Origin of the sequence: Anoxybacteroides voinovskiense, assembly GCF_014196205.1 — a bacterium.
Lineage (GTDB): Bacteria > Bacillota > Bacilli > Bacillales > Anoxybacillaceae > Anoxybacteroides > Anoxybacteroides voinovskiense.
The window spans coordinates 114,683-171,014 of the sequence record NZ_JACIDE010000002.1 but is presented as its reverse complement, the minus strand read 5'-3'; the positions used below and the strand labels follow the sequence as shown (position 1 = coordinate 171,014).

The window sequence follows — 56,332 nt, the reverse complement described above, 5'->3', positions numbered from 1 at the left end:
CCATCGCTTTTTCCACTGCACGACGCGTATGCTCTGGGAGCTGATCGCGATTTCCGATGACGCGGACATTGACGTTTTCTTCGATTAGCTCAGGCAAAAAGGTCGTCAAAAATTGTTCTGGAAGCTTCATTAAGTAATCGACTTCCTGCTTCGGACGCTTCCAATTTTCTGTGGAAAACGCATAGAGCGTTAACACTTTAATGCCTAGTTCATTGGCAAACCGCGTAATTTTCCGAACGACTTGCATTCCTTCGTAATGGCCGGCAACGCGCGGCAACGACCGCTTTTTCGCCCAGCGCCCGTTTCCGTCCATAATGATTGCCACATGTTCTGGAATCGGGTGCCGCAACACTTCTTCTTTTGTATATTCCGTAGAAAGTGGTTTATGACCTTTCCAAAGTTTATTAAACATCCTAGTCCTCCGTTTTCTCGATTGTTTCCATTCACTATGAGGCTAGTGTAATCAAGAAGTCATCGTTTCGTCAAACATGTACCTCATGTCGCTTTTTCATTATAGCAAAAAAACCCTCTTGTCACATAGAGGGTTTTATGTCGTGAGGGACTAAACTTCCATAATTTCTTTTTCTTTCTCTTTTGTAATCGTATCAATTTTGGCAATATGGTCGTCTGTTAGTTTTTGCACATCGTCTGTGTAGCCACGCAATTCATCTTCGGTAATTTCCCCGTTTTTCTCGAGCTTTTTCAACTCGTCGTTCGCATCGCGACGAATGTTCCGTACCGCTACTTTTGCGTCTTCCGAATATTTTTTCACAACTTTCACAAGTTCACGGCGACGCTCCTCTGTTAGCGGCGGAATGGTAATGCGAATAACAGAGCCATCGTTAGAAGGAGTCAATCCTAAATCTGAAGCTAAAATCGCTTTTTCAATATCTTTTAAAATCGATTTGTCGTACGGCTGGATGACAAGCAAGCGCGCTTCCGGCACATGGATGCCTGCTAGCTGATTAATTGGTGTCGGCATTCCGTAGTAGTCAACTGTAATTTTTTCCAACAATCCTGGGTTTGCTCTTCCGGCACGAACGCTTGCTAATTCGCGAGTAAACGCTTGAACAGCTTTGTCCATTTTTTCTTTTGTTGCTGTGAGTACTTGTTTTGCCATTGTTATTTCCCCCTTACAACTGTTCCAATATTTTCGCCAAGAACGGCACGCTTAATATTGCCTTCTTCCATAATGGAAAATACAATAAGTGGAATGTCGTTATCCATGCATAGCGATGAAGCGGTCGAATCCATGACGCCAAGTCCTTGTTTGATGACGTCTAAATACGATAATTCATCGTACTTCACGGCATTTTGGTCGACTTTCGGGTCAGCGCTATACACACCGTCAACGTTATTTTTCGCCATTAAAATGACGTCCGCTTCAATTTCGGCAGCGCGCAATGCAGCAGTCGTGTCGGTCGAAAAGTAAGGATTCCCTGTACCAGCGGCAAAGATGACCACACGCTTTTTCTCAAGATGACGAATCGCTTTTCTTCTGATATACGGCTCCGCCACTTGGCGCATTTCAATCGATGTTTGTACGCGCGTTTCAACGCCGAGATGTTCGAGGCTATCTTGTAACGCAAGCGAGTTCATGACGGTAGCAAGCATGCCCATGTAGTCTGCGGTTGCGCGATCCATGCCCATTTCGCTACCTGTTTTTCCGCGCCAAATGTTTCCGCCTCCGACAACGACAGCGACTTCTACTCCTAGGTCTGCTACTTCTTTCACTTGTTTGGCGATCGATTGAATAACGGATGGGTTAATGCCATATCCTTGATCGCCAGCTAACGCTTCTCCGCTCAATTTCAGCACGACACGTTTATATTTTGGATTACTCATGCGACTCCTCCGTATAGCTAATCTTTAAAAATAGGGAACACCGCTGTGTTCCCTATTCCAGTTATTGCTTTCTTACTTGGCTCATTACTTCTTCTGCGAAGTTGTCTTGACGTTTTTCGATTCCTTCGCCTACTTCGTAACGAACAAAGCTTTTCACTGTCGCCCCATTTGCTTCGACAAACTGGCGCACTTTCATATCTGGATTTTTTACAAACGTTTGCTCTAATAAGCAAATGTCTTCATAAAATTTGTTTAAGCGGCCTTCGACCATTTTTTCGACGATGTTTGCTGGCTTTCCTTCGTTTAGTGCTTGTTGTTTTAACACTTCGCGCTCACGGTCAATTTCTGCTTGCGATACTTGGTCGCGCGATACGTATTTCGGGCTAAGCGCGGCAATGTGCATCGCGACGTCTTTCGCGATTGTGTCGTCTCTTGTCCCTTCTAATAGCGTCAATACGCCGATGCGACCACCCATGTGCAAGTAAGCGCCGAACGCAGCATTGTCGCCTTTTTCGATAATTTCAAAGCGGCGAAGCGTTAATTTTTCCCCGATTTTCGCAATCGCTGCATTAATATGCTCTTCTACTGTTGCACCGTTCTCCATTTTTTGTTGCAACGCTTCTTCTAACGTTGCTGGTTTGTTTTTCAATAAATGTGTCGCAAGTTCTTTGACAAGCGCTTTGAAATCGTCGTTTTTCGCAACGAAGTCTGTTTCCGAGTTCACTTCGACGATGACTGCGCTGTTTCCTTCTACTTCAATGAATGTTGTTCCTTCCGCAGCGATACGGTCTGCTTTTTTCGCAGCTTTCGCAATACCTTTTTCACGAAGCCAGTCGATTGCTTTTTCCATATCACCGTTTGTTTCTGTGAGCGCTTTTTTGCAGTCCATCATGCCTGCGCCCGTTTTTTCGCGTAACTCTTTTACCATTTGAGCTGTAATTGCCATAAATATCCTCCTTTTATGTATATCCACAAAATTCGCAGCGCAAATTTTGTTTACGCTTTTTTTAGTATAGCCGATTTGCGCCATTTTCTGTCTCAAAAAAAGGTGATAAAAGGCTTTCCCCTCTTATCACCTTTCCGCCACTTGTTCAGGTGCACGTTATTCTGCTGCAACAACGGCTTCTTCGCCTTGTTTTGCTTCTAAAATCGCGTCCGCAATTTTTGCTGTCAATAGTTTCACAGCGCGGATGGCATCATCGTTTGCAGGGATAACGTAGTCGATTTCATCTGGATCGCAGTTTGTGTCAACGATACCAACGATCGGAATGTTCAATTTGCGCGCTTCTGCCACTGCGATGCGCTCTTTGCGTGGATCGATGACGAACAATGCATCCGGCAATTGTTTCATTTCTTTAATACCGCCTAAAAACTTCTCTAGACGTTCTAATTCTTTTTTCAAACCGATAACTTCTTTTTTCGGCAATACATCAAACGTTCCGTCTTCTGCCATTTTTTCGATTTCTTTTAAACGTTTAATACGTTTTTGGATTGTTTCGAAGTTTGTTAACGTTCCGCCTAACCAGCGTTGGTTCACATAGAACATACCAGAACGTTCTGCTTCTTCTTTTACAGAGTCTTGTGCTTGTTTTTTCGTACCGACGAAAAGAATTTTCCCGCCGTTTGCTGCTAAATCGCGAACGAAGTTGTATGCTTCTTCTACTTTTTTCACCGTTTTTTGCAAATCAATGATGTAGATGCCGTTACGCTCGGTGAAAATGTATTTTTTCATTTTTGGGTTCCAACGGCGAGTTTGGTGTCCGAAATGAACACCAGCTTCAAGCAATTGTTTCATTGAAATAACTGACATTCGTTCTTCCTCCTATAGTTTGGTTTTCATTCCTCCGCTTCTTTCATCTTTAAGCAAGACTGCCTCCGCAGCACCATTGCTTAAATCCTGAAGCGTGTGTATTCACACCATGTAAAAATATATCACAACTAGAAATGACAATCAAGCTGTATTTCACATTTGCCGAAATTTCAAGAGCAATTCAATTTCCGTTTTTCCTTTTTTTAGCGTTTTTGCGATTTCTTCAATCGTTTTCCCTTCTTTATAAAGCTGTGCCGCCTGTTCTGCTAAGGAAAGCGGCGCCGGCTTCGGTCGGATAGTGCGAATTTCGACCGTATCTTTCATTTCGTCAACGTGTGCTAGCGGCGACCATTCGCTCTCTTTTTGCTCCAGAGGAGCGGCGTTCGGTGTTGTTGCTGATTTTTCTACTTTCGCCTCATTCTTCACGCTAGAGCGGTGGTGTAATGTTTTCGATAAGGCTTGCAAAAACCGTTCGTTTTCTTCTTTCCATTCAATAAAATAGGCCGACACCGTCTGCTCCATTTCCTCGATTATTTGCGCCTGTCGCTTCTCTACCTCTTTAATTTTTGCCAGCTGTAAATACAATAAAATGATAATAAACAGCGAAAGCGCGTGTAAAACAAAGCTAATGGTTAATAAAAATGCTGTCATCGAACCCCTCTATCCCATTAAATCGATGTTTGTTCCTTTGTATGGATGCTCCGCTTGATGCGGCTCGTGCTTTTCTTTTTGCCAGCGGGCATCAAATGCTGTTCGTTTGTTCGTCACTTGCCGATTTCTTCGTTCTTCCTGCTTTTGCATGGCAGCTGTTAGTTGAGCTTGTAGCTGCTCAGGGTGGTGATGAAGTTGCTCTTGAATTTTCGCAATGTCGTACGTTCTTGGAAGTGCGATTTGTAGTTCTACTAATTTTAAACTCATATTGATCACTTCCTTTTTGCCGTTGTGGCGATTACAACGCTTTTTCTAATATTTTACGCAATTTAAAAAGCGCTTTAGAATGAATTTGGGAAATTCTCGATGTCGATAGTCCCATCACTTGCCCAATTTCTGTCAATGTCAATTCTTCTTTATAAAACAAGCTAATCACTAGCCGTTCTTTTTCGTTTAGTTGCTGGATGACTTCAGCAAGCTGTTGGCGTAATTCTTCGTGTAACACTGTTTCTTCTGGGGAAATCGCTTTTTCATCGCGCAACGTTAACGGACCGTCGTCTTCTTCTTTTGGCCATTCATCTAACGATAAAATGTTCGCAAAAAATCCTTCATTCATGACCGTATATACTTCTTCTTCCGCCATCCCTAACGCATCGGCCACTTCTTTCGCCGTCACTTCACGCATATATTGTTGCTCCATTTTGGCGATGGTCGCTTCAATTTTTTTCGTTTTTTCTCGCAAGCTGCGCGGAAGCCAATCTTCTTTTCGCAACCCGTCTAAAATGGCGCCGCGAATACGAAACGAGGCGTACGTATCAAATTTCAAATCGCGAGAAGGATCAAATTTTTCAAGCGCGTCATATAGTCCTAACAGTCCGAAACTGATTAACTCCTGTTTATTCACATTTTTCGGCAAAGAAATAGCGATTCGTTGCACCTGGTAATGCACAAGCGGCATATATTTTTGCACAAGTTCATCCGCCGCTTGTGGGTCACGATTCATCACCCAATTTTGCCAATGTTTTTGCTCTTCGCGCGCTGAAACGTTTGCCATACTACTCCTCCTCGTTTATCGTCAAACTGTCCGGCGCTGCTTTTACGAATCGTTTTCGTTTTGCAGCATATGACGAATATAGGCAGCCACTTTTTGCGCCTCTTCCTCGCTCAATCCTTTCATCAATTGTTGCAAATCTTCCTCTTTGGATGGTGGCATTACCGTTAGTTTCACCGGATCTTTCCGAATATACGCAAACATCCAACGAAATAAATAGCCACTTAGAAAAAAGAGAACAAATGTGACTGCACTGCGCGTCAACGTCGTAGTAATGCTATTAGCGGAAAAGGATAAAAGGAACACAATGAAAAAGCCAAATATCCCTAATAAAATGTTAATGATCACTGTCCCTGCCATTATATTTCTTTAACTCCTTGATTGACTGTACGAATGGATAATATGCACGTTTTCGGGTTGAATTCAATCGTTCGTCCGCTACTTCCCCCGACATCCTCCGCGACAACCGGGATGCGAAACCGCTCTAACTCTCGCTTTACCGCTTCGACATTCCGTGGTCCGATGCGCATCATATCTGTATTTGCCGATTGAAAGGAAAACATTTGTGCTCCCCCTGCCAACTTCGCCTTCAGCCAATTTTTCCGTCCTCCAGCTTTAATAATGAGTTCCACTAATGCTTCAACAGCCGTATCCGCATATTTGGCGATATTGATTGTTTCTGATCGCGCCAATGAAGAATCTGGCAACATGACGTGCGCTAATCCTGCCACTTCTTTCATTTGGTCAAAGATGACCACCCCTACGCACGAACCTAATCCAGAAGTACGAATAAGATGAGGCGGTTGAACGACATTCATATCCGCAATTCCGACTTTAATGACATGGACAAGTTCATTCATATGAAACACCTAATGAACGAAAAATCGGAACGAATGAATCTGGATCAGGAAGTAAAAAGAAGTGGCCATTAATGCTATCTTCCGGCTGTTGTTCTTCGTGAACAGCCGTATCAATCACAATCGCATAGTCTCCGACGCGAGACAATTCTAGCAACCCATATTGCAAAATCGCGCCAATCATATCGACCGTTAACGCCGGGACAGATGGGTAAAGCGTTAATTTTGTAAAATCGGCAAGCGCAGAAAGATAAGAGCCTGCTAGTATATTTCCTAATTCTTGCAAAGCAGATATTCCTAGTTCTGACGGGTGAGGAGAAGCGAGAGAAAACAGAGCGTCCCCTGTCATTTGTTTCACAAATCGCTCTGCTTGCGGCAGCGATAGTACAAAAAACATGCTCCCTGGCGCTTCTCCTTCAATCCGTAAAAATACTGCCGCGACAACTTGTTCAGCACCGCCTACTAAATCCATCATTTCATCAAACGAAACGATTTGTACATTTGGCACGTTCATTTCAATTTTTTTATTTAATAGCTGGGAAAGCGCGGTAGCCGCATTCCCAGCACCAATATTGCCAATTTCTTTTAAAATATCGATATGATCCGCGTTCAAATCACGAATAGTTGCCATTGATCAAACGACCTTTCCATTTACACTGTAGATGTGTCTTTCTCTAATACTTTTTCTAAATGAAGCAAAATTAATAATCGCTTGCCAACTTTCGCCACTCCTTTAATGTAATCGGCTTCCACCGCCTCAATTACTTCCGGAGGTGGTTCAATGCTTTTAACAGGAAGATCGAGCACATCGTTCGCCGCATCGACGACAAGCCCCACTTCCATATCATCAAGCGCGACGATAATGATGCGCGTCTGTTCGTTAAATGGGATCGCTTCGATGCCAAACCGTTCGCGCAAGTCGATAATTGGTGTCACTACCCCACGCAAATTAATAACACCCTTCACAAATTTCGGTGTCCGCGGAACGCGCGTAATGTGCTGCACTTTTTCAATCGAACGAACTTGCTGCACCGGGATGGCATATTCTTCGTTTTTTAATTGAAAAACAATCACCTTTAATTCGCTTTCTTGGTTGACCACCCTTCTCCCCCCTACTTAATTAATGCGTTGCAGTCGATAATTAACGCCACTTGACCGTCGCCTAAAATGGTAGCGCCTGAAATCGCAAAAACCGACGTTAAGTAGTTGCCGAGCGATTTTAAAACAACTTCTTGTTGCCCGATAAAGGAGTCAACGACAAGCCCTGCCATCTTTTCTCCTTTCCGGACGATAACGACCGAGAAAAAGTCATCTTCTTCTTTAACTACTGGCACGTCGAACACTTCTTTTAAGAAAAGAAGCGGAACGACTTTGCCGCGGAAATCGATCACTTTTTGGTGATGGGCGTGTAAAATATCTTCTTTTTTAATAATTGCTGTTTCAATAATCGACGACAGCGGGATGGCATATTTTTCTTGTTGAATTTCGACTAGCATCACCGAAATAATAGACAACGTAAGCGGCAATTGGATGGAAAAGATCGAGCCAACCCCTTCTTGTGAATCAATCGTTACCGAACCGCCAAGCGATTCGATCGTGCTTTTGACGACATCAAGACCAACCCCGCGCCCTGAGATGTCCGAAATTTTGTCGGCCGTCGAAAAGCCAGACGCAAAAATTAATTCATACACTTGTTTGTCTGTTAAATTGGCGGCGTTTTGTTTAGAAATAATTCCTTTGTTAATTGCTTTTTGTAATACTTTCTCGCGGTTAATGCCGGCTCCGTCATCTTCGATTTCAATAAACACATGATTGCCGCTATGATATGCTTTTAATTTGACCGTTCCTTCTTCCGGTTTCCCTTTCGCCCGCCGCACTTCCGGCATTTCAATGCCATGGTCAATCGCATTGCGCAACAAATGTACAAGCGGGTCGCCAATTTCGTCGATAACGGTGCGGTCTAATTCTGTTTCTGCCCCGATAATTTCTAGGTTAATTTTCTTGCCTAAATCACGGGCAAGTTGGCGCACCATGCGCGGAAAGCGGTTAAAGACTGTTTCGACCGGAACCATGCGCATATTTAAAATAATGTTTTGCAAATCACTCGAAATGCGCGACATCCGCTCGACCGTTTCGTGCAGCTCCGGATGGTTCAACTCACGCGAAATTTGTTCGAGCCGCCCGCGGTCGATCACAAGCTCTTCAAACAAGTTCATTAAAATATCAAGCCGTTCAATGTTGACGCGAATCGTTTTATTCGCCACTGCTTTATGGTGCTCTTTTTCTTCTTTCTGTGCTTCTACGTTCTCTTCTTTTTGTTCTTCTTTTTCAGCCGTCACCGCCGCTTCTGTTTTGGACAGCACCGGTTGAGACGATGCTAGTTCGCTTGGCCGCAATTTGTCGACATCAATAGCAGTTACTATTACTTCTTCTACTTCCGACACTTTACTAATTTGCGCATGTAATTGCTCCGCAGATTGTTTTGAGACAACGGTCACGACAAATTCTTGATCAAATTTTTCCTCTTCTAATAGCTCAACCGGCGGGTTCGCTTTAATCACTTCACCCACTTGATTTAATGCGTCAAAAACCATAAACACACGTGCGGCTTTCAACAAACAATCCGCCCGTAATTTGACGAGAATTTCGTACGTATGAAACCCTTGCTCTTTGGAATGTTGGAGCACGTTATATTCAAATTCCCCATACGTTTGCGTAAGCGTCGACGTCGTAGAAGGTTGTTCCGTTTTCGTAGTTGGAACGTCGCCTTGTTCAATTTGTTTCAGTTGTTGAACGACTTCGCGAACGTCCCGTTTGCCGTCGCCGCCGCTAGCAATGGAGTTCACCATCGCCTCTAAATCATCGACCGCCCGAAACACAACGTCCATTAACTCCGGCGTAACGACAATTTTATGGTTGCGAATACCGTCAAGCACATTTTCCATTTGATGGGTTAAATTCGCTAAGTCTTCAAATCCCATTGTTGCTGACATTCCTTTTAATGTATGTGCCGAGCGGAAAATTTCATTTACAATCGAAAGATCATCTGGGCTTTTTTCTAGTTCCAACAGCTGTTCGTTAATCGTTTGTAAATGTTCCTTGCTTTCGTCAATGAAAATTTCTAAATATTGGCTCATATCCATCGTTCTACACCCCTTGCCCGCCGGTATATTTCATAATCGTGTTCGCAATTTGTTCTAAAGGCACTACATCATCGACTAGCTGCGCAGCGATTGCCGCCTTCGGCATACCGAACACTACTGCTGTTTCTTCCGATTCGGCAATCGCTGTTGTCAAACCTCTTTCTTTCAACATTTTCAATCCGGCTGTGCCGTCAGCCCCCATTCCTGTCATAATGACGGCAACTTTCTCATACTCTTGCAATTCGCTAACGGACTCAAACAACACATCGACAGAAGGGCGATGACCGTTTCGTGGCGGAGAGTAATCGAGATGTGCCACGAGCGACCGACTCGACGGAACGACAGTAAAATGTGCTCCACCCGGCGCAATGTAGGCTGTTCCTTGCTTTAACTCTTCTTGATGCTCCACTTCTTTAACAGAAATCTCACATAGTGTATCAAGTCGTTGCGCGAGCGATTTCGTAAATCCTTTTGGCATATGTTGCACGATGACAATCGGTGCCGGAATTTGTTTCGGGAGGTGTGTTAACACTTGTTGCAACGCTCGCGGACCGCCTGTCGATGTACCGATGCATACAATTTTTTTCCGTTTTGTCGAAGGTTGTACTTCTATTCTACTATAAGAAACCGGCCGATAACTAGCTGTTGTTTGCGGAAACTCCTGTTTTTTGATTCCGCGCAAGTTAGCGCGACTTGCAAGAATTACTTTCTCCATTAACTGTTCTTTTACTTTATATAAATCAAGCGAGATGTTGCCAGACGGTTTAGTGACAAAGTCAACCGCGCCGTATTGCATCGCTAAAATCGTATTTTCCGCCCCTTCTTTCGTCGTACTCGAAAGCATGACGACTGGTAAAGGGCCGGTTTCCATTATCGTTTTTAGCGCCTCTAGCCCGTTCATCACCGGCATTTCAACGTCCATCGTAACGACATGAGGACGAAGTAACGGGATTTTCTCCAACGCATCTTTTCCGTTGCGAGCCGTTCCAACGACTTCAATTTGCGGATGTTCCGATAAAAAATCGGTAATTACTTTTCGCATAAAGGCGGAGTCATCGACAACTAATACCTTGATGTGCTTCATCCACTCACTACCTTTCTAATAGAAACTGGCGCAGTCTTGCAAAAAAATTGGCAGGACGGGAAGCAGTCGCTTCGTCGATCGTCCGATTGGCTAAGTAACGCTCCACTAATTCATTCATCGCCCGACTAATTTTCGTTGTCGGGTCGAAAAGCAAAAATGGCGTTTGGCTTGTGACCGCTTTAGAAACGGTGCGATCTTCCGGCAAAACCCCTAATTTGGTTACGTCTTTGCCAAGAAACTGTTTCATTGCGTTTTTCAATCGTTGTAACGTATCTCGCCCTTCTTGGTCCGTTTGTGCGCGATTGACGATTACATAAAACGGTACTCGTTTTTCTTGGAGATGAATGTATTTCATCGCTGCGTACGCATCCATAATCGCGGTCGGCTCGGGGGTCGTAATGACAAAAATTTCATGGACAGCCATTAATAATCGCAGCCGGTCTTCCGACATGCCTGCCCCCATATCAAAAATAAAGTAGTCGTACTGCGCAGACACCGATTGAAGTTGTTCTAAAAAATAATCGACTTTTTCATTATCCATCGTAAATAGCTTCGCTAGTCCTGTTCCACCAGAAATAAATGATAAGTTGCTCGGTCCTTTTCGGATTAACTCTTGAATGGAGATGCGCCGCTGAAACAAATCAATAATCGTCGCATGCGACGACTGACCAAGCAAAATATCGATGTTCCCCATACCAATGTCCATGTCAAATAGCAATACTTGAAAGCCACGGTTTGCTAACGATAACGCAAAATTGAGCGAAAAATTGGACTTTCCAACACCACCTTTTCCGCTAATGACCGCCATCGTTTTCGTTTCCGCACCTTTGTTCATTCGACTCAATTTTAGACGTAAGCTTTCGGCTTGATCTCTCATCTTCCATCGACCCCAAGCACCGTATTGACGATTTTTTCAGGAGTTGCTTCGACAATATCGTCCGGTACATTTTGTCCGTTCGTCAAATACGCAGCTCCGACACGAGATTCTGTCATTAAATTGATCATCGCACCATATTGGCTCGTTTCGTCTAGTTTCGTAAAAATAAAACGGTCAATCGGAATGAGCGAAAACTGTTCGTAAATCGTTTTCATGTCCATATACTTTGCCGTTAACGCAAGCACAAGAAACGTTTCTATCTCCGCATCAAAATCAATAATTTCACGCAAATCTTGCACATATTGCCGGTTGCGGAAGTTCCGACCGGCTGTATCGATAAAAACAAGATCATAAACAGAAAATTTTTTCTTCGCTTCACGGAAATCATCGATGTTGTAACATACTTCTAACGGAACATCTAAAATTTTCGCGTACGTTTTTAACTGTTCAATCGCCGCAATTCGGTACGTATCTGTCGTAATAAACGCCACTTTTTTCTGGTGCTTCAATACACAATGTGCAGCGATTTTCGCTAATGTTGTCGTCTTGCCAACACCTGTCGGTCCAACGACGTTCACATATTTTTTCGTAAATGAAATACCACCGAACGACAAATCGGCCATTTTTTTTAGCAACCACTCTTTCGCCCACTGCAACAGCTGTTTTTTATCTGCCTCGCCTCGCTGCAAATACCATTGCTCGACGAGTTCATCCATTATTTCTTGCCGAAGCGTGTTCGACAGTTCTTGTGCGGCTAACGATTCATGCAGTTCGCTTAGCGGTTGTGGATAAACGGCAAAATTTGTCGTCACATTCGTTGACAGCTGTTTGAGCATCGTTTTTAGTTCGTTTAACTCATTTAACAACGCAGCATCTGCCACTTGTTTCGCCTCCACAGCGGAACGTTGCAAAAGGGGCTCTACGGACTTCCCTTTTTTCTCCGCCATCGCAGAACGAACAGGCTTTGGATCAACGGCAGCAATCACTTCGATATTTTTTTTCGTGAACAATCCGAAAAAACCGCCTTTATGAACGACTTTTGAGTTTAAAATGACCGCATCGTTTCCAAGCTCTGCCCGAATCATTTTCATCGCTTCCGGCATTGACGGAGCGACAAATTTTTTTACTTTCATTCGATATCCACCACCCCAACACTTTGAACTTCCACAGTTGCCTCTAGTTCATTATAAGATAAGACAGGAACATGAGGAAAATAGCGCTCCGTGAGCTGACGCACGTACATTCTTACCGCCGGTGAACAAAGCAAAATCGGCGGCTGGTTTGGCACTGCATGTTGCTCTAGCTGCATCGCTACTGCTTCAATGATTGCTTGCGACGCGCTCGGGTCAAGCGACAAATAGTTGCCGTGCTCTGTTTGATGTACCCCTTCCGCAATGGCTTTTTCCACTTTTCCAGACAACGTAATGACCCGCAACGGTTCCCCTGGTACCGCGTACTGGCTTGTAATTTGTCGCGCCAACGCTTGGCGTACATATTCTGTTAATATGTCCGTATCGCTCGTCATCCGGCCAAAATCAGCAAGCGTTTCAAAAATGACTGGCAAATTACGAATCGATACTTTTTCTCGCAATAATTTCGCTAACACTTTTTGTACATCGCCGATAGAAAGAGGGGTTGGTGTGACTTCTTCCACTAAAATGGGGTACGATTCTTTCAAATGATCAATTAATTGTTTCGTTTCTTGTCTACCGAGCAATTCGTGTGCATGCGCTTTTAACACTTCCGTAATGTGCGTCGAAACGACCGACGGCGGGTCGACGACCGTGTAACCAAACATTTCTGCTTGTTCTTTCACTTCTTCGGAAATCCATTTTGCTGGCAATCCAAACGCAGGCTCGAGCGTATCAATTCCTTCGATAGCGTCATCGTCAATTCCAGGGCTCATCGCTAAATAATGATCAAGTAGCAGCTCCCCTCTTGCTACTTCGTCTCCTTTTATTTTCAACCGGTATTCGTTTGGCTGGAGTTGAATGTTGTCACGAATGCGCACAACCGGAAGGACAAGACCAAGCTCAAGCGCTAGCTGCCGGCGAATCATCACGATGCGATCAAGCAAATCGCCCCCTTGGTTCGCATCAGCGAGCGGAATAAGCCCATAGCCGAATTCAAACTCAATCGGATCGACGCTTAATAAGTTCACGACGCTTTCTGGGCTTTTCATTTGATCCATTTCTGTTACTTCACTTTGCGCTTCTACTACCGTTTCATCTTCTTTTTCTGCTTTTGTTGAAAAATGATATCCACCAAGCGCTAATAAGCTGGCGATTGGAATGGTTAATACGTCATTAATTGGCGTAAACAGCCCTAGTAAAAAAATTGTTCCTGCTGTGACGTACAGCATTTTCGGAAATGCAAACAACTGCCGCATAATATCAGCACCGAGGTTGCTGTCAGACGCTGCTCGCGTCACAACAATCCCTGTTGCTGTCGAAATAAGTAGCGCCGGAATTTGACTGACGATGCCGTCCCCAACGGTTAACAACGTATACCGATGGGCAGCTTCCGCTATGTCTAATCCTTGTTGGACGACGCCAACGACCATGCCAAATAGCATGTTAATAATGACAATAATAATCCCGGCAATCGCGTCCCCTTTCACGAACTTACTTGCCCCGTCCATCGCTCCGTAAAAGTCCGCTTCTTGCGCGACTTTTTCGCGACGATTCCGCGCTTCTTGTTCAGAAATCATCCCAGCGTTTAAATCAGCATCAATACTCATCTGTTTTCCAGGCATCGCATCAAGCGTAAAACGAGCCGCTACTTCGGATACACGCTCTGCTCCTTTCGTAATGACAACAAATTGAATAATAATTAAAATTAAGAAAACGACGAAGCCGACAACAACGTTTCCGCCAACGACAAACGTCCCGAACGTTTCAACGACGCCCCCTGCTTCGCCTTTGCTTAAAATCGAACGGGTTGTCGAGACGTTCAACCCTAAACGAAACAGCGTTAAAAGCAATAATAAGGACGGAAAAATCGAAAATTGTAGCGGCTCGCGCATATTCATCGATGTTAACAACACTAACAACGCTAACGAAATATTGATAATAATCAGCACGCTAAGAAGCCACGTTGGAAGCGGAATAATTAACATCGCCACAATGAGAACAACCATGAGCAATACTGACAAGTCTCTTGCTGGCATTTCATTTCTCTCCTTGATTAGCATCGCCATCGATGCAAATTTCCTAGCCGTTGTCGGCTAAAATAGGCTAAATTTTTCGTTTTAGTCGGTATACATATGCTAAAATTTCCGCTACCGCTTTAAAAAATTGCTCCGGAATGGCATCGCCAATTTCCGTTTGACTATATAATGCCCTAGCAAGCGGACGATTTTCCACCGTCACGACATCATGCTCTTTTGCTAGTTGTTTAATTTTCAGCGCCATATAATCGACCCCTTTAGCAACAACAATAGGAGCTTCCATTTCGCCATCTTCATATTTGAGCGCGACGGCGTAATGCGTCGGGTTCGTAATGACGACATCAGCTTTCGGTACTTCTTGCATCATGCGCTTCATTGCCATTTCCCGCTGTTTTTGCTTAATTTTTGACTTAATTAGCGGGTCACCTTCCGTCTTTTTGTACTCTTCTTTAATCTCTTGTTTTGACATACGAATGTTTTTTTCAAAATCGAACCGCTGATACAAATAATCTAAAAGCGCGAGAAACAATAAAGCAATCGACGCGTAAAGCCCCATTTGTACGGCTAAACTAGCTAACGAGCTTAATGTCGTTTGTAACGATTTCGTCGTCAATGACAAAATTTGTCCAAGCTTCATCCAAAGGACAAAAAAAGTAATAAACCCGACAAACGCGATTTTTAAAATCGATTTTAATAATTCGACGAGCGAACGTAAGGAAAACATACGCTTAAACCCTTGAATCGGGTCAAGTTTGCTTAATTTCATTTGCAGCGGCTCCGTCGTAAATAAAAAGCCAACTTGCAAAAAATTAGCAACAAACGCCCCAAAAAGAGCGACGAGAAAGATGGGGGCAACAACCCATGCCATTTGTTGCAAAATCGTTAAAAACAACAAATGCACCGAATCGATGGTCACATCTGTTTTTATATATTGTTGAAACGATTGTTGCAAAAAACGAAAAAACGTTTCCTTATAGAAACTACCAGAAAACAATAACGTAAGAAAGGTAAACAACAACACAACCGCCGTGTTTAAATCGGCACTTTTAGCGACTTGTCCTTTTTCGCGTACTTCTTGACGCTTGCGAGGTGTTGCTTTTTCTGTTTTTTCCCCAGCAAAAAATTGCAAATCAAGACGTAACGTTTTCATTTATTTGCCCCCTATAATGCCCATTAAATCGCGCAACGATATCACCATCGTTTCAAACAAATGTTGGGCAGCGATAAACAATGTTGTCATCATCACCATGAGCAGTAAAAACCCGACAATTACTTTGACAGGCATCCCGACAACAAAAATATTGAGTTGTGGTACCGTTCGCGCAACAACGCCAAGCGCAACGTCAACTAAAAATAAACTTCCAACAATCGGGGCGGACATTTGAAACGCAACGACAAACATTTCGCTGAACGTTTTTAATGCAAAGCGGGCAAATTGTTCATGGCCAAACGGAACGACTGTATGCAATGGAATAAAATGGTAGCTATAAAACACCCCGTCTAATAATAGATGATGGCCATTCAAAGCTAACAGTAGCAAAAGGGCAAATATATATAAATATTGCCCTAACAGTGGGCTTTGCGCTCCCGTTTGTGGGTCGATAACGTTAGCAATCGCAAACCCCATTTGAAAATCAATCAACCCACCAACAATTTGAATGGCTGCCATCATAAGATAGGCAAAAAACCCAAGGCATAGCCCGACAAGCACTTCTTTTCCTACTAGCAATACGTACGTGTCATCAAGTGGAATTGCCTCTTTTTTCATCGCAAGGAACATCGTCCAACTAAGAAAAAACGACAGCCCAATTTTATGGGTGTTCGGAATCGTTCGATACGAAAACAACGGCACCGTGGCAAAAAAAGATGCGACGCGAGCGAATACTAATAAAAACGCCGGAAAATAAGTCATTATTTCCATACGAATCAGCCTATAAACTGCGTTAAGTTATTGAAAATTTCATATGCATACGACACCATTCGCGACAACATCCACGGGCCAAAAAAGACGAGTCCGATGAGCACAGCTACAATTTTCGGAACGAACGCAAGCGTTTGTTCTTGAATTTGCGTTGTCGCTTGAAAAATGCTGATTAATAATCCGACAGCGAGCGCCAATAATAAGAGCGGACCGCAAACGATTAAAACCATATATACGCCTCGTTCGGCAAGCTGGACTACAACGTTGGCATTCACCTTTTCCACCCCTCTTTAAAAACTTTCTAGCAACGATTTAACAACTAAATACCAGCCGTCTACTAACACAAACAATAAAATTTTAAACGGCAAAGAAATCATGACGGGCGGAAGCATCATCATCCCCATTGACATGAGCACGCTCGCGACAACCATATCAATGACAAGGAACGGAATAAAAATCATAAACCCCATTTGAAACGCCGTTTTAATCTCACTAATCGCAAAGGCAGGCACGAGCGTCGTTAACGGAATATCTTGCACCGTCTTTGGCGTTTTAGCGCCGCTATATTTTAAAAATAACGCCAAATCTTTTTGCCTTGTATGTTCGCTCATAAATTCTTTCAACGGCACAGAAGCGCGTTCGTACGCTTGTTCTAAATTAATTTTTTCCGAAAATAACGGCTGTAGCGCTTCGTCGTTAATTTGTTTAAACGTCGGTGCCATAATGAAAAACGTTAAGAATAGCGCTAGCCCAATTAGCACTTGGTTCGGTGGCATTTGTTGCGTCCCAAGCGATGTGCGAACAAACGATAATACGATAATAATACGTGTAAAGCACGTCATCATAATTAAAATGCCTGGGGCAATCGAAAATACCGTCAGCAGCAAAAGCAACTTCACCGACGTCGAAACCGTGTCCGGAGCCACCTGGTTAAAAAACTGCATAAACTCATTCATCGGACGTTGTCCCCTTCTCTATCTGCTTCAGCAACTTTTGGCGCTCTTTCGTTAATTCTTGCATTTGTTTGGCAAATAACGTTCGGAACGAGGTTGTTTGTGTTTCTTCTTTTGCATTGTTTTTTGTCAACCGATTCAGCCAAGAAAGAAGCAACTCGTTCGGCTCTAACATTTTTTGCAATGATTCATTATGCATGGCGAGCAGTTCATTTATTTCTTTCTCATCCTCAATTTCTTTCAACAACTGCACAGAATCACCGACACCTACAATAAAAATACGTTTTCCTACTTTGACAAGCTGAACAGAACGGTTTGTTCCGACGTGTGCCCCGCCGAGATGTTCCACAAGGCCACGTTTTGCCAGCCAACGACTGCGTTTGTTCATAAATCGTAATAGCGCGTAAATAAGCGCTAACACAAACAATGTAGCGAAAATAAGCTTGACCACATCCCAAGCCGTAACCGAGACGGCTTGCGCTGGCTGCGTATCATTTGTTGCGTTTTTCGTTGCTGGTGCTTTTTCGCACGTTTCGGGATGGTCAATACATTGTTTCACGGTAGGAGACTGCTCCGCAAACGCTATATTTGTTTGCGAAGCAACCACTACTGCTACTAATAGAGCGAGTATTATCGTTCGGAGTTGAAGCAAATTGTTCCACCTCTTAGTTAACCAAGCGTTTTGTTAATCGCTTCAATGACGCGGTCGGCTTGGAACGGTTTGACGACGAAATCTTTCGCTCCCGCTTGAATCGCATCAATGACCATTGCCTGTTGCCCCATCGCGGAGCACATGATCACTTTCGCATTGCTATCAAACTTCCGAATTTCTTTGAGCGCTGTAATCCCATCCATTTCTGGCATCGTAATGTCCATCGTTACTAAATCTGGGCGAACTTCTTTATATTTTTCAACTGCTTGCACCCCATCCGCTGCTTCGGCAACGACTTCATGACCGTTTTTCGTTAAAATGTCTTTAATCATCATTCGCATAAATGCAGCATCATCTACGATTAAAATTCTTGCCATTCGAAAAACCCCCTACACTATTTTAATTTTTTTAGACGATCGCTCTGGCTAATAATATCGGTCACACGCACCCCAAAATTTTCGTCAATAACAACAACCTCGCCTTTGGCAATTAATTTGTTGTTAACAAGTATATCGACTGGCTCTCCTGCTAACTTGTCGAGTTCAATAATAGAGCCTGACGACAAACTTAAAATATCTTGCACCGACCGTTTCGTTCTTCCTAGTTCTACCGTCACTTGCAACGGAATATCGAGCAACATATTTAAGTTCCGCGTTTCAGCCTCAACAACAGGAGCGGGCTCAAAGCTAGCAAAATCGACCGGTTGAATATTTTGTTGTCCAGCTGCATAGGCGCCAAAATGGTTTGGCGTATGTTGCGGTGTTGCTACATATTGTGGCTCTTGCGGCATCGGTGTCGGCTGCCCATAGCCGTAAGCTGGTTGGCTTTTCCCTGCTAAAGAAGGAGGTGGTGTGCTTGTTCCACTATTCACATCCATTTTAGCCGATGTTGCTTGACTCGGACTAGACATTTGCAATAAATTTTGCACTAACTCTTTTGCGAAATCAACCGGCAATAGCTGCATAATGTTTGAGTCAATTAAGTTCCCAATTTTTAGACGGAATGAAATTTTAATTAAAATATCTTCTGGCGGCAAATATTCGATTCCTTCGCCTTCTTTCACATCTAGTAAATGAAGCGTCGGCGGCGAAATATCCACCTTTTTCCCGAAAATTGTTGACATCGATGTTGCTGCTGAGCCCATCATTTGGTTCATTGCTTCTTGAACAGCGCTTAACTGAATTTCTCCTAACAAATCAGCTGGGTTCAGCCCGTCACCGCCAAGCATTAAATCAGCGATAATCGCTGCGTCAGACTGTTTAATGACGAGCAAATTCGTTCCTAAAAAACCGTCTGTATAGTTCACTTGAATGGCTACGTACGGATGCGGAAACTCTTGCGGCACATCGTCTCGGCGAATGACCGATACGCTCGGTGTTGTAATTTCCACTTTTTGGTTTAATAACATCGAAAGTGCCGTTGCTGAGCTACCGAACGAAATGTTGCCAATTTCACCTAACGCATCTTGCTCCATCGTCGATAATACGTCGTCGACAGACGGAGTGGCGGGCGGGGTATCATCAAAACTCGCCGTTCCGCGCAACAGTGCATCAATCTCATCTTGGGATAGCATATCATCGCTCATCATCGTTGTCTTCTCCCCCTTTCATCGTATCCAACACTTGAATTGCCAAGCGTTTGTTCCTTTTTCCTGGCTGACCAATAAACTTCGGCACATCGCCAATTTTAATAATTAATGGCTCGTGAATCGATTGGTCAAGTTGAATAACGTCACCTACGTCCAATTGTAAAAATTCTTGCACCGTAATCATCGCTGTCCCTAACTCCGCAATAACTGGCAGTTTCGCCACTTTAATTCGTTTTTCCAATACTTCCACTTCTTCGGGAATCCGTTCTTTCTTTTGCGTCTGCATCCAATAATGAACGGAAAGACGAGGAATGATTGGCTCTAACACAACATGCGGAATACATATGTTAATCATCCCGCTCGTTTCGGCAATTTGCGTGTTTAACGAAATGACAACAACCGTTTCATTCGGTGATACCATTTGTAAAAATTGTGGATTCACCTCAAATTCGGTTAACATCGGATCAATTTCAGTGACCGATTCCCACGCATCACGCAAATTGCTGAACGCTTTTTCAAACAAATTGGACATAATTCGCATCTCAATTTCCGTTAAATTGTCCACTTTATTTAAGCTCACGCCCCGTCCGCCCATCACACGGTCAAGCATCGCATATGCAATGTTTGGGTTGACTTCCATAATAATGTGACCGTCTAATGGCGGCACTTCAAATACGTTTAAAATCGTCATCTTTGGAATGGAGCGAATAAATTCTTCGTACGGAATTTGATCAGCCGAAGCGACAGAGATTTGCACATACGTCCGTAATTGCGCTGAGAAAAACGTCGTTAGCAGCCTTGCAAAGTTTTCGTGAATGCGGGTAAGGCTGCGAATCTGGTCTTTGGAAAAGCGAAGCGCACGTTTAAAGTCATATACTTTTACTTTTTTATCCGCTTCTTCTTTTTTTAGTTCCTCCGCATCCATTTCTCCTGCAGACAACGCCGCTAACAACGCATCAATTTCACTTTGCGATAATACTTCACCAGACAACGCTATCACCTCCTCGCATAGTTATTGGAGGATGAAGGAAGTAATGTACACTTGCTCCACTTTTCCATCTTGCATAATTTGATTAATTTTTTCTTTCAAGCGATTTTTTAGATTCGTCTTTCCTTGCTCCCCATTAAAATCGACCGGTTTCATCGTCGATAGCTGCTCGATAATAATATCTTTTATTTGAAAATCGCGCTTCTCTGCCTCGGTTTTTCCATCCTCGCTATTCATTTGGATTTTAAATGAAATTTTAATAAAACTGCCGTCGGCTAAGTTTGTCGTAATTTCCGGCACATCAACCGAACTAGCGACAATTTCATCCGCTGTCGGTGCTTTTTTCTCTTGATTGCCGGTAAATTTTAAAACGATGACTAATGCTACTACCGATATAAGAGTAATACTTACTAAAATAACAAGCATGATTTTCCATAATTTACTCACTATTTGATCCCTCCACCTCTCGAGGAAGCCCGATGACCGAGATTTGGCGATAAAAATGGGTAACGAGCTCTACCACATCTTTTACAGATTCACGGACGACGATTTTTTTGCCGTTTGTTAACGTAATCGTTGTATCGGGAAAGGCTTCCACTTGTTCTATGTATAGCGCGTTTAACGTGAATATTTTTCCATTTAATCGCGTTAATGTAATCATATGTATTTGGGCACTAGACGGAGTCTAGTGCCCTCCCTCCCTTATTATTTCTTTAAGTTGACAAGTTCTTGCAAAATCTCATCCGATGTTGTGATAATGCGCGTGTTTGCTTGGAAGCCACGTTGGGCAACAATCATTTCCGTAAACTCTTCGGAAAGGTCAACGTTTGACATTTCTAATGCCCCGGAAATAATTTCTCCTGCGCCATTTAGTCCTGGACGCGACAATTCGTTAATCGTTAACCCATTCGCATTCCGGTCGAGTTTTCCTGAGTTGTTTGTTTCTTTAAACGTATTGCCACCCATTTTCTCTAAGCCGCTCGGGTTCGGGAATTGCGCCAGTAAAATTTGCCCAGCAATTTTCAATTGCCCATTGCTATCAATAAATGTGACTTTTCCATCGGCTGTAATTCCAAAACTTTTTGCCGTTTTTGGAATTTGAATCAATCCTGGTTCAAAGCTTGTAACATTTCCGAATTTCGGTTCGCTGTAGTCATTTAGTACTTGTTGAACGCTTTCGACAAACCCGCTAATTTGCTCTAAGTACGGTCCCATCGATTTTTCCGCTTCTGATAACGAATCCGGCCAATTGCTATCATTTTCTGGAAGGAGCGGAACAGGATTAATAGTTGCTTTAGGAGATACTTTATCATTGAAATATGTTCCGGCAGTTGGCGATGTCGTATCATTCGGGTCTGTTTTCCCAGTAATTTTTTTATTAAGGTCTTTCAATTGTGTATTGAAACTTTTCACGAGATTAATGAAATCCGTTTTAGTCGCTGGATTGTTATCTGGGTTTTTGGAAAACTCTGCTTTCCATTTTTGAATAAAGTCTACTAAGCCATTCGCACCATTCACAAAGCTATTCAAATCTTGTCGAGCCGTTGCCACATGCGGGGCATTTGCTTTGACCGTATCTACATCTTTAATCGCTGCTTCACCAATTAAATATTGTCCTTCCGAGTTGACAATATAGCCGTACTCATCTAAATAAAAGTTTCCTGCTCGCGTAAAGCTAAGGTTGAAGGCGCGATCGATCGGCACACCTGTATTTACTTTGTTCGTACCGAGCTTGCCAGCTGGTCCGTCGATATCAATTAACGTCACGTCGTTAATCGAGCCGACAACGAAAAATCCGTCGCCGCCGAGCGCTAAGTCAAGTGGCCGTGACGTCGTTTGCGTCGAACCTTGCGTGTGAATCGTCTCGATCGAACCTAACCCGCTTCCTAATCCGATTTGTTTGCCATTAATTCCCCCGCGCGTTCCAGTCGATGACGTCGCTGCAGAAATTTGTTGGGAAACGAGGTCTTTAAACGTTACCCGTGCTTTTTTATAGCCGTATGTGTTAACGTTAGAAATATTGTTACCAATAACATCTAATTTATATTGGAAGTTGCGAATCCCGCCAATGCCCGTAAACATCGAACGTAACATAAAAATCCTCTCCTTTTTTCATCATTGAGCTGCTTCAGTCATTCCGCAAGCTCGAAGGCCCCCAAACGGTCCAGCCTTACTCTAAAATAATCGCGCCGTTAATGTTCGTAAATAGCTGCGCTTGCGCTTCTTCGCGGTTCATCGCTGTAATCACCGTTTGATTCACTGCGTTGACAATTAGTGCTGCTTGATTGGTTAATACTAGCGAATCCCGTATCCCCTTTTGTTTTGCTTCCAATACTTTTTGGCTAATGAGCGCCCATTGCTGCTCATCAATCGAAATATTACGTTCTTCTAATCGCTGTTGCGCATGTTTGCTAATTTTCAACGTTTGCTGCGCTTCCGAGAACGCTTCACGAAACGATGGAGAAACGTTCGTCTTTCGCGTTTGGGAAGCATTCGGTACGATCGGTGTACGTGGGAAAAACTGCACCCGGTAACTCAAGCGCTCACCCCCCGAACGTTACTTTCGTTACATCAGACGGTGAAATCGTTTCGCCAGTATCTAATTCAAGCATCCACTTTGCTCCTTGTTGCAGCACCGATTTTACTAACGCTGATTTCTTGTCGCCTTCTGCACTACTCCATTCTACTTGCTTACCAATTAACTCGCTATATCTAGCAAGCGTCTGCATACTTTGCTGTTGGACGAGCTGCTGCAATGAGTCGGACATGCTCGTTAATTTTTCTGTCGTCGTGCTTTGCGAGTCAATAAACTTTTGCATCATCGTCGACATATTGACCATCTGCTCAAGCGTTGAAAAACTAGCCATTTGTGAGATGAATTCTTTATCTTCCAGCGGATTTAATGGATCCTGATGTTCAAGCTGCGCGATTAATATTTTTAAAAAGTCATCTTTTCCTAACGTTTGCTGTCCTGTTTTCCGTTCTGTCGGTTTATAGTTACTTAACAATAAACTAGAGTCAATCGCGTTAGTAGTAGCCATCCTACTCACCCCCTAGATAGTCGCATTTAATTTTTCTTGTAGTGCGTCTGCAAACTCTTCCGTCACTTGTTCGGATTGTTTAGATTGTTGTTCCTGTTCAAATGGCTGTTTCGATTGGCGCTGCTGCTGTTGACGGTTCATTCCCGCAAACTCAGGTTGCGTCCATACATCAAATCGTTCGACAATAATATTTTCCGTCGGAATAATATGACGAATTTGGTGAATGCTCGCTTCTACTAACTCTTTCGCTGCTGTTGTATTCGTTATGATTTTGGCCGCCAGTTCTCCGTCTTTTTGGGCAATAAGTTTCACCGTCAATGTTCCTAAATGCTCCGGATGTAAGCGAATGACCAGCTGCGCTTGTCCGTTTGCCCCTTTTGTAAACTTGCCTGTTTTCATTATTTCTGTCAACTGATGCGTAAACGAACGTTGCAACTCACCCTTTTGTTCATTGCCTGGCAACGAAATAACAGGTGATAGTTCTTTGTTTGTAGCAAAAAGAGGGATCGATTCTTCTCCATCCGTTAATGGCTCCGGCGGCAAAGGGACGACGGTTTCTAATGAAACAGGCGATTTTTCTTTTGCCGAAACAACCGGTTCTATTATTGCCTGCGAGCCGTTTGTCGTTCGCACAGAACGGTTAGTAAAATCGCTTGAGAAATTAGCAGCCTGTTCATTTTTCGATGACAAACTAATAAGCTTGTCAAAAAGTGATCGCACGTTTTTTATTTGTTCCGGAAGGCGGACATTGTTCCCAGAAAAGACAGCAACGAGTCGCTCCTTTACTCCTTCAAATACATCATCCGGAAGGGAGTTTTGCCTTTGCTCTAATTGAAACAGCATAAAAGCAACCGCCAGCAACGCTCCGTTGTCTTCTAACGTCTTTTCATCTTCTACCATTTGCTCAAACGGACGTCCAGGGACAAACGTTTCGGTCATTTGTTTTTTCAATGTCGGCGGCAATAGCTGAAAAAAATGGGAAACGGTCGGATTTTCCAACGTTTCTTGCCGCGCATATCCTTCTTCTATCGGAATTGCAGCAAACAGTTGCTGTAGTTCGCCGTACAGCTTGGGCGAATCAATCGAAAACGCTTGGACAGGCAACAGGTCACTTTTTTCAAGTTGCGGCGTTGGCTGTTTCATATTCGCTAGCAACATGGCAAAAGCAGAAGTTGGCGTTTCTTGTTTCTGTGCGGTCAACGGCAACATATTGGGCGAAAGAAAAGCGATCGGACGAATCATGTTCTCACCTCCTTTCATTGTTGGGCGTTCGCTTGTGCTTTTTTCGCTAACAGCGTCGTATATTTTGCGGCTTCTTCTGGCGTCATTTTTTCTAAAATGGCCGCTGCTGTATCGTTACTTAGTGCAGAAAGAATATATACCGCTTCTTCGTCTGACATTTTTGGAATGATTGCCGCCGCATTTTTTGGTGACATCGTTTCATATATTTTTGTAACATCTTGCACCGTTGGCTTCGTTTCATTTTTGGTTGTGGATGATGTCCCCTGCTGTTGTTTTGCGGCAGTCAGTTCGGCATTGAGCCGTTTGATTTCTTGCTTTAGCGCGTCGATTTCGCTTTGTTTCGTTTTAATCGTGTTTTCTAGCTTCTTTATTTGCTGCGTCTTCTCGTCAATCATTGCTTTTTGTTCTAGCATCGTCTTTTGTAAAATTTGCTCGGTGGACTGCTGTTTTCCGTTTATCCACTCCGACACATACGGGATGTTTCCCCCGTATTTTTGGATAGCGCCAAATACATTAAAACCAGCGACCGTCGCGATGACAAGCGCTAATGCAATCGCAAATAAAAGCGGAATGACGATGACAAATAAAAACCATTTAAATTTTCCTATTTTCCCTTCCTCTTCTAGTTCGGTTTCTTTCTCTATTACTTGTTCTTTCATCCTCTCACCCAATCTTTGCGATGGATAAATTGCTGAATCGACACTTCATCCATCCATCGGTTTTCGGCAGTTTGCAACACTTCGTGTACAGCTTGCTCATGCTTTTCTTTCATTTTCTCGTACTTTTTTACTTCGATTGCTGCTTCTGCTAGCTTCGCCTGCTTCAAAAGCATTTGTTCGCGCGCTTGCGCCACTAGCTGTTGGTAGTGAGAAATTGTTCGTTCTAAATTAGTCACGAACTGGCGAAAATGGCGGATTTCTTGAATGGAAAGACCTGTGCTCATTTTTTGTTTGTACGTTTCTTCATAGTCTTCTTTTTGTTTAAGCAAATGGTATAGCTTCTCGCCAACTTCCTCAAACCGCTTGGTCGCCTCTTGATATTCTCCAAGCGCTTTTTCTTTTTCCTTTTCTTTAATCGCTAACAATTTATGGAGTTTAAATGGACGAACCATCGTTTACTCACCCCGAGTGTACGAGTTGAAGCAGCATATGAACGCTTTCTTCTTTCGTAAATTTTTCATGCGTATCTTGTTTTAAAAAATCGAGAAGCTTCGGATAATAACGAATCGCTTCATCAATTTCCCGCGATGACCCTCGTTTATATGCCCCGATATTAATTAAATCTTCCGAATGCATATACGTTGACAAAAGCTGGCGAAACTTTTCCGCTGCCGCTTTATGTTCCGGTGTAATAATGTAGTTCATCACCCGGCTAATGCTTTTTAGGACGTTAATCGCTGGATATTGCCCTTTATTTGCTAGATTTCGTTCAAGTACAAAATGGCCGTCTAAAATGCCGCGCACCGTGTCCGCAATTGGTTCGTTCATATCGTCTCCGTCGACTAATACGGTATAAAACGCTGTAATGCTTCCATGTTCATTCGTTCCTGTCCGCTCGAGCAGCTTCGGCAAAATCGCAAAGACGGAAGGAGTATATCCTTTTGTTGTCGGTGGCTCACCAATCGAAAGCCCTACTTCCCGTTGTGCCATCGCCACGCGTGTGACGGAATCCATCATGAACATGACGTCCATTCCTTTGTCACGGAAATATTCGGCAATTGCCGTCGCCGTATACGCCCCTTTAATGCGCATAAGCGCCGGCTGATCCGATGTAGCGACAACAACAATCGAGCGAGCAAGCCCCTCCGGACCAAGATCGCGTTCAATAAATTCTCGCACCTCGCGTCCACGCTCTCCGATTAAAGCAATGACGTTTACATCCGCATTCGTGTTGCGGGCAATCATGCCGAGCAATGTGCTTTTTCCAACGCCTGAACCGGCAAAGATGCCGACGCGCTGTCCTTTTCCGACGGTCAACAAACTGTCAATCAAGCGCACACCGACCTCGACAGGCTCAGCAATTGGCGGACGCAAAAGCGGGTTTGGCGGCTCTTGTTCAATCGATAACGAACGCAACCCTTTCGGAAGTGCCCCACCATCTAGCGGTTGTCCGAGCGAATCAAGCACTTTCCCAATTAATTCTACGCCTACCTTTACTTGTAGCGGTTTCCCGGTTGCTTCGACAATGCAGCCAGGCGCGATATCTTGAACAGTGGAAAATGGCATAAGCAATACATGCTGCTCACGAAAGCCAACGACTTCGGCCGCTATTTTTTTTCTTCCCCCACCGACATGAATGTAACAAACATCACCGACCGAACTTTCTGGTCCTTTCGCTTCAATCATTAGTCCAATAACGCGTGTCACTTTTCCGAACCGTTTATACGAGTCAAGCGTTTCAATCTCATGAAGGAGCGTTTGCCAATTCACGATGTTGCCTCCTCGAGCCGCTCAAGCAACTGCTCTTTTATTTGTTGCAACTGTGTATCTACACTAGCATCGATGCGTCCAAATGGCGTTTCGATAATACATCCCGTTTCTTGTAGCTGTTCATCTGGATAGAGAAAAAGATCGACCGGCTCGCTAAACATCGCTTTTAGTTCTTCTTTTTGCTGCGCAAGCCAATCATAATAGCGTGGATGAACGTATATTTTCACTTCTGACTGCTCCCGTACTTCTTTTATCGCCTGCTTCACAAGCGAAAGAAAATGCTCGTGATTTTCTGTAAGTTTTTCTCCGACAATTCGTTCCGCCACTTTCAGCCCAATAAGTAAAATCGTTTCATTCGCTGCGTCAATTTGTTCATAAAACTGTTCGTTTGCTGTTTCGATGATGCGTTTTGCTTCGTGGATCAGTTGCTCATATTGGCGAAGCGCTTCTTCTTTTCCTTGAATAAACCCAGCGTCGTATCCTTCCTGCTGCGCTGCTCTCGCTAGCTGTTGTTTTTCGCTTTGCCATTGTTCTTGTTCTTGTAAAATTTGTTGTTTTACGGAGTGATAGTAATGCTCCGCTTCTTGTTGAATCAATTGCGCTTGTCGTTTCGCTTCGTCGATCAACATTTGTGCATTTTCTTGTTCGCTTTGCTCGAGTGGCGAAACGTCTGGTTGCTGCAAAAAATATTGCTTTATCTCAATCATTTTTTTATTATGATGGTCGGTTTTCGCAAACGGAGCTTTAATGACATTAGACAATAATATCATCTCCTCCACCGCGCGCAACAACGATTTCGCCCGCTTCTTCGAGGCGACGAATCACCGCCACAATGCGCGACTGTGCTTCTTCTACATCACGAAGACGAACAGGTCCCATAAATTCCATTTCCTCTTTAAACGTTTCCGCCATGCGCGTTGACATGTTGCGGAAGACAACTTCTTTCACTTCGTCGCTTGATACTTTCAACGCTAACATTAAGTCGTTGTTGTCAACTTCGCGAATAATGCGCTGGATCGCGCGATTATCAAGCGTGACGATATCTTCAAAGACAAACATTCGCTTCTTAATTTCTTCTGCTAATTCAGGGTCTTGAATTTCAAGCGCATCTAAAATTGTCCGTTCTGTCGCACGATCTACGCCATTTAACACTTCGACAACTGCTTCGATGCCGCCGGTTTGCGTGTAATCTTGTACAACAGTAGCTGAAAGCTTCCGTTCTAAAATTTGTTCTACTTCGTTAATCACTTCTGGTGATGTGCTGTCCATCAACGCAATTCGGCGAGCAATATCGGCTTGCATCTCTTGCGGAAGCGACGATAAAATTTGCCCCGCTTGCGCTGGCTCTAAATACGAAAGAACAAGCGCAATCGTCTGCGGGTGTTCGTTTTGAATAAAGTTTAATAGCTGCGCGGGATCCGCCTTGCGTGCAAAATCAAACGGGCGCACCATTAACGCTGATGTGAGCCGGTTAATAATGTTTATCGCTTTTTCAGAACCAAGCGCTTTTTCTAATACTTCTTTCGCATAGGCGATTCCGCCTTGGGCAATATAATCTTGCGCCAAGGCGATTTGATGGAACTCCTCAATCACTTCTTCTTTTTCCTGTCCCGCCACTTGACGAACGTTGGAAATTTCAAGCGTCAACTTTTCGATTTCTTCTTCTGATAAGTGTTTATACACTGACGCAGATACATCTGGTCCGAGTGAAATGAGGAGTATGGCTGCTTTTTGCTTTCCTGTAAGTTCCCCTTTTTTTTCTTTCTTCGCCATGTTCCCCCTCCTTTTAATCTTCCGCTAACCATGTTCTTAACAACTGCGCAAACTCATCTGGTTTTTCTTTCGCCAGTTTTTCGAGCTGCTTACGCCGTAACGTAGCTTCTGTTTCTTTCTCCTCATGAATATCTGGGAGTTCCGGCATAAGTGGTTCGTCCCCCAATTCATCCATCGCATCGTCATCTTTTTTCCGTCGACGCATAAGGAAAAAGACGACTAAACCGATTAACGCGAGTAAAAGGGCACCGCCAGCAATATATGCCCACGTTGGAATCGTCGTTTGCGGTTGTGTAAAATCTGTTTTCCCGTTGAATTTTTGTACGGAAACGACAATCCGATTTTGAATGTCTTGGTCAGTCAACGTTTGGCCATTTTGTTTATCAATCGATGTGCGAACAACCGTCCCTAAAATTTTCTTAATATCATCAACTGTTTGTTGGGATAACGAGTTCGGGTTTTTCGGGTTTGGTGGCTCGACCATCACTTGAATGCCTAAATCCCGTACTTTATATGGACTTTCGACAATTTTCTTTTTGATTCGGTTTACTTCATTGTTAATGGTTTCTTCCGTTTTTTCATAGTCTCCGTTCGAATTGCTTGTGGAAGATTGATACCCTGGAACGTCGCTTGTGCCTGTTCCAGTTGTTCCTCCCGGCTGTGCCCCTTGTCCGGAATACGTCTCTTTAATGCGCTGCACACTTACGGCAATTCCTTGTTTGTTCTGCTCATCAACCGGGGCAACTAGATTTTCTTCTCGATTTTCTTGGGTAAAATCGACATCTGCTGTCACCGATACGACCACTTTATCTTGTCCCATCATCGTACCAAGCATTTGTTGAACTTGGCGCTGAATGTCGCGTTCGATTTGCTTTTTAATTTCGTTTTGCGTCGCAAACGCGGTCGCTGTCGAAAATTTTTCATCATTTTTTAGGTCAAAGTACTCAAAATATTGGTTCATGATGACGATATTATCAGTAGGAAGATTAGGGACGCTCTTCGATACGAGATGGTACAGCGCCTTTATCTGTTCGTCGCTAAACTTATAGCCTGGTTTTGTTTTTAAGACGACAGAAGCAGACGCCTCGCCCTGGTCATCCGATACAAATACGCTCGGCTGTGGAAGATTGATCATCACCTTGGCATCTTCCACGCCGTCAATATTTTTAATTAAATTGGCAAGCTCTGTTTGCATCGCTTTTAGCTTGACAACGTTAAACTCATTATCGGTCATACCAAAACTGGCGTTTTTTCCGAAAAACGAATAGTCGATGCTTCCGCTATCCGGAATCCCTTCCGCTGCTAATTCCACTTTTAGTGTATCTGCCAGTTTTTCTGGTACTTTTATCGTTGTGCCGTTATCCGCTACTTCGGACTGAACGCCGCGCTGATCGAGCGTGGCTTTAATTTGCCCTGCTTCTTGCGGCGTAAGGTTGCTATACAATGGAACAAAATTCGTTTTCGTCGCAAAATACGAGGCCGTTCCAACAATCGTAAAGAAAAGAAGCGCTGCACCTATCGCCATTGTTTTTTGTGCTTTTGTTCTTTCCCGCCAAAAAGTAGCTATTCGTGTCAGCCACTCTTTCATTCGTTGATTCATAGTATTCCTCCGATTATTGCAAGATAAATAAAATGCTTGTTTAGCAGTGCACTAATTATACTTGCATCCGCATCATATCTTGATAGGCTTCAATCGCTTTATTGCGAATTTCAATCGCAAGTTGCATGGAAATGCTCGCTTTTTGGGCTGCGATCATGACTTGATGTAAGTCAACGTTCTCTCCTTTTACTAACTTTTCTGTCAGTTTGTCAGCTTGGATTTGTTCATCGTTCACTTTGTTAATGGCATCTTTTAGAAAAGTGGCGAACTCCTTTTGTGCCTCTGCTGGTTTTGTAGCCGTCGCCGCCGCAGTCGTTGAAAACAAATTATTTATTTTGTTAATCATCACTCATTCTCCTTATTTTCCGATTTCTAACGCTTTCATTAGCATTCCTTTCGATGCATTGAACACTGTCACGTTTGCTTCGTATGAACGAGTAGCGCTCATTAAGTCGACCATTTCTTTTAACGGATCGACGTTCGGCAATTGAACGTAACCGTCTTTATTCGCATCTGGATTCGTCGGATCGTACACGAGTTTAAACGGGGTTTGGTCTTCGACAATTTTCGTAACCATTACCCCATCTCCGGCAGAAGAGCGATCCATCGCTGCTTGCAAATACGAAGAGAATCCATTTTCCTTCGGCTCCATCACTACTACTTTCCGTCGATATGGTTCCCATTGTCCGTTAACAAATTTCGCGCGCGTCGTATCGACATTCGCCATATTGGAGGAAATAACGTCCATTCTTAGTCGTTGAGCGGTTAATGCTGATGCCGTTGTATTTAAGCTTTGAAAAATCGACATACATTATTTTCCTCCTTTAATGACCGTTTTTAACGTGTTAAACTGACCGTTCAACCGTTCCACTAGCGCATTATAGTAAATTTGGTTTTCGGCTAAATCCGACATTTCTTTGTCGATATCGACACTGTTTCCATTATGATTGTATACTACATCACTTCTTGTCGTCACTAAAAAATTGCTGGGATTTCCTTTAAACGAAAAATGACGCGGATCCGTTCGATACGCTTCTAGCGGCGCCATCGCTTGTTCAAGCGCTGTTTTAAACTGTACGTCTTTCGCTTTATAGTTTGGTGTATCGACATTGGCAATATTATTCGCGATTACTTTTTGCTTCAACGACGCATAATCAAGGCCTTGTTCGAGCATATTAAACGTGCGAGAAAATAGTTTCATCGAAAATCCCCTCTTTATCTGCTTTTTTCGACAATATCTGATATTTTCTATTTTAAAAGAATGTGTAAATAATGTATAGCCGGAAGTTTGTACTATTTTTACCTTTTCCAAAAGAAAAGGAGCTGATTGCCTCAGCCCCTTTTCTTTAATGCGCTTTTAATTTTTCTAACTCGGTTAAAAATTTGTCATTTAATACTTTAATATATGTCCCTTTCATTCCGAGCGAGCGCGATTCGATTACGCCGGCGCTTTCAAGCTTGCGAAGCGCGTTTACAATAACCGAACGCGTAATGCCGACACGGTCTGCGATTTTACTTGCAACAAGCAATCCTTCCGTTCCGTCTAATTCATCAAAAATATGTTCAATCGCTTCTAATTCGCTGTACGATAACGAGCTAATCGCCATTTGAACAACCGCTTTACTGCGTGCTTCTTCTTCGATTTCCTCCGCTTTTTCCCGTAAAATTTCCATACCGACAACCGTCGCCCCGTATTCTGCTAAAATTAAATCGTCGTCATCAAACTCGCGATCAAGTCGTGATAAAATAAGCGTACCGAGCCGCTCGCCACCACCGTTAATCGGCACGATTGTCGTTAATCCCGTTTTAAACAAATCACGGTTTTCAACAGGGAACGCAGTATATTCGCTATTAATATCTAAGTTCGGCGATGTTTCGGTAATGTTAAATAAGTTGTTTGTATATTCTTCTGGGAACTGACGATCTGCTAACATTTTTTTCATCCGTTCATTTTCAATCGATTGCTTAATCGCAAACCCTAATAGTTTGCCACGGCGGCTAACAACAAACACGTTCGCTTCAATTACTTCGCAAAGCGTTTCCGCCATTTCTTTAAAATTCACTGGTTTACCTGCCGCTTTTTGCAGCATGGCATTAATTGTTCTTGTTTTTTGTAATAAATTCATCTCTGACAGCCTCCTACAAAATAAACTCGCTTAAATCTTTGTTTTTGACGATATTCCCTAATTTTTGCTCCACATATTGTGGTGTAATGATAATTTTTTCAAGTGTAATATCTGGCGCTTCAAACGATAAATCTTCCAATAATTTTTCCATAATCGTATGCAATCGCCGCGCACCGATGTTATCCGTCGTTTGATTGACTTCATACGCTACTTCCGCAATCTTACGAATAGCATCGTCAGAAAATTCAAGTTGTATACCTTCCGTCGCCAACAGCGCAGTATATTGCTTAAGCAACGCGTTGTTTGGCTCCACTAAAATTTTGACAAAATCATCGACCGTTAGCTTCGATAGCTCTACCCGAATCGGGAAACGTCCTTGTAATTCTGGGATTAAATCGGACGGCTTTGCCATGTGAAACGCACCCGCGGCAATAAATAAAATATAGTCCGTTTTCACCGGGCCGTATTTCGTCATTACCGTCGACCCTTCGACAATCGGCAAAATATCACGCTGCACTCCTTCGCGCGAAACGTCTGCTGAAGAGGTATGCCCTCTGCTGGCAATTTTATCGATTTCATCAATGAAAATGATTCCTGATTGTTCTGCAAGGTAAATCGCTTCTTGTGTTACTTCGTCCATATCAATCAATTTTTGTGCTTCTTCGTTCGTCAACACTTTCCGCGCTTCGCTTACTTTTAACTTTCGTTTTTTGCGCCGCTTCGGCATAAAGCTACTGAGCGCATCTTGCATATTCATCCCCATTTGCTCAATGCCCGCACCTTGAAAAAAGTCAAACAATGGCATTTGCTGTTCTTCGACTTCGATTGTTACGAATTCGTCCTCAAGCTCCCCGTTCGCTAATTGCATCGCGACTTGCTTTCGCTTTTGCTCCACGTATTGATCTTCTTTTCCATCGTCTTGTGGCGTCGGTTGACTGCCGCCGAACAACAGTTCCAACGGGTTTTTCATCGTCTGTTTTTGCTTCCCTGGCACTAACAATTCAACGAGCCGTTTATTCGCTTGCTTCTCTGCTCGGTCTTTTACGTCGTTCATTTTTCGTTCTTTCACTAACCGGACAGCCGTTTCGACAAGGTCACGCACCATTGATTCGACATCGCGACCGACGTAGCCGACTTCTGTAAATTTCGTCGCTTCCACTTTAATGAACGGTGCACCAACAAGCTTTGCAAGCCGTCTTGCGATTTCCGTTTTTCCTACCCCTGTCGGCCCAATCATTAAAATGTTTTTCGGCACGACTTCATCGCGCAACTTCTCATCGAGCAAGCTGCGGCGGTAACGGTTGCGCAAAGCGACCGCCACTGCTTTTTTCGCTTCTTTTTGACCGACGATAAACTGATCCAACTTTTCAACAATTTGCCGAGGCGTTAAATTCATCGCGTTTCCCTCCGCTTATAATTCTTCGACGATGATATGGCCGTTCGTATACACGCAAATGTCTGCTGCAATTTCTAGCGCTGCTTTCGCAATTTCTTTTGCGCTCATTTGCTCACCAGCATACCGCTTCAATGCTCGACCAGCAGCAAGCGCATAGTTTCCGCCCGAACCAATCGCTAAAATGCCGTCATCCGGCTCAATGACTTCGCCCGTTCCAGACACTAATAGCAGGTGGCGAGCATCCATGACGATTAACATCGCTTCTAGCCGACGCAATACTTTATCGCTGCGCCATTCTTTCGCTAGTTCGACCGCTGCGCGCTGCAGATTGCCATTAAATTCTTCAAGCTTCCCTTCAAACATTTCAAACAACGTAAATGCATCTGCCACCGCGCCAGCAAATCCAGCCAACACTTTACCATGAAAAAGTTTTCGTACTTTTTTCGCCGTATGCTTCATCACGACCGCATTACCAAACGTCACTTGGCCATCGCCAGCCATTGCGCACGCGCCATTATGATGGATCGCAAAAATCGTCGTCGCATGGAACTCCATAAAACTCCTCCTTTAAAAAGGAAAATAAACGTCAGTCGCCTTCACTCTTCTTGGCTAGCTACGAATGAACATCCTCTGCGTCTACATCCGCCGTTCGACGTGCAAGCACGTCTTCGTCGAACGCTTGCGCTTCCGTCAGATGTTTCCTTGGCAAAGCCAAAGACCGTTCTTCGCTTTCCTTCGCTCGCGGATGGGCGTGTAAATAAATGTCGCGCAGCCGATCTTTCGTTACATGCGTATAAATTTGGGTGGAAGAAAGGCGAGCGTGACCGAGCAATTCTTGAACGGTACGCATATCCGCCCCTTCATTAAGCAAATGGGTGGCAAACGTGTGCCTAAATACGTGCGGGCTTACTTTTTGTGTTAGTGCCGCTTTCTCTACGATTTCATTAACAACATACCGTACCCCTCGAGGTGTTAAAGGACGCCCGCGAAAATTGACAAATAAATAAGAATGGGCGACGTTCCCTTTTTGCAACAGTTCGTTTCGGCCGTTTTGCACATATCGCTCGAGCGCTTCTTTCGCAAACCGTCCAAACGGAACGTACCGCTGCTTATTTCCTTTCCCATAAATTAAAATCGTCGACAACGAAAAATCGATATGGGAAAGTTGAATGTGACAACATTCACTAACACGAATACCTGTTGCATAAAGCAGTTCTAAAAGCGCTTGATTGCGCTGACCGAGCGCTGTATTTACATCATTGACATGGAATAAACATTCTAATTCTTGTTCGTACAAAAAATGCGGAATTTTTTGTTCTTTTTTTGGCAGCGTCGCAAGCGCAAATGGATTTTCGACGACTTTCTTTTCCCGCAGCAAAAATTTATAAAAGCTACGCAAACTAGAAATTTTGCGGGAAATGGAACGACTTGTGAAGCGTTCGTTATGTAGCTTTGTCAAATATAACCGGACATCGCTATACGTCACTTCGTCTAATCGTCCAATTGACTGCTCATGCATAAATGCAAAAAATTGTTCAATATCATGTGCATAACACGCAATAGTATATTGTGAATAATTTTTTTCAATTTGTAAATATTCTATGAATAATTGTAACGAAATTTTCAAATTTTCCATTCGTAACACCTCACAAGGGCTACTAAATATTAACACATATTAGTAGCCCTTGCAATTAGTTTTTTATAAAATTCTGAATTGTGTCCAATGCCCGTTGTGCGTATTGTTCGTTGCGCCGTTTTTTGTCTTTGATCGTTTCGTCTAACGGGGCAAACAAGCCGAAATTAGCATTCATTGGCTGGAAGTATTTTGGGTCGGCGGACGTAATATAATGCGCCATGCTGCCGATTGCCGTTTCTTGCGGAAAAACAAGCAACTCTTGTCCTAGCACAAGTCGAGCAGCGTTTATCCCAGCGACTAATCCAGAAGCGGCCGATTCGACATACCCTTCGACCCCTGTCATTTGTCCTGCGAAAAACAAATCATCACGCCCTTTATACTGGTACGTTGGTCGCAACAACTTCGGCGAGTTGATAAATGTGTTTCGATGCATGACACCATAGCGAACAAATTCTGCCTGTTCTAAGCCAGGAATGAGACGAAATACTTCTTTTTGATCGCCCCATTTTAAATGCGTTTGGAAGCCGACGATATTATAAAGTGTGCCAGCAGCATCGTCTTGCCGAAGTTGGACGACGGCAAACGGACGCTTTCCTGTGCGTGGATCTTCAAGTCCAACCGGCTTCATCGGACCGAACAATAACGTTTTTTTCCCTCGCTTTGCCATCACTTCAATCGGCATGCATCCTTCAAAATAAATTTCTTTTTCAAATTCTTTTAACGGTACCGTTTCTGCAGAAATAAGCGCCTCATAAAACCGATCAAATTCCGCCTCCGTCATCGGACAGTTGATATATGCGGCTTCGCCTTTATCGTAACGCGATTTTACATACACTTTATCCATATCGATGCTTTCTTTTTCCACAATCGGAGCAGCAGCGTCATAAAAATATAAATATTCTTCCCCTGTTAGCGCTTTTAGCTTCTCAGAAAGCGCTGGCGATGTTAATGGCCCTGTCGCAATGACCGTCGGCCCTGATGGAATGTCTGTGACTTCCTCACGAATGACCGTGACGTTCGGATGATGTTGCACAAGATCGGTGACGCGCGCCGCAAACTCATGGCGGTCAACGGCCAACGCTCCTCCCGCCGGAACCGAACATTCGTCTGCCGCTTTCATAATGACAGAGTTTAAACGGCGCATTTCTTCTTTTAAGACACCGACAGCATTCGTTAATGTATTGGCTCTTAACGAGTTGCTGCAGACGAGTTCCGCAAATTTTTCCGTATGATGCGCTGGCGTTTGTTTCACTGGTCGCATTTCGTACAAGCGCACTTGAACGTTTCGATTCGCTAGTTGCCACGCTGCTTCGCTTCCGGCTAACCCTGCACCAATGACGTTTACCATCATGTTGTTTTCCTCCTCGCATAAAAACGGTGAGAAGCTCTCACCGATTATGATTGTCGTTCTTCTTCGTAGTCACATTTTACACATTGCACTTGTATCCCTTTTTTTAACTTTTTCTCTACGAGCAATCCGTCGCATTTTGGACATGGGCGTGCCAGCGGTTTGTCCCACGACATAAAATCGCATGCTGGATAGCGGTCGCACCCATAAAAGACTCGCTTCTTTTTGCTGCTTCGTTCGACGATATTCCCTTCATGGCACTGTGGACATTTCACGCCAATTTCTTTTACGATTGGCTTCGTATGCCGGCATGCCGGAAAATTGGAACAGGCTACAAATTTTCCGAACCGCCCCATCTTATATACCATCGGACTGCCGCACACGTCACAATCGATGCCTGCGGGTTCGTCTTTTATTTCCACTTCTTTCATTTCTTTTTCTGCGATGTGTAAGCGTTTTTCAAATTCTTGATAAAACTCATCGACGACTTTTACCCATTCCATTTTTCCTTCTTCAATCTCGTCTAAGCTTTTTTCCATTTTCGCCGTAAATTCAACGTCTAAAATTTCCGGGAAAAATTCAAGCATTAATTCCGTAACGATTTCCCCAAGCTCGGTTGGAACGAAGCGTTTATTTTCGAGTACGACGTAATTTCGCTTTTGAATCGTATCTAACGTTGGCGCGTACGTAGATGGGCGCCCAATGCCAAGTTCTTCAAGCGTTTTGACGAGCCGTGCTTCCGTATAGCGTGGAGGTGGCTGCGTAAAATGTTGCTTTGGCTCAATATCTTTCCCAATAACCGTTTCCCCTTCTTTTAGTTCTGGAAGCAATCGGTCTTGTTCGTCCGTTTGGTCGTCCGTTCCTTCGACATACACTTTCATAAAGCCTGGAAATTTTACTTTTGAGCCGTTTGCTCGGAACAAAATCCCGCCATTTTCTAAATCGACGCTCATCGTATCTAACAGTGCCGGCGCCATTTGACTTGCGACAAATCGCTCCCAAATGAGCTTATATAACCGAAACTGATCGCGGCTTAAATACGGCTTTACCGACTGCGGGTCACGAAATACTGACGTCGGACGAATCGCTTCGTGCGCATCTTGGGCATTGGCGCTTTTTTTCTCTTTTCGCTTTTCTTGTGCTACGTAGTCTTTGCCGAATGTAGACTCGATATACGAAAGCGCGTCTTGTTGTGCAGTTTCTGATACGCGCGTCGAGTCGGTGCGCATATATGTAATTAACCCGACCGTGCCATCGCTCCCGAGGTCAATGCCTTCATACAGCTGCTGCGCTAACATCATCGTCTTTTTCGTCCGGAAGTTCAGCTTGCGCGCTGCTTCTTGTTGCAAGGACGACGTCGTAAACGGCGGCACTGGATTTCGTTTTCGTTCCTTTCTCGTTACCGCCTTTACAGTAAAATGGTTCCCGTCGAGACGCGCCAATACTGTTTTCACATCAGCTTCATTTCGTAACTCGAACTTTTGTCCGTCCATTCCGTAAAAAGACGCAACAAACACTTCGTTTCGTTTCATAAATTCCGCTTGAATCGACCAATATTCTTCCGGTTGAAATGCTTGAATTTCTTTTTCGCGGTCGATAATAAGCCGCAAAGCGACCGATTGCACTCGGCCAGCGCTTAACCCTTTTTTCACTTTTTTCCAAAGCAGTGGACTAATATTGTAACCTACCAGTCTGTCAAGTACACGTCGCGCCTGTTGGGCATCGACTAAATGCATATTGATTGCCCGCGGATGCTGAAACGACTCACGAATAGCATCTTTCGTAATTTCGTTAAAAACGACGCGGCAATCCGAATGAATATCTAGATCTAACATATGGGCAAGATGCCAAGCGATTGCCTCCCCTTCTCGGTCAGGGTCAGCCGCTAAAAACACTTTTTTCGCTTTCTTCGCCGCCGTTTTCAGCTCTTTAATCACCGGACCTTTGCCGCGAATCGTAATGTATTTCGGTTCGTAATCGTTGTTTATATCAACGCCCATTTGGCTTTTTGGCAAGTCGCGAATATGTCCCATCGATGCTTTTACTTTATATTTTTTTCCTAAGTAACGCTCAATCGTTTTTGCTTTTGCTGGTGACTCGACGATGACGAGATATTCTGACATACTTAATCCTCCCTTAAGAGGTAAAATTAAAATCTTCATTATTATTAATGATTACATAGGCATTTGTCAAACATGATGTGAAAAATTTTATCTTATTGGAAATATATGTTCGAATTCTTCCATAATATCTTGCGCCGTTCGAACAAGTTTTGCTCCTTGTTGAATCAGTTTATTCGTTCCGTTTGCCTGCTCTAAAAAAATCGAACCAGGCACAGCAAATACTTCTCTCCCTTGCTCCAAGGCAAGAGAGGCGGTAATGAGCGAGCCGCTTTTTTCTTTCGCTTGTACGACGACCGTCCCGAGCGATAAACCGCTAATGATACGGTTTCGCAACGGAAACTGCCATTTTTGTGGTTTCGTTTGCGGCGGATATTCCGAAAGAATCAGATGGTCGTGCATTAACTGTTCTGCGAGCGCACGATTTTGCTTCGGATAAATATGCTCTATTCCCCCTGCGATGACGGCAATCGTCTTTCCGTGTTGTTCAACCGTTAGTTCATGTACTGCGGTATCAATACCTAACGCAAGGCCGCTGACGATCGTCCATCCTGCTTGAATAAGGGGCGGAAGGATCGTCTTTAACGCGCGAATCCCTTCGGCTGTCGGCTGCCTCGTACCAACGACGCTAATCATTTTCATGCCCGAAAGCCATTCTAGTTTTCCTTTTGCATACAGCACCCACGGTGGCTGAAAAATATGCTTTAGCCAGTTCGGGTAACCGTCATCGAAAATCGTAATAACATGAATATGTTTATCCTTATATGTTTTTATCATACTTTTGATAACAGGGGAATGTAAATCTTGGAAAAACGAAGAATTTCGTTCGGGAAAAATCGACATCGTGGAAGCAGGAAGAGAAAAAAAAGAGGAAAGTGTTGGGTCAATACGTAATAATTCGTCGATTGTTTTCCAGCCGACACCACGGCAATGATGAAGATGAATTAACCGTTCCCGGACAGATGAATACATCGAATCTTCCTTTCTTTTATAAAATGGAAAAATCGTCCCGCATCACGCGGGACGGATTCGATTAATGTGTTTTACATTTTTCGTAAAGACCTTGCTCTTTTAACACAGCAATTAACGTTTCGCCAATCACAGCAGGTGTTTCTGCTACTTTAATGCCGCATTCGTTCATTTTCTTAATTTTTTCCGCAGCCGTTCCTTTTCCGCCGGAGATGATCGCACCAGCATGTCCCATTCGTTTTCCTGGAGGGGCTGTTTGCCCGCCAATAAAGCCGACAACTGGCTTTTTCATGTTCGCTTTTACCCATTCCGCTGCTTCTTCTTCTGCCGTACCGCCGATTTCGCCAATCATAATGACGGCATACGTTTCTTCGTCTTCATTAAACGCTTTTAAGACGTCGATGAAGTTCGTACCGTTGACTGGGTCACCACCGATACCAACCGCTGTCGATTGACCGATGCCAGCTTGTGTTAATTGATGGACTGCTTCGTACGTTAACGTACCAGAGCGCGAAACGATGCCGACGTGCCCTTTTTTATGAATGTAGCCAGGCATAATGCCGATTTTGCATTCTTCTGGTGTAATGACACCAGGGCAGTTCGGGCCGATTAGGCGCGTTTTCTTTCCTTCCATGTATCGTTTCACTTTCACCATGTCAAGAACAGGAATCCCTTCCGTAATACACACAACAAGGTCTAAGCCTGCGTCCACCGCTTCCATAATCGCATCTGCCGCAAACGCTGGTGGAACGTAAATAACAGAAGCGTTCGCCCCTGTTTTTTCTACCGCTTCAGAAACGGTGTCAAATACTGGAACGCCTTCAATTTCTGTGCCGCCTTTTCCTGGAGTAACTCCACCGACAATTTTCGTTCCATATTCTAACATTTGTTTCGTATGGAACAACCCTTGTGACCCTGTAATTCCTTGCACGATGACTTTTGTGTCTTTATTAATAAAAACGCTCATTCTTCTCCCTCGCCTTCTTAACGTACTAGCTCGACAATTTTTTGTGCGCCATCTGCCATCGATTCAGCCGCAACAATGTTTAAGCCAGATTCTTCTAAAATCTTTTTCCCTAACTCCACGTTTGTCCCTTCTAAACGGACGACAAGCGGAAGTTCAAGGCCGACTTGCTTCGTTGCTTCGACAATGCCGCTCGCGATAACGTCACATTTCATAATGCCGCCGAAAATGTTCACGAAAATACCTTTAACGTTCTCATCCGATAAAATGATTTTGAACGCTTCCGTTACTTTTTCAGCTGTCGCACCGCCGCCGACGTCCAAGAAGTTGGCTGGTTCGCCGCCATAATATTTAATAATGTCCATCGTTGCCATCGCAAGGCCAGCACCGTTGACCATGCAGCCGATATTTCCGTCTAAGGCGATATAGTTTAAGTCGTATTTCGATGCTTCGATTTCTTTCGGATCTTCTTCGTCTAAGTCGCGATATTCGAGCACGTCTTTATGACGATATAACGCGTTAGAGTCGAAGTTTAATTTCGCATCTAGCGCCATCACTTTGCCGTCGCCTGTCACGACAAGTGGGTTGATTTCCGCGATCGAGCAGTCTTTGTCGACAAATACTTGATATAAGCCCATCATGAATTTGACCGCTTGGTTGACTAGCTCTTTTGGAATGTTAATGTTGAACGCCATGCGGCGCGCTTGGAACGCTTGCAATCCTACCGCTGGGTCGATGTATTCTTTAAAAATTTTCTCCGGCGTTTTCGCTGCCACTTCTTCAATTTCCGTTCCGCCTTCTTCGGAACCCATTAGCACTACACGAGAAGTTGCGCGATCAACGACTAAGCCGATGTAATATTCTTTCTTAATATCGCAACCTTCTTCAATCAGTAAGCGCTTCACTTCTTTTCCTTCTGGACCTGTTTGGTGCGTAACAAGCACTTTTCCTAACAGTTCGCTTGCGTATGTACGAACTTCTTCCAAGCTTTTTGCAACTTTTACCCCTCCAGCTTTTCCACGACCGCCAGCATGGATTTGCGCTTTGACAACGCAAACGGCGCTACCTAATTCTTTCGCTGCTTCTACCGCTTCTTCCACGGTAAACGCCACGCGGCCGTTCGGTACGGCAACCCCATAGCTTCTGAGGATCTCTTTGCCTTGATACTCATGAATATTCATATCCCATCCTCCTATGTATAAAAAGTACTAGCGCTTTCATTGTATAATGTGAGTTTCCATATTGTCTACCATTTCGACATAAAATCAAAAAAATTCTTATAACAAAGAAGAGTTGTTTTCTAAAGAAAACAACCCGCTACTTTTTCTCGCGAAGCGTCCGTTCGAGTTGATAAACGAATGCAAACAGCTCGGCAACGACTTTATATAGCTGTTCTGGAATCGCCTCATTTATTTCTAGTTCGCTTAACAATTGAACAAGCGACGGGTCTTCTTGAATCGGAATACCATTCGCTTTGGCGATGGCAATGACTTGTTCTGCCACCTGCCCTTTTCCTTTCGCGACAACGACAGGTGCGATATGTTCTTGAGGGTTGTACGCTAAAGCAACGGCTTGTTTTCTTTTTTCGTTCATATGCGATAGTCTACCCCCGAATAATTATTCAATACTCGTAAAAATAATTCATCACGCCCTCTTTTTTCTGGCGCTCTGTTAACTTTAACCGTCGACAGTGTATAGCCAAAAGACGCAAGCCGTTCTTTCAACAACGGCTGCATAAGCGCGACGAAATGCTCCAGCTGTGGCATATCGTTCCATATCGAAACATGAACGACGCTATGTTGAATACGGACATCGAGCGCGATTTCTTTTAGGGTAGGAAGCTGTAAATAAAACAATAACCGACAATAGTGCGGATCAAGCTCACCGGTTTGTTTTTTTCGCGTTTGCCAATGGATGGTGACGTCCGTCTGCTCTCCGAAAAGAAACGGCAGTTGAATAACTAACGGTTGGATAGGGCCTTGTTCATGGGAAAGCAACTGTTGACCGGTCAAACGATGAATAAGTGTATCGATTTGTTTTGTTAACGTTTCGTCATTAGTTTCTTGTTTTGCGCGCAACAAAAGCGGTTTCAAGCTTTCGAGCGTTTGGGAAGTTTGCGCGTTTTTGGCTATGCTCGCTTCGTACTCCAACCCGAGTGATTTGACTAACGATTTCATATGTTTAGCAACTAATTGCGGCAGTTCATTTCCGCCTTTGTCGTCTAATAAAAAATGACTCATCCGCTCTAGCTCGTGAAGAAGCAATTGTTGCCCTTCTGATAGCGACTGTTTTGGACTCATTTGCAGGGAGCGCTGTAAATGAAGGAGCTGCGCTGCAAGCGGTTCCGGGCTTTGCACTGCTTTTAAGGCGAAGAAGACTGTTTCTGTCACTGGTAGACGATTCGTAAACATCATTTGCAACGCGCGAAAGTTGACGTCTTTTTCCGGTGTGGCTAACAGCCATTTTTCCGCTTGAACCGCTTCTGCTTTCGTAAAAGGCAGTTGCTTTTGCAACAAAAAACGAAGGAGCGGTTCCATTTCACGAGAAAGCCGCCATTTGTTCACTAGTTGTGTTGCCGTCTGCTCAATCGTTGCTTCGTTTCGTTCACTAGCTAACCGTTTAAGAACGATCGTGTCTTCTTTTTTCGTGACTTGAAACGAATAAAATTGACCAGCTTGCAGCGGCGTCTGTATCTCGGCTTCCATCAGCTCCCCACCAATTCTTACAAACGCCATCCCGTTCGCTCCGATTTTTTCTACTTTTCCGTAGACGACTTGACCATTTTGCAAAGTGCTAGCCACCGCTGGCCAACGCTGTTCCATCAAGCCGTCAATCCGTGGAATCATCGTCTCCCACTTCCTCTCTATCACAAAACTTGCGCAAAGATTTGCGAAGAATGGCGCCTTATACTAGTTCTCTCACCGGCGAAAACGAACGGCGGTGGTGCTCGGTAACCCCGTATGTGCGAATCGCTTGTAAATGGTATTCCGTCCCATAGCCCATATGTTTCTCAAACCCGTATTGCGGATATTGCGCGCCAAGCTGTTTCATGATGGTATCACGCGTTACTTTCGCCACAACGGAAGCTGCCGCAATCGAAACGCTGTTCGCATCCCCTTTAATAAGGCTTTGTTGTGGAATGGCAAGCGGAAGTTCCATCGCATCAATAAGCAAATACTCCGGTTTTGGCGTGAGTTGCTCAACCGCTTGTACCATCGCTTTTTTCGCTGCTTGATAAATGTTAAGTTCGTCAATTTCTTTCGCTGACACAATTCCAACACCAATCGAAATCGCGGTCGCTTGAATTTGGGTAAACAACGTTTCCCGTTTTGCTTCTGATAGCTTTTTGGAGTCGTTTAACCCAGGCAAATACGCATCTTGTGGCAATATTACCGCAGCCGCGACAACCGGACCAGCAAGCGGTCCCCGCCCTGCTTCGTCGATGCCGGCAATCGAAGTAATTCCTTTCGTATAAAGCGATTGCTCATATTGCGACATTTGTTCCCACTGCACTCGCTCTTTCTCAGCATTTTCTTTTTGCTTTCGCCAGCGAGCCAACAGCTTTTGTACACTTTTTCGTTCATCACAAGCGATTTCTTGAAAAAGCGGATGAGTTTCGTCTAATGTTAGTAATAGTTGTTCGATTTCTTTTACCGTGCGTTTCATTGAAGCTCGTTCCTTTCTATTTTTTATATCGGCACATTCATAAAAAAAATAAAGCCCGGTTTGTTCGGGCTTTACGGTTTCTCAAAGCTGAGGCGGCCGAGTTTTTCTGTTCGGATATCGCGAAGGACAAGTTCCGCCACTTTATCGTAATCGACCGCTCCGCCGCTTGTAAGGCAGCCGCGGCGTTTGCCGATGGCGTCAAACAACTCGACGATGTCGTCTGGAATGTCCGTAAGCGAATAGCGCTCTTTTAAACGTGCTGGATAGTGCTCGGATAAAAAGCGGAGCGCATACACGGCAACGTCTTGCAAATTTAAAATCGTATCTTTAATTGCGCCGGTTGTCGCCAGTTTCAAGCCAACTTCTTCGTCTTCAAACTTCGGCCATAAAATCCCTGGCGTATCTAATAGCTCCATTTCCTTTCCGACTTTAATCCATTGTTGTGCTTTTGTTACCCCTGGCTTATCGCCTGTTTTGGCGATATGTTTGCCGGCAAGTCGGTTAATGAGCGTCGATTTGCCGACGTTCGGGATACCGACGATTAGCGCGCGCAACGGGCGTGGATTTTTAATCCCTTTTGCCGCCATTTTTAAAAACTTTTCTTTCGTCATTTCTTTCGCCGCCGCAACGATTTGTTTCATGCCTGTCCCTGCTTGCGAGTCAATCGCAATGGCCTGCAATCCTTGCTCGGCAAAAAACGAAATCCATTCGTTTGTTACTTTTTCGTCCGCCATATCCGCTTTATTGAGCAAAATAATGCGCGGCTTGTTCGTTAAAATTTCGTCAATCATCGGATTTCGTGACGAAAGCGGAATACGTGCATCTAACAGTTCGAAGACGACATCAATCAGCTTTAGTTTTTCTTGCACTTCTCGTTTCGCTTTTGCCATATGGCCAGGAAACCATTGAATGGTCATTGCATTCACCTACTTATTTCATCATGCGGGCATCCGAAAGCGGCCAGTATACAATGCTCGCTCTCCCTACGACTTTTTCCATTGGGATAAAGCCAATATGCCGGCTGTCTTTGCTAAAGCGCCGGTTATCGCCCATTACAAACAAATAGCCTTTCGGAACGGTTTTTCTGCCCGTAATTTCTTCAAGTGTAAACGACTCGGTGAGCGGTCCGTCTACTAGCTGTTTTTTATATTCATCTAAATACGGTTCTTTATACGCTTTTCCATTGACATATAACGTATCGTCTTTATATTCGATATGATCGCCTGGCAAGCCGATGACCCGTTTAATATAATCTTTCCCTTCTTCCGCATGAAACACGATAATATCAAACCGGTGTGGTTCACCAATTTTGTACGCAAGCTTGTTGACAATCATTCGGTCGTGATCATGAAGGGTTGGCATCATCGATAGCCCGTCAACAATAATCGGCGCAAAAATAAAATAGCGGATTCCTCCAGCAAGAAGTACAGCGATGACGATCGCTTTCAGCCATTCCCACGTTTCGTTTTTTTTCTTTTCCATCCTTCTCCCACCTACATGTTCAAAATGGAGAAACGTCCATTTCGTCGTTTCCTCGTATTAGAAAAAAGGAGCTTGAACTCCAAGCTCCTTGTCTTTCTTTAGCGAATTTCTTTGATGCGGGCAGCTTTCCCACGAAGTTGACGCAAGTAGTAAAGTTTTGCACGACGGACTTTACCGCGGCGAACAACTTCTAATTTTGCGATTTTTGGTGTGTGCACAGGGAATGTACGCTCTACACCTACACCGTAAGACACTTTACGAACGGTAAACGTTTCGCTTACACCTGCACCGCGGCGTTTAATTACAACGCCTTCGAATACCTGAATCCGTTCACGGTTTCCTTCGACAACTTTGACGTGAACGCGCACTGTGTCACCAGGGCGGAAGTCAGGTAAATCTGTTCGCAATTGCTCTTTTGTGATTTCCTGAATTAAATGATGCATCGTTTCCACTCCTTCCAACAGATGCTCATACTAATGATTAGCAGCGGAACATCGTTTTAACGACTTAAGCCTAAGTCACAAAGATTATACTAGCATAAAGGGGTATCGTATGCAATAGTTACCGTTCGTTTTTTTGAAATTCTTCGAGCCATTTTTTTTGCTTGTCCGTTAATTCGTATTGCGCTAACAAATCCGGACGGCGCAAAAACGTCCGCCGCAACGATTCTTTTTGCCGCCATTCGTCGATTAAGCGATGGTTGCCTGATAAGAGTACATCGGGAACTTTAAGCCCGCGAAAGTCGGCTGGGCGCGTATATTGTGGATGCTCTAATAATCCAGAACTGAATGAATCGTGCACAGACGACGCTTCGTTTCCAAGTACGCCTGGCAACAGACGGACGACGCTGTCGACGATGACCATCGCCCCTAATTCTCCGCCAGTTAGTACATAGTCGCCAATCGAAATTTCATCGGTCACTAAATGTTCGCGAATGCGCTCATCATACCCTTCGTAATGTCCGCAAATGAGGATAAGGTGCGACTCTTTCGCCAACTCCTCCGCCTTTTTTTGCGTGTAGCGCTCCCCTTGCGGACAAAGTAAAATGATGCGCGCATCGTTTTCTTTTGTTAAATGAGCAACGGCGTCAAAAATCGGTTGTGGCTTTAACACCATGCCTGCTCCACCGCCGTACGGATAGTCGTCCACCGTTTGGTGTTTGTTGTCGGCGAATTCACGGAAATTGACGACGTTAATCGAAACCGCTTGTTTTTCTTGCGCCTTTTTTAAAATCGATTCGTTCAGTACGCCGGTAAACATATTCGGGAATAACGTTAAAATGTCAATGTTCATCAGTCAAGCAGTCCTTCCATTGGGCGAATCGTAATTTGTTTATCGCGTACATTGACGTCGATGACGACGTCTGCGATATACGGGATTAAGGCGTCTTTCCCGTTTTTTCGCTCGACAACCCAAACGTCGTTTGCCCCTGGGGTTAAAATTTCTTTCACAACGCCAATCGTTTCGCCATCTTCGGTGGCGACGGTACACCCGATAATTTCATGGAAATAAAATTCCCCTTCGCCAAGTTTCCTAAGCTGGCTTTCTGGCACTTTTAATATGCCGCCTTTAAATTTTTCGACGAGGTTAATGTTGTCGTATCCTTCAAACGATAATAAATCAAACGATTTATGGACGCGGTGGCTTTTTACTTTTACTTCGATTGGTTGTGAAGCGTTGTCCATAAAAAGATAGAGCGTATTGCCGATTTTATAGCGCTCGTCGGCGAAATCGGTTTTAGAAATGACGCGCACTTCGCCGCGAATGCCGTGCGTATTAACGATTGTGCCGACATGAAACCATTTCATCGTTCTCACCTCTTTTTCAGCGAATTTCTTTCACAATGCCGTCTTCAATGATGATGGCGCGCGTGTTCATTATATCGTCCCAACGGTCACCGATTTGGACGTCCACTAGCGCTTGTACTTCCCGTTCTTTTAGTTCGCTTCCTAACGGTAGGATGTGTAATTGTTCGAGCTGAAACTCCAATAATTTGATTTTTTCAAGCCGATCGTCAATTTCTTTCGTGAAATATTGTTTTAAAATCGTCGGCGAATATTTGGCGGATTTTTCGAGGCGCTTTTGTTCAAAACGAAGTTGGTCGCATTCTTGTTGCAGTTTTCGCTTGCGGGCAGAAAATTTTTCGTGCAGTTCTGCGCGGCTTTTTTCAGTTAAAATTTGCTTCACTTCAACGGTTTGGATAATTTTCATAGCGACACCCCTCAAACGGTAATAAAAAAGGGGAGGATTTCCCTCACCCTTTGTCGTTAATTTGCACGATGACGCGCTTCGGTAGATCGGATGCCGCTGCATATACAACCGTTCGAATCGCGTGAATCGTGCGTCCTTGCTTTCCGATTACCTTTCCGATGTCTTCTTCATGAACGGATAACGTATAGGTAATCGTCTGTTCGTCCGCAGTTTCCGTAACAACAACCTCGTCTGGATAATCGACAAGCGCCCGTACAATCGTTTCAATTAGCGGCTTCATTTACATCACATTATTTGCCGTATTTTAAGTTGTGGAATTTTTCTAAAATTCCTTGTTTCGAAAGCAAGTTGCGAACCGTGTCCGACGGTTTTGCCCCGTTTTGTAGCCATTTTAATGCTAGGTCTTCGTTGATTTTCACTTCTGCTGGCTCTGCCACTGGGTTGTACGTACCGATTGTTTCGATAAAGCGGCCATCACGTGGAGAACGAGAGTCCGCTACAACAATACGATAGAAAGGTGATTTTTTCGCACCCATGCGTTTTAAACGAATTTTTACTGCCATTTTTTCTAGCACCTCCGTAAATAGTTCACACAAGATAGTATATTAGCAATAATCGTGTAGTTTGTAAAGTGTTTTTTCTTAACACATTATTCCCTACATAAACGGGAATTTAAACCCTTTTTTCTTTCCTTTTGTCATCGTTGTCATCATTTTCATCATTTTTTTCATTTCTTCAAATTGCTTTAATAACCGGTTCACTTCTTGAACCGACGTGCCGCTTCCTTTAGCGATTCGCTTTTTGCGGCTGGCATTAATAATTTCTGGGTTGGCTTTTTCTTCTTTTGTCATCGAGCGAATAATTGCTTCGACGTGTGCAATTTGTTTTTCATCGATTTGAATGTTGTTTAAGCCTTTGATTTTATTCGCGCCAGGAAGCATTTTTAAAATTTCATCCAATGGTCCCATTTTGCGCACTTGTCCGAGCTGTTCGAGGAAGTCATCGAACGTAAACGACATCGTGCGCATTTTTTGTTCGAGTTCTTTTGCTTTTTCTTCATCGACCGCCGCTTGTGCTTTTTCGATGAGCGTAAGCACATCCCCCATGCCTAAAATACGGGAAGCCATCCGCTCCGGATGAAACGGCTCAAGGGCATCCATTTTTTCGCCCATCCCGACGAATTTAATTGGGGTGTTGGTGACCGCTTTAATCGATAGCGCTGCCCCACCGCGCGTATCGCCGTCCAGTTTCGTTAAAATGACACCGGTTAAGCCGAGCTGCTCGTTAAAGCTTTGCGCCACATTGACGGCGTCTTGTCCAGTCATCGCGTCGACGACGAGGAAAATTTCATCCGGTTTCGTCAGCTCTTTGATTTGTTTCAATTCATCCATTAACGCTTCATCAATATGAAGCCGCCCAGCGGTGTCAATGATAACATAGTCGTGATGGTCTTCTTTCGCTTTCGCAATCGCTTGTTTGGCGATTTCGACTGGGCTGACTTGATCGCCGAGGGAAAATACCGGGATGTTTAGCTGTTTGCCGAGCGTTTCAAGCTGCTTAATGGCAGCCGGACGGTAAATGTCGGCAGCGACTAACAGCGGCTTCCGGTTATATTTTTTGCGCAATAAGTTCGCTAATTTTCCGGTCGTCGTCGTTTTTCCGGCCCCTTGCAAGCCGACCATCATAATGACGGTTGGCGGGCGAGTGGCGACGGCGATTTTACTTTGTTCTCCGCCCATAAGCGCCGTTAGTTCTTCTTTGACGACTTTAATGACTTGTTGGCCTGGCGTTAAGCTTTTTAGCACTTCTTGGCCAACCGCGCGCTCGCTGACGCGTTTAATAAAGTCTTTAACGACTTTAAAGTTTACGTCCGCTTCTAAAAGCGCAAGCCGGACTTCGCGCATCATTTCTTTCACATCGGCTTCCGTCACTTTTCCTTTGCCGCGGATTTTGTTCATCACGCTTTGCAGACGGTCGGCTAATCCTTCAAATGCCATACGTTACCGCCTCCTACTCTAGTTTCTCCAATGCTTCAATCGTTTCCCATAGTTTGTCGTCGGCATATTGTTTCGCTATTTCCTTCAGCCGCTTGATTAGCTGTTGCCGCGCTTGAAACTTTTGGAACAATGCGAGTTTTTCTTCGTATTCCTCGAGCATCGCTTCCGTTCGTTTAATGTTATCGTAAACGGCTTGCCGGCTGACTTCGTACTCTTCTGCAATTTCGCCGAGGGAGTAATCGTCTAAGTAATAAAGCGACATATAGCTTCGTTGCTTCGGGGTTAACAACGACTGATAAAAATCGTACAAATAGTTCATTCGCGTTGTTTTCTCAAGCATCGAACTCCCTCCCCGCTTGTTAAGTAAAATACCTTTACAAACATTTAGTGTACCGTCTTTTCCGCAAAGTGTCAAGGGTTAGGGACTTAATCCTTCTTATTTTCTTCATCGTCCTAATCGTATAAAAGGCGGATGCACGTAACTTCCTTCTCGATGAATCGATGAAAAAATGACAAAAATGGTGTGGTCGTTTAAAAGCATCCGTCCTTCTCCGTCCCATGTGTATTGATAACGGTCGTCTTGTAGAAGGTTGCCGGCTTCATCATACGTAAATCCTTCGACTTCGTTCGCGGCGTTAAACGTAAGCGTCTTGCCATGCGGATTTTTCAAGTTCCCCGCCGCGTCGTAGTCGTATTGAACCGTGTTGCCTTGGTACGCCCATGACTTCAAACGGTTGGCAAAATCGTACGTAAACGTATGCGTGTTCACGCCGTCAAAGTACGTCACGATATTGCCATCCGCATCGTATCCGTACGTCAAATCCAACGCGTCGCCGATGACACGCTAACCAGTTAATCTTCCCTTATGTTGTGATCAATCGACACGTGCTTATCTAATAAAAATAACACTTGCAAATATTAACTTTAAAAACGTTGTGGCAAATTATTCTCAAAGACGTATCCGCACTCCCAAGTACCAACTAGCAAATATTGATCATCGTTGCTAAATTCAGCAAAACTCGCATATGGGACACTCTCAATCCATATCGTTTTTAAATCTTCATATCTTAGAATCACAACACTTTCACTATAAGTCAGTACAATAAACCTTCCATCTTGGGATTGATGAAGGTGTCGGAAAAAACCAATTTGTCTCTCGGTGAAACGATTACCAACAATGTGTACTTTCTTTAAAACTGATTTACAGTCAGAATCCATTAATATGACTTCATAGTCGTTTACTAAAATATAAACATCGTGAACAGGGTCGAAAACGACAGAATCCCAGATAGGAACTTCCGAATGACTTTTTAACTCAATGGGCTGTTTATTAATAGGTTCCTTTAATTTAACAATTCTATTCTCTCTATAATCCATTTCATTTACATAACTTAATGTAAACAAATGTTCATTCCGATCTCTTACAAATTGATGATAGTAAATAAGTGTATCGTCATTCTTAAATTTTGTAAGAACCATATACTCCCCTGTATGAATATGAATCGCTCCAATTTGTCGCCCATTATTGGTTTCTACAGCTGAAAGAATCAAGGGATGGTCTTTAGTGAAATTCACATCTCCTTCCACTAACTTAAAAGATTTTTTGGATTGTACTTTTCTAACTAATTGAAAATCTGCCGTACGATAAACACATATAGTACCTGTCGTACTTTTAATTAACAAATAGTTATTGTCTAAGGAAAATCTTATATCTTGTGGATAATTCGGTTTGTTCAGTTCGGCAACCTTTTCCCAAGTTGTTATATCGTAAACGATTGTCTTATTATTCATGTTATGACATAAAAATCGTTTGTCTCCCGATAGTCTTATGCTATAGGAGGTTTTTAGCTTTTTTATTAATTTCATTTGAAACATATTTTGTTTACTCCTTCAATGAGAAATTTAAGTGGATGTTTATGTAAATTTTCAAATTCGTTATAATGTTTATCTAAACAATAAAGGACATAGAGATTAACATAGAGCAATGGTTTCGTTTTACTGACACTTTTCCCCTGTTTATAGTCATACTCACTCTCTATGTTAATCCCCATTTACACATCCATGCTTAAGAATCCGTGGTTAACGATGTCCTAAAAAGTTATTTTAAATTTATAATTTAGAATGGTGAGAGGAAACTCTGCACTTCTAACCATGTTCTAATTGCTTCAAGAGCAGCGACAACTCTCTTTCGGTTCACTTTTCGGCCATATTTTGTATTATAAACAGAACCTATAATGGTATTAACTGCTTGGTAATATTTTGTTGTATGCAGCCTTCTATGCAGCCCGGTTTTGATCCTAACTAAGTTTTCTTTATCATTTACGCCGATTCCAACTTTCTCCAATATCCGTCGAGCTGGTTCTGCTTTTCCAGCCTTTTGTGCAACTATATGGTGTAATTCAGTTTTAGATTTATACTTCGGCCTTTTCTTTACTCTAGCAAAACTTTGTTCAATTAGTTTCGATACAGCATCAAGTGTCTGAACCGCATAATAAACTAATCCAACACCTAGAACCGCTAATGCGGCAGCATAAATTACAGGAATGGCAACAGCAAAATATCCATTAGGATCCATCATCATTACTGGATTATCATTCGCATACGTATACGCATTTTGAGTGATCGGATCGTCTTGGTCCCCCGGATCTGGATCCCTTGAAATAAACCTCGCTGTCTCCGGATCGTAATACCGCGCTTGAAGGTAATACAATTTCGTTTCTTTATCATAATAATACCCGGCATATCCCAGTGGTTGTCCAGAGTCAGCCGCATCTTCAGAAGCAGACAGGACTTTGCCCCACGGGTCGTAGCTGTAATTCGCAACCGCCGCACCGTTCTCATCGACAATGCGGACGACATCACCACGGTAGTTCGTGACGTATTAGAACGTATCGCCATTCGCATTCGTGACACGTGCCTAACACTCTTTACGAGGCGTCTTAATATAAGGACATTTTTGTTGATGCAGATCCGTATTCACTAATCACCGAATATTTCCCCATTTCCTGTATAAAAAAGCCCCTTTGATTCGGCTCACTCAGTGTAATATTTGGAGTTCCGAATCAAAGGGGACTTCAAAGCATCACAACTCCTCAAGCCAGATGAAGATTAACAGAAAAAGATCGGTTCAAACGTGGCGTCCCTAATTTGATGTTTCAAAAAACAATCGCGTACTTTTTTTGAAACGATTACGTAAGGCCTTGGGAAAAATCCAGAACCAAAATATTCGAACGTCCGATTAAAATCAGCAAATTGGTCGATCTCCTCTTGCGCATAGTACATCGCATGTTCCGGAGTTAAGCGGAAGCTTTTAAAATGGCAAGATGGACAAGGAGCCACTCGATTTAGTTCTGTTTTAGCATGAATAGGAGGAAGGATGTGCGTCACTATTAGTTGATACGCAATGGGACTAGTCTTTTTCACCTTGTTAAACACAGGCCTAAATTCAACATGTTCCCAGCCATTTTCCTCTATAAGGGATTTAACATCGGGAGAAACAATCAATTCTTCCTCCCAAGTCATTGCAACCATTTTAGGACGAAACGTTTTTTTCTTAATGATCAAGTCTTGTTTTTGATCGATGTAAACATTACAACGGGTACAACGTCTGACATAGAGCGCTTCTGGTTCATCCTCGTAAACACTGTCTACTAATCGAAGAGAGCCTAGTATAAAATAGCTAGCTCGGTCATAATCTTCTTTTGAATATTCCAGCTCAAATCCTTGGGATATTCTTAATAAATTCGCACGAACCTCTAGTAAAAACTCATGGTATTCGGGAATATCCGTATACATTCGAATTTGATTAATATCAGGGTCGAATTTAATATATTTTCCATACTTTTCAATCAGTGTTTGTGGCTCCGTTTTGGAGAAAGGGCTTTTACTTAATACAATTTTAGCGACTTTCCTCATAAACCTACCTCCATCCCGTAGAACGTAAGTATTTTAAGCTGGCATAATGTAAGGCTCTATTATCATAATAAACCTTTTCTAACGCCTTTCTTATTTCCTTTCTAGTAACGGTTTTTTTGCCATAAGGTATAGCCTTTCTCCATCTATTCGTATAAACCCGATGTTGCTCTTTTGTTAATGCAACAGAAAGCATATGTCCTTTATTTACTCCCATGCTCCTAGCAAATCTTTTTTCAATTAAATGGTGAGTTTCTAAACCTGTTCCTTTTATCACTTTCCTTAACTTATTATAAGAACCTAAAAGCCTTCCTGCATGACCTGCTGTTGATAGCGCTCCCGTCGGATCCGCAAAGGAAGCAAAGTCGGCCGCAATCCATGCTGCACCGGATAACGATGGATTGGACGCAAATGCAGCGGTATCCATAATCAGCCACATCGCATCCACAGCCCAATGCCCATCCGGATCGACATTCATCACCGGATTGTTATTGGCATACGTATAGGCATTTTGAGTGATCGGATCATCTTTATCTCCCGGATCTGGATCCCTCGAAATAAACCTCGCCGTCTCTGGATCGTAATACCGCGCCTGCAAGTAGTACAGCTGTGTTTCCTTATCATAATAATATCCCGCATATCCTAACGGTTGTCCAGCTACTGCCGCATTTTCCGAAACCGAAAGCACTTTGCCCCATGGGTCATAGCTGTAATTCGCGACGGTCGCACCGTTCTCATCAACAATGCGGACGATATCACCGCGGTAGTTGGTGACATAGTAGAACGTATCGCCATTTGCATTCGTCACCGTATTCGGCTTTCCATTCGCCCACGTAAACGCCCATACCGTTTGGCCGTTGTCATCAGTGATGCGGATTAAGTTCGAGCCGTCATAGTGGTAATGGTACGTTACACCATTCACCGTTTTCGTTTTCCTCAAGCCGTTTGGATGATAGGTGAAACTTGCGAGCGTGTTTCCATTTAAATCTTTGACGGTAAGCAGGTGGCCTTCTCCGTCCCACTCGTATTGGTATTTATCATCTTGAAGAAGATTCCCTGCTTCATCGTAAGTAAAACCTTCCACCTCATTCGCGGCGTTAAACGTAAGCGTCTTGCCGTGTGGGTTTTTCAAGTTCCCCGCCGCATCGTAGTCATATTGAACCGTATTTCCTTGATACGTCCATGACTTCAAGCGGTTGGCAAAATCGTACGTAAACGTATGCGGATTCGTGCCATCAAAATGGTTCCAGACTCTTGTTTCTCCGCTTTTAACCCTTGGACTTTGATATGAAACTCAAAACGATTTTTTCCTTGATAGGAATCGAAAATAATATTTTCCTTGACTTTCGTTCCGTCTAAAGCATAATCAAATGTCACACTAGGATAGAGCTGCTTATATTGAACGCGCTCTTTTTGAAAAGTTCCGGCTATATCCTTGATTCCCTTAAATTGTTTGGCTGCTGGAGCATCATCATCGGATAACTCTACCGTTATGTTGTGCCCTGCGATTTCGTATGTAAACAATCTTGCTTGGCGATTTTGTTTCGGTTTTTTTGGAAATTTCACTTTAAATTGGTTCGCTTTGTTTTCGAATTCTTGTTGCGAGTTTTCAACCAATGTGTTGTCCATGTCTACCCATTGGCCGTTTTTCTTAAAATGGATGGGTTCAGTATACACTTCTGCGGTATACGTTCCATCCGAGTTTTCATAGACCTTCGTTGTTTCCGTTCGAAGAGAGGGGATCTCTTTTTCCTTCGGATACGGGTCACGAGAAGAGGGCTCTTCTTTTTGCACTTCGTTCGGAAGAGAAACGGTGTGGTCTTGAATAGGT

The 56,332-nt window shown here is 43.6% G+C and carries 67 protein-coding genes and 1 pseudogene (2 of these 68 cut by a window edge); all 68 read right to left on the bottom strand.

The annotated features are described in order from the left end of the window. Positions 1-412 carry the 5' portion of an isoprenyl transferase gene (locus tag GGR02_RS02120; RefSeq protein ID WP_183183103.1) on the bottom strand. Its footprint begins 356 nt before the window's first position, so only the first 412 of its 768 coding nucleotides appear in the window; its start codon is at positions 410-412; the stop codon falls past the left edge of the window. A gap of 150 nt (positions 413-562) precedes the next feature. Further along, positions 563-1,120 (bottom strand): ribosome recycling factor, encoded by a 558-nt coding sequence (frr, locus tag GGR02_RS02115; protein WP_183183102.1) that lies wholly within the window; start codon positions 1,118-1,120, stop codon positions 563-565. 2 nt (positions 1,121-1,122) lie between these two features. After that, a complete protein-coding gene (pyrH, locus tag GGR02_RS02110; RefSeq protein WP_183183101.1) occupies positions 1,123-1,845 on the bottom strand; it encodes a UMP kinase in 723 nt (240 codons plus the stop codon). Between the two features lie 61 nt (positions 1,846-1,906). Then, complete coding sequence (tsf, locus tag GGR02_RS02105; RefSeq protein WP_458294258.1) at positions 1,907-2,875, bottom strand: translation elongation factor Ts; 969 nt, start codon at positions 2,873-2,875, stop codon at positions 1,907-1,909. 72 nt (positions 2,876-2,947) lie between these two features. Beyond that, positions 2,948-3,655 (bottom strand): 30S ribosomal protein S2, encoded by a 708-nt coding sequence (gene rpsB / locus GGR02_RS02100; protein ID WP_066323880.1) that lies wholly within the window; start codon positions 3,653-3,655, stop codon positions 2,948-2,950. A gap of 153 nt (positions 3,656-3,808) precedes the next feature. After that, complete coding sequence (locus tag GGR02_RS02095; RefSeq protein ID WP_183183099.1) at positions 3,809-4,306, bottom strand: DUF6115 domain-containing protein; 498 nt, start codon at positions 4,304-4,306, stop codon at positions 3,809-3,811. Between the two features lie 9 nt (positions 4,307-4,315). Beyond that, a complete protein-coding gene (locus GGR02_RS02090) occupies positions 4,316-4,573 on the bottom strand; it encodes a hypothetical protein (protein WP_183183098.1) in 258 nt (85 codons plus the stop codon). A gap of 31 nt (positions 4,574-4,604) precedes the next feature. Continuing rightward, positions 4,605-5,360, bottom strand: a complete 756-nt coding sequence (locus GGR02_RS02085) for a FliA/WhiG family RNA polymerase sigma factor (RefSeq protein WP_183183097.1) — start codon at positions 5,358-5,360, stop codon at positions 4,605-4,607. A 42-nt stretch (positions 5,361-5,402) separates the two neighbouring features. Next, the gene (locus tag GGR02_RS02080) at positions 5,403-5,717 is read right to left on the bottom strand and encodes a hypothetical protein (RefSeq protein ID WP_183183096.1); all 315 of its coding nucleotides are present in this window, start codon (positions 5,715-5,717) and stop codon (positions 5,403-5,405) included. Then, complete coding sequence (locus GGR02_RS02075; protein WP_183183095.1) at positions 5,717-6,217, bottom strand: chemotaxis protein CheD; 501 nt, start codon at positions 6,215-6,217, stop codon at positions 5,717-5,719. Before GGR02_RS02075 ends, GGR02_RS02080 begins: the two co-directional genes overlap by 1 nt. Further along, the gene (locus tag GGR02_RS02070; protein ID WP_183183094.1) at positions 6,210-6,845 is read right to left on the bottom strand and encodes a chemotaxis protein CheC; all 636 of its coding nucleotides are present in this window, start codon (positions 6,843-6,845) and stop codon (positions 6,210-6,212) included. The genes GGR02_RS02075 and GGR02_RS02070 overlap by 8 nt, the downstream gene beginning before the upstream one ends. A gap of 20 nt (positions 6,846-6,865) precedes the next feature. Next, positions 6,866-7,315: a chemotaxis protein CheW gene (locus GGR02_RS02065; protein WP_183183093.1), complete on the bottom strand. Its 450-nt coding sequence runs from the start codon at positions 7,313-7,315 to the stop codon at positions 6,866-6,868. Positions 7,316-7,326: 11 nt separating this feature from the next. Further along, positions 7,327-9,357 (bottom strand): chemotaxis protein CheA, encoded by a 2,031-nt coding sequence (locus tag GGR02_RS02060; RefSeq protein ID WP_183183092.1) that lies wholly within the window; start codon positions 9,355-9,357, stop codon positions 7,327-7,329. Positions 9,358-9,361: 4 nt separating this feature from the next. Continuing rightward, positions 9,362-10,441 (bottom strand): protein-glutamate methylesterase/protein-glutamine glutaminase, encoded by a 1,080-nt coding sequence (locus GGR02_RS02055; protein ID WP_183183091.1) that lies wholly within the window; start codon positions 10,439-10,441, stop codon positions 9,362-9,364. A gap of 7 nt (positions 10,442-10,448) precedes the next feature. Beyond that, complete coding sequence (locus GGR02_RS02050; RefSeq protein ID WP_183183090.1) at positions 10,449-11,318, bottom strand: MinD/ParA family protein; 870 nt, start codon at positions 11,316-11,318, stop codon at positions 10,449-10,451. Beyond that, positions 11,315-12,451 (bottom strand): flagellar biosynthesis protein FlhF, encoded by a 1,137-nt coding sequence (gene flhF, locus GGR02_RS02045; protein WP_183183089.1) that lies wholly within the window; start codon positions 12,449-12,451, stop codon positions 11,315-11,317. The genes GGR02_RS02050 and flhF overlap by 4 nt, the downstream gene beginning before the upstream one ends. Beyond that, positions 12,448-14,487 (bottom strand): flagellar biosynthesis protein FlhA, encoded by a 2,040-nt coding sequence (gene flhA, locus GGR02_RS02040; RefSeq protein WP_229706030.1) that lies wholly within the window; start codon positions 14,485-14,487, stop codon positions 12,448-12,450. The genes flhF and flhA overlap by 4 nt, the downstream gene beginning before the upstream one ends. Positions 14,488-14,554: 67 nt before the next feature. Further along, on the bottom strand, positions 14,555-15,637 hold the full coding sequence (gene flhB, locus GGR02_RS02035; RefSeq protein WP_183183088.1) for a flagellar biosynthesis protein FlhB: 1,083 nt from the start codon (positions 15,635-15,637) through the stop codon (positions 14,555-14,557). Next, entirely contained in the window at positions 15,638-16,408 is a 771-nt protein-coding gene (gene fliR, locus GGR02_RS02030) for a flagellar biosynthetic protein FliR (protein WP_183183087.1), read from the bottom strand. A gap of 5 nt (positions 16,409-16,413) precedes the next feature. Further along, positions 16,414-16,683 carry a flagellar biosynthesis protein FliQ gene (gene fliQ, locus GGR02_RS02025; RefSeq protein ID WP_183183086.1) on the bottom strand — a complete coding sequence of 90 codons (270 nt, stop codon included), beginning with the start codon at positions 16,681-16,683 and terminating at the stop codon, positions 16,414-16,416. Between the two features lie 15 nt (positions 16,684-16,698). Continuing rightward, positions 16,699-17,364, bottom strand: a complete 666-nt coding sequence (fliP, locus tag GGR02_RS02020) for a flagellar type III secretion system pore protein FliP (protein WP_183183085.1) — start codon at positions 17,362-17,364, stop codon at positions 16,699-16,701. Then, entirely contained in the window at positions 17,357-18,013 is a 657-nt protein-coding gene (gene fliZ / locus GGR02_RS02015) for a flagella biosynthesis regulatory protein FliZ (RefSeq protein ID WP_183183084.1), read from the bottom strand. Before fliZ ends, fliP begins: the two co-directional genes overlap by 8 nt. A gap of 17 nt (positions 18,014-18,030) precedes the next feature. Beyond that, positions 18,031-18,390: a response regulator gene (locus GGR02_RS02010; protein ID WP_183183083.1), complete on the bottom strand. Its 360-nt coding sequence runs from the start codon at positions 18,388-18,390 to the stop codon at positions 18,031-18,033. Between the two features lie 17 nt (positions 18,391-18,407). Continuing rightward, complete coding sequence (gene fliY / locus GGR02_RS02005; RefSeq protein ID WP_183183082.1) at positions 18,408-19,601, bottom strand: flagellar motor switch phosphatase FliY; 1,194 nt, start codon at positions 19,599-19,601, stop codon at positions 18,408-18,410. After that, a complete protein-coding gene (gene fliM, locus GGR02_RS02000; protein WP_183183081.1) occupies positions 19,588-20,592 on the bottom strand; it encodes a flagellar motor switch protein FliM in 1,005 nt (334 codons plus the stop codon). The genes fliY and fliM overlap by 14 nt, the downstream gene beginning before the upstream one ends. Positions 20,593-20,613: 21 nt before the next feature. Then, a complete protein-coding gene (fliL, locus tag GGR02_RS01995) occupies positions 20,614-21,015 on the bottom strand; it encodes a flagellar basal body-associated protein FliL (protein ID WP_221210660.1) in 402 nt (133 codons plus the stop codon). A 13-nt stretch (positions 21,016-21,028) separates the two neighbouring features. Continuing rightward, positions 21,029-21,250: a flagellar FlbD family protein gene (locus tag GGR02_RS01990; protein WP_183183080.1), complete on the bottom strand. Its 222-nt coding sequence runs from the start codon at positions 21,248-21,250 to the stop codon at positions 21,029-21,031. A 44-nt stretch (positions 21,251-21,294) separates the two neighbouring features. After that, positions 21,295-22,683: a flagellar hook-basal body complex protein gene (locus GGR02_RS01985; RefSeq protein ID WP_183183079.1), complete on the bottom strand. Its 1,389-nt coding sequence runs from the start codon at positions 22,681-22,683 to the stop codon at positions 21,295-21,297. A gap of 76 nt (positions 22,684-22,759) precedes the next feature. Further along, entirely contained in the window at positions 22,760-23,128 is a 369-nt protein-coding gene (locus GGR02_RS01980) for a TIGR02530 family flagellar biosynthesis protein (RefSeq protein ID WP_183183078.1), read from the bottom strand. 4 nt (positions 23,129-23,132) lie between these two features. Next, on the bottom strand, positions 23,133-23,630 hold the full coding sequence (locus GGR02_RS01975; protein ID WP_183183077.1) for a FlgD family protein: 498 nt from the start codon (positions 23,628-23,630) through the stop codon (positions 23,133-23,135). Between the two features lie 12 nt (positions 23,631-23,642). Continuing rightward, a complete protein-coding gene (locus GGR02_RS01970) occupies positions 23,643-24,872 on the bottom strand; it encodes a flagellar hook-length control protein FliK (protein ID WP_183183076.1) in 1,230 nt (409 codons plus the stop codon). 14 nt (positions 24,873-24,886) lie between these two features. Further along, positions 24,887-25,531 (bottom strand): MotE family protein, encoded by a 645-nt coding sequence (locus GGR02_RS01965; RefSeq protein ID WP_183183075.1) that lies wholly within the window; start codon positions 25,529-25,531, stop codon positions 24,887-24,889. Further along, a complete protein-coding gene (gene fliJ / locus GGR02_RS01960) occupies positions 25,528-25,983 on the bottom strand; it encodes a flagellar export protein FliJ (RefSeq protein WP_183183074.1) in 456 nt (151 codons plus the stop codon). Before fliJ ends, GGR02_RS01965 begins: the two co-directional genes overlap by 4 nt. A 7-nt stretch (positions 25,984-25,990) precedes the next feature. Continuing rightward, positions 25,991-27,301 carry a flagellar protein export ATPase FliI gene (gene fliI / locus GGR02_RS01955; protein WP_183183073.1) on the bottom strand — a complete coding sequence of 437 codons (1,311 nt, stop codon included), beginning with the start codon at positions 27,299-27,301 and terminating at the stop codon, positions 25,991-25,993. Then, entirely contained in the window at positions 27,298-28,071 is a 774-nt protein-coding gene (gene fliH / locus GGR02_RS01950; protein WP_183183072.1) for a flagellar assembly protein FliH, read from the bottom strand. The genes fliI and fliH overlap by 4 nt, the downstream gene beginning before the upstream one ends. Next, positions 28,055-29,074 (bottom strand): flagellar motor switch protein FliG, encoded by a 1,020-nt coding sequence (fliG, locus tag GGR02_RS01945; RefSeq protein WP_183183071.1) that lies wholly within the window; start codon positions 29,072-29,074, stop codon positions 28,055-28,057. Before fliG ends, fliH begins: the two co-directional genes overlap by 17 nt. Before the next feature lie 13 nt (positions 29,075-29,087). Further along, a complete protein-coding gene (fliF, locus tag GGR02_RS01940) occupies positions 29,088-30,674 on the bottom strand; it encodes a flagellar basal-body MS-ring/collar protein FliF (protein WP_183183070.1) in 1,587 nt (528 codons plus the stop codon). A gap of 55 nt (positions 30,675-30,729) precedes the next feature. Continuing rightward, positions 30,730-31,020, bottom strand: coding sequence for a flagellar hook-basal body complex protein FliE (gene fliE / locus GGR02_RS01935; protein WP_183183069.1), 291 nt, complete (start codon positions 31,018-31,020; stop codon positions 30,730-30,732). A gap of 12 nt (positions 31,021-31,032) precedes the next feature. Further along, on the bottom strand, positions 31,033-31,482 hold the full coding sequence (flgC, locus tag GGR02_RS01930; protein ID WP_183183068.1) for a flagellar basal body rod protein FlgC: 450 nt from the start codon (positions 31,480-31,482) through the stop codon (positions 31,033-31,035). Positions 31,483-31,485: 3 nt separating this feature from the next. Then, entirely contained in the window at positions 31,486-31,875 is a 390-nt protein-coding gene (gene flgB / locus GGR02_RS01925; RefSeq protein WP_183183067.1) for a flagellar basal body rod protein FlgB, read from the bottom strand. A 145-nt stretch (positions 31,876-32,020) separates the two neighbouring features. Continuing rightward, positions 32,021-32,800 (bottom strand): GTP-sensing pleiotropic transcriptional regulator CodY, encoded by a 780-nt coding sequence (codY, locus tag GGR02_RS01920; protein WP_183183066.1) that lies wholly within the window; start codon positions 32,798-32,800, stop codon positions 32,021-32,023. 13 nt (positions 32,801-32,813) lie between these two features. After that, the gene (hslU, locus tag GGR02_RS01915; protein WP_183183065.1) at positions 32,814-34,196 is read right to left on the bottom strand and encodes an HslU--HslV peptidase ATPase subunit; all 1,383 of its coding nucleotides are present in this window, start codon (positions 34,194-34,196) and stop codon (positions 32,814-32,816) included. A 15-nt stretch (positions 34,197-34,211) separates the two neighbouring features. Further along, entirely contained in the window at positions 34,212-34,751 is a 540-nt protein-coding gene (hslV, locus tag GGR02_RS01910; RefSeq protein ID WP_183183064.1) for an ATP-dependent protease subunit HslV, read from the bottom strand. A gap of 181 nt (positions 34,752-34,932) precedes the next feature. Beyond that, positions 34,933-35,832, bottom strand: a pseudogene (xerC, locus tag GGR02_RS01905) (tyrosine recombinase XerC); the annotation flags it as partial. Positions 35,833-35,887: 55 nt separating this feature from the next. Further along, complete coding sequence (gene trmFO, locus GGR02_RS01900) at positions 35,888-37,183, bottom strand: FADH(2)-oxidizing methylenetetrahydrofolate--tRNA-(uracil(54)-C(5))-methyltransferase TrmFO (protein ID WP_183183062.1); 1,296 nt, start codon at positions 37,181-37,183, stop codon at positions 35,888-35,890. A gap of 44 nt (positions 37,184-37,227) precedes the next feature. Beyond that, positions 37,228-39,303, bottom strand: a complete 2,076-nt coding sequence (topA, locus tag GGR02_RS01895) for a type I DNA topoisomerase (protein ID WP_183183061.1) — start codon at positions 39,301-39,303, stop codon at positions 37,228-37,230. 87 nt (positions 39,304-39,390) lie between these two features. Further along, on the bottom strand, positions 39,391-40,272 hold the full coding sequence (dprA, locus tag GGR02_RS01890; RefSeq protein ID WP_183183060.1) for a DNA-processing protein DprA: 882 nt from the start codon (positions 40,270-40,272) through the stop codon (positions 39,391-39,393). A gap of 61 nt (positions 40,273-40,333) precedes the next feature. Next, complete coding sequence (sucD, locus tag GGR02_RS01885) at positions 40,334-41,236, bottom strand: succinate--CoA ligase subunit alpha (protein ID WP_183183059.1); 903 nt, start codon at positions 41,234-41,236, stop codon at positions 40,334-40,336. Between the two features lie 17 nt (positions 41,237-41,253). Next, positions 41,254-42,414, bottom strand: a complete 1,161-nt coding sequence (sucC, locus tag GGR02_RS01880; protein WP_183183058.1) for an ADP-forming succinate--CoA ligase subunit beta — start codon at positions 42,412-42,414, stop codon at positions 41,254-41,256. Positions 42,415-42,550: 136 nt separating this feature from the next. Beyond that, entirely contained in the window at positions 42,551-42,826 is a 276-nt protein-coding gene (locus GGR02_RS01875; protein WP_183183057.1) for an EscU/YscU/HrcU family type III secretion system export apparatus switch protein, read from the bottom strand. After that, a complete protein-coding gene (locus GGR02_RS01870) occupies positions 42,823-44,079 on the bottom strand; it encodes a hypothetical protein (RefSeq protein ID WP_183183056.1) in 1,257 nt (418 codons plus the stop codon). The genes GGR02_RS01875 and GGR02_RS01870 overlap by 4 nt, the downstream gene beginning before the upstream one ends. 58 nt (positions 44,080-44,137) lie before the next feature. Further along, positions 44,138-44,899, bottom strand: coding sequence for a ribonuclease HII (locus GGR02_RS01865; RefSeq protein ID WP_183183055.1), 762 nt, complete (start codon positions 44,897-44,899; stop codon positions 44,138-44,140). Positions 44,900-44,970: 71 nt separating this feature from the next. Beyond that, positions 44,971-45,816 (bottom strand): ribosome biogenesis GTPase YlqF, encoded by an 846-nt coding sequence (gene ylqF / locus GGR02_RS01860; RefSeq protein ID WP_221210650.1) that lies wholly within the window; start codon positions 45,814-45,816, stop codon positions 44,971-44,973. 13 nt (positions 45,817-45,829) lie between these two features. Next, positions 45,830-46,381 (bottom strand): signal peptidase I, encoded by a 552-nt coding sequence (gene lepB, locus GGR02_RS01855; RefSeq protein WP_183183053.1) that lies wholly within the window; start codon positions 46,379-46,381, stop codon positions 45,830-45,832. A gap of 98 nt (positions 46,382-46,479) precedes the next feature. Continuing rightward, positions 46,480-46,824 (bottom strand): 50S ribosomal protein L19, encoded by a 345-nt coding sequence (rplS, locus tag GGR02_RS01850; protein ID WP_066323742.1) that lies wholly within the window; start codon positions 46,822-46,824, stop codon positions 46,480-46,482. 118 nt (positions 46,825-46,942) lie between these two features. Further along, positions 46,943-47,674 carry a tRNA (guanosine(37)-N1)-methyltransferase TrmD gene (trmD, locus tag GGR02_RS01845; protein ID WP_183183052.1) on the bottom strand — a complete coding sequence of 244 codons (732 nt, stop codon included), beginning with the start codon at positions 47,672-47,674 and terminating at the stop codon, positions 46,943-46,945. After that, positions 47,674-48,189 carry a ribosome maturation factor RimM gene (rimM, locus tag GGR02_RS01840; protein WP_183183051.1) on the bottom strand — a complete coding sequence of 172 codons (516 nt, stop codon included), beginning with the start codon at positions 48,187-48,189 and terminating at the stop codon, positions 47,674-47,676. Before rimM ends, trmD begins: the two co-directional genes overlap by 1 nt. 16 nt (positions 48,190-48,205) lie before the next feature. Next, positions 48,206-48,592: a YlqD family protein gene (locus GGR02_RS01835; protein ID WP_183183050.1), complete on the bottom strand. Its 387-nt coding sequence runs from the start codon at positions 48,590-48,592 to the stop codon at positions 48,206-48,208. A 43-nt stretch (positions 48,593-48,635) separates the two neighbouring features. Next, on the bottom strand, positions 48,636-48,872 hold the full coding sequence (locus GGR02_RS01830; protein ID WP_066323734.1) for a KH domain-containing protein: 237 nt from the start codon (positions 48,870-48,872) through the stop codon (positions 48,636-48,638). A gap of 10 nt (positions 48,873-48,882) precedes the next feature. Next, positions 48,883-49,155, bottom strand: a complete 273-nt coding sequence (gene rpsP, locus GGR02_RS01825) for a 30S ribosomal protein S16 (protein ID WP_183183049.1) — start codon at positions 49,153-49,155, stop codon at positions 48,883-48,885. 93 nt (positions 49,156-49,248) lie between these two features. Then, complete coding sequence (ffh, locus tag GGR02_RS01820; protein WP_183183048.1) at positions 49,249-50,589, bottom strand: signal recognition particle protein; 1,341 nt, start codon at positions 50,587-50,589, stop codon at positions 49,249-49,251. A gap of 13 nt (positions 50,590-50,602) precedes the next feature. Continuing rightward, on the bottom strand, positions 50,603-50,929 hold the full coding sequence (locus tag GGR02_RS01815) for a putative DNA-binding protein (RefSeq protein ID WP_183183047.1): 327 nt from the start codon (positions 50,927-50,929) through the stop codon (positions 50,603-50,605). A 105-nt stretch (positions 50,930-51,034) separates the two neighbouring features. Next, positions 51,035-51,409 (bottom strand): hypothetical protein, encoded by a 375-nt coding sequence (locus tag GGR02_RS01810; RefSeq protein ID WP_183183046.1) that lies wholly within the window; start codon positions 51,407-51,409, stop codon positions 51,035-51,037. Positions 51,410-51,513: 104 nt separating this feature from the next. Further along, positions 51,514-52,464: a YncE family protein gene (locus GGR02_RS01805; protein ID WP_027407958.1), complete on the bottom strand. Its 951-nt coding sequence runs from the start codon at positions 52,462-52,464 to the stop codon at positions 51,514-51,516. A 241-nt stretch (positions 52,465-52,705) separates the two neighbouring features. Further along, on the bottom strand, positions 52,706-53,437 hold the full coding sequence (locus tag GGR02_RS17760; RefSeq protein WP_268238427.1) for an RHS repeat-associated core domain-containing protein: 732 nt from the start codon (positions 53,435-53,437) through the stop codon (positions 52,706-52,708). Positions 53,438-53,697: 260 nt separating this feature from the next. Beyond that, entirely contained in the window at positions 53,698-54,504 is an 807-nt protein-coding gene (locus GGR02_RS01795; RefSeq protein WP_183183045.1) for a hypothetical protein, read from the bottom strand. Positions 54,505-54,508: 4 nt separating this feature from the next. Beyond that, on the bottom strand, positions 54,509-55,693 hold the full coding sequence (locus tag GGR02_RS01790) for an RHS repeat domain-containing protein (RefSeq protein WP_183183044.1): 1,185 nt from the start codon (positions 55,691-55,693) through the stop codon (positions 54,509-54,511). Then, positions 55,690-56,332 carry the 3' portion of a hypothetical protein gene (locus GGR02_RS01785; RefSeq protein WP_183183043.1) on the bottom strand. 116 nt of this gene lie beyond the right edge of the window, so 643 of the gene's 759 nt are visible here — the last part of the coding sequence; the start codon falls outside the window, past its right edge; the stop codon is at positions 55,690-55,692. The genes GGR02_RS01790 and GGR02_RS01785 overlap by 4 nt, the downstream gene beginning before the upstream one ends.

Coding starts and splice junctions, on each gene's coding strand:
- rplS (WP_066323742.1), bottom strand. CDS start 46,824: ATGCATCATTTAATTCAGGAAATCACAAAAGAGCAATTGCGAACAGAT.
- hslV (WP_183183064.1), bottom strand. CDS start 34,751: ATGGAGTTCCATGCGACGACGATTTTTGCGATCCATCATAATGGCGCG.
- ffh (WP_183183048.1), bottom strand. CDS start 50,589: ATGGCATTTGAAGGATTAGCCGACCGTCTGCAAAGCGTGATGAACAAA.
- GGR02_RS01830 (WP_066323734.1), bottom strand. CDS start 48,872: ATGAAGCCGCTAATTGAAACGATTGTACGGGCGCTTGTCGATTATCCA.
- sucC (WP_183183058.1), bottom strand. CDS start 42,414: ATGAATATTCATGAGTATCAAGGCAAAGAGATCCTCAGAAGCTATGGG.
- GGR02_RS01970 (WP_183183076.1), bottom strand. CDS start 24,872: ATGATTCGTCCGATCGCTTTTCTTTCGCCCAATATGTTGCCGTTGACC.
- GGR02_RS01815 (WP_183183047.1), bottom strand. CDS start 50,929: ATGCTTGAGAAAACAACGCGAATGAACTATTTGTACGATTTTTATCAG.
- fliH (WP_183183072.1), bottom strand. CDS start 28,071: ATGATATTATTGTCTAATGTCATTAAAGCTCCGTTTGCGAAAACCGAC.
- GGR02_RS02085 (WP_183183097.1), bottom strand. CDS start 5,360: ATGGCAAACGTTTCAGCGCGCGAAGAGCAAAAACATTGGCAAAATTGG.
- GGR02_RS01835 (WP_183183050.1), bottom strand. CDS start 48,592: ATGAAAATTATCCAAACCGTTGAAGTGAAGCAAATTTTAACTGAAAAA.
- flhA (WP_229706030.1), bottom strand. CDS start 14,487: ATGCCAGCAAGAGACTTGTCAGTATTGCTCATGGTTGTTCTCATTGTG.
- rimM (WP_183183051.1), bottom strand. CDS start 48,189: ATGAAATGGTTTCATGTCGGCACAATCGTTAATACGCACGGCATTCGC.
- fliR (WP_183183087.1), bottom strand. CDS start 16,408: ATGGAAATAATGACTTATTTTCCGGCGTTTTTATTAGTATTCGCTCGC.
- GGR02_RS02070 (WP_183183094.1), bottom strand. CDS start 6,845: ATGGCAACTATTCGTGATTTGAACGCGGATCATATCGATATTTTAAAA.
- fliP (WP_183183085.1), bottom strand. CDS start 17,364: ATGAATGAGTTTATGCAGTTTTTTAACCAGGTGGCTCCGGACACGGTT.
- fliY (WP_183183082.1), bottom strand. CDS start 19,601: ATGATGAGCGATGATATGCTATCCCAAGATGAGATTGATGCACTGTTG.
- topA (WP_183183061.1), bottom strand. CDS start 39,303: ATGTCAGAATATCTCGTCATCGTCGAGTCACCAGCAAAAGCAAAAACG.
- lepB (WP_183183053.1), bottom strand. CDS start 46,381: ATGGAAAAGAAAAAAAACGAAACGTGGGAATGGCTGAAAGCGATCGTC.
- ylqF (WP_221210650.1), bottom strand. CDS start 45,816: ATGACCATTCAATGGTTTCCTGGCCATATGGCAAAAGCGAAACGAGAA.
- GGR02_RS01990 (WP_183183080.1), bottom strand. CDS start 21,250: ATGATTACATTAACGCGATTAAATGGAAAAATATTCACGTTAAACGCG.
- frr (WP_183183102.1), bottom strand. CDS start 1,120: ATGGCAAAACAAGTACTCACAGCAACAAAAGAAAAAATGGACAAAGCT.
- sucD (WP_183183059.1), bottom strand. CDS start 41,236: ATGAGCGTTTTTATTAATAAAGACACAAAAGTCATCGTGCAAGGAATT.
- fliJ (WP_183183074.1), bottom strand. CDS start 25,983: ATGGTTCGTCCATTTAAACTCCATAAATTGTTAGCGATTAAAGAAAAG.
- hslU (WP_183183065.1), bottom strand. CDS start 34,196: ATGAATTTAACGCCTCGGCAAATTGTTGAAAAGTTGGATCAGTTTATC.
- fliF (WP_183183070.1), bottom strand. CDS start 30,674: ATGAATCAACGAATGAAAGAGTGGCTGACACGAATAGCTACTTTTTGG.
- GGR02_RS01965 (WP_183183075.1), bottom strand. CDS start 25,531: ATGAAAGAACAAGTAATAGAGAAAGAAACCGAACTAGAAGAGGAAGGG.
- GGR02_RS02055 (WP_183183091.1), bottom strand. CDS start 10,441: ATGAAGCACATCAAGGTATTAGTTGTCGATGACTCCGCCTTTATGCGA.
- GGR02_RS02060 (WP_183183092.1), bottom strand. CDS start 9,357: ATGGATATGAGCCAATATTTAGAAATTTTCATTGACGAAAGCAAGGAA.
- GGR02_RS01865 (WP_183183055.1), bottom strand. CDS start 44,899: ATGAAACGCACGGTAAAAGAAATCGAACAACTATTACTAACATTAGAC.
- GGR02_RS02010 (WP_183183083.1), bottom strand. CDS start 18,390: ATGGCAAGAATTTTAATCGTAGATGATGCTGCATTTATGCGAATGATG.
- GGR02_RS02080 (WP_183183096.1), bottom strand. CDS start 5,717: ATGGCAGGGACAGTGATCATTAACATTTTATTAGGGATATTTGGCTTT.
- pyrH (WP_183183101.1), bottom strand. CDS start 1,845: ATGAGTAATCCAAAATATAAACGTGTCGTGCTGAAATTGAGCGGAGAA.
- fliE (WP_183183069.1), bottom strand. CDS start 31,020: ATGATTAACAAAATAAATAATTTGTTTTCAACGACTGCGGCGGCGACG.
- codY (WP_183183066.1), bottom strand. CDS start 32,800: ATGAATTTATTACAAAAAACAAGAACAATTAATGCCATGCTGCAAAAA.
- GGR02_RS01875 (WP_183183057.1), bottom strand. CDS start 42,826: ATGAACGAAAAAAGAAAACAAGCCGTTGCTTTAGCGTACAACCCTCAA.
- rpsB (WP_066323880.1), bottom strand. CDS start 3,655: ATGTCAGTTATTTCAATGAAACAATTGCTTGAAGCTGGTGTTCATTTC.
- flhB (WP_183183088.1), bottom strand. CDS start 15,637: ATGAAAACGTTACGTCTTGATTTGCAATTTTTTGCTGGGGAAAAAACA.
- GGR02_RS02075 (WP_183183095.1), bottom strand. CDS start 6,217: ATGAATGAACTTGTCCATGTCATTAAAGTCGGAATTGCGGATATGAAT.
- fliL (WP_221210660.1), bottom strand. CDS start 21,015: ATGCTTGTTATTTTAGTAAGTATTACTCTTATATCGGTAGTAGCATTA.
- fliG (WP_183183071.1), bottom strand. CDS start 29,074: ATGGCGAAGAAAGAAAAAAAAGGGGAACTTACAGGAAAGCAAAAAGCA.
- GGR02_RS01795 (WP_183183045.1), bottom strand. CDS start 54,504: ATGAGGAAAGTCGCTAAAATTGTATTAAGTAAAAGCCCTTTCTCCAAA.
- trmFO (WP_183183062.1), bottom strand. CDS start 37,183: ATGATGGTAAACGTCATTGGTGCAGGGTTAGCCGGAAGCGAAGCAGCG.
- GGR02_RS02095 (WP_183183099.1), bottom strand. CDS start 4,306: ATGACAGCATTTTTATTAACCATTAGCTTTGTTTTACACGCGCTTTCG.
- GGR02_RS02050 (WP_183183090.1), bottom strand. CDS start 11,318: ATGAGAGATCAAGCCGAAAGCTTACGTCTAAAATTGAGTCGAATGAAC.
- tsf (WP_458294258.1), bottom strand. CDS start 2,875: ATGGCGCAAATCGGCTATACTAAAAAAAGCGTAAACAAAATTTGCGCT.
- dprA (WP_183183060.1), bottom strand. CDS start 40,272: ATGTATTCATCTGTCCGGGAACGGTTAATTCATCTTCATCATTGCCGT.
- flhF (WP_183183089.1), bottom strand. CDS start 12,451: ATGAAAGTAAAAAAATTTGTCGCTCCGTCAATGCCGGAAGCGATGAAA.
- flgC (WP_183183068.1), bottom strand. CDS start 31,482: ATGTCGATTTTTCAAAGCTTAAATACAACGGCATCAGCATTAACCGCT.
- rpsP (WP_183183049.1), bottom strand. CDS start 49,155: ATGGCAGTAAAAATTCGTTTAAAACGCATGGGTGCGAAAAAATCACCT.
- GGR02_RS01975 (WP_183183077.1), bottom strand. CDS start 23,630: ATGGCTACTACTAACGCGATTGACTCTAGTTTATTGTTAAGTAACTAT.
- GGR02_RS01870 (WP_183183056.1), bottom strand. CDS start 44,079: ATGATTCCACGGATTGACGGCTTGATGGAACAGCGTTGGCCAGCGGTG.
- GGR02_RS01985 (WP_183183079.1), bottom strand. CDS start 22,683: ATGTTACGTTCGATGTTTACGGGCATTGGCGGGATTCGCAACTTCCAA.
- GGR02_RS02090 (WP_183183098.1), bottom strand. CDS start 4,573: ATGAGTTTAAAATTAGTAGAACTACAAATCGCACTTCCAAGAACGTAC.
- flgB (WP_183183067.1), bottom strand. CDS start 31,875: ATGAAACTATTTTCTCGCACGTTTAATATGCTCGAACAAGGCCTTGAT.
- GGR02_RS01805 (WP_027407958.1), bottom strand. CDS start 52,464: ATGTTTCAAATGAAATTAATAAAAAAGCTAAAAACCTCCTATAGCATA.
- trmD (WP_183183052.1), bottom strand. CDS start 47,674: ATGAACATTGACATTTTAACGTTATTCCCGAATATGTTTACCGGCGTA.